Origin of the sequence: Cupriavidus sp. H19C3 (assembly GCF_049393815.1) — a bacterium.
In the GTDB taxonomy this organism is placed as follows: domain Bacteria; phylum Pseudomonadota; class Gammaproteobacteria; order Burkholderiales; family Burkholderiaceae; genus Cupriavidus.
Map to the genome: position 1 here is coordinate 4,167,612 of NZ_CP184985.1, position 55,252 is coordinate 4,222,863.

Annotated in this window: 52 protein-coding genes and 4 tRNA genes (1 of these 56 running past the window's edge); 25 read left to right on the forward strand and 31 right to left on the reverse strand. The window is 66.2% G+C overall.

Annotated features, from left to right (window positions below):
* Positions 1-12 precede the first annotated feature (12 nt).
* Entirely contained in the window at positions 13-762 is a 750-nt protein-coding gene (locus DFLDMN_RS19240) for a FadR/GntR family transcriptional regulator (protein WP_423196441.1), read from the reverse strand.
* Positions 763-1,018: 256 nt separating this feature from the next.
* Here DFLDMN_RS19240 and gudD point away from each other — a divergent pair, with 256 nt between their 5' ends.
* Positions 1,019-2,374: a glucarate dehydratase gene (gudD, locus tag DFLDMN_RS19245; protein ID WP_423196442.1), complete on the forward strand. Its 1,356-nt coding sequence runs from the start codon at positions 1,019-1,021 to the stop codon at positions 2,372-2,374.
* Positions 2,375-2,472: 98 nt separating this feature from the next.
* Entirely contained in the window at positions 2,473-3,504 is a 1,032-nt protein-coding gene (locus tag DFLDMN_RS19250) for a Bug family tripartite tricarboxylate transporter substrate binding protein (protein ID WP_423196443.1), read from the forward strand.
* 148 nt (positions 3,505-3,652) lie between these two features.
* Here the strand turns inward: DFLDMN_RS19250 and DFLDMN_RS19255 are convergent.
* Positions 3,653-3,742 (reverse strand) — tRNA-Ser (locus DFLDMN_RS19255).
* A gap of 182 nt (positions 3,743-3,924) precedes the next feature.
* Here DFLDMN_RS19255 and DFLDMN_RS19260 point away from each other — a divergent pair.
* Positions 3,925-4,515 carry a glycine zipper 2TM domain-containing protein gene (locus DFLDMN_RS19260; RefSeq protein ID WP_423196444.1) on the forward strand — a complete coding sequence of 197 codons (591 nt, stop codon included), beginning with the start codon at positions 3,925-3,927 and terminating at the stop codon, positions 4,513-4,515.
* A 69-nt stretch (positions 4,516-4,584) separates the two neighbouring features.
* On the opposite strand, the gene hemW is transcribed toward DFLDMN_RS19260, so the two are convergent.
* The 5 genes from hemW to DFLDMN_RS19285 all read right to left on the reverse strand — a co-directional run bounded on the left by hemW (position 4,585) and on the right by DFLDMN_RS19285 (position 9,372).
* The gene (gene hemW / locus DFLDMN_RS19265; protein ID WP_423196445.1) at positions 4,585-5,856 is read right to left on the reverse strand and encodes a radical SAM family heme chaperone HemW; all 1,272 of its coding nucleotides are present in this window, start codon (positions 5,854-5,856) and stop codon (positions 4,585-4,587) included.
* Positions 5,853-6,470, reverse strand: coding sequence for an RdgB/HAM1 family non-canonical purine NTP pyrophosphatase (gene rdgB / locus DFLDMN_RS19270; RefSeq protein WP_423196446.1), 618 nt, complete (start codon positions 6,468-6,470; stop codon positions 5,853-5,855). The genes hemW and rdgB overlap by 4 nt, the downstream gene beginning before the upstream one ends.
* 16 nt (positions 6,471-6,486) lie before the next feature.
* On the reverse strand, positions 6,487-7,203 hold the full coding sequence (gene rph / locus DFLDMN_RS19275) for a ribonuclease PH (protein ID WP_423196447.1): 717 nt from the start codon (positions 7,201-7,203) through the stop codon (positions 6,487-6,489).
* Between the two features lie 110 nt (positions 7,204-7,313).
* On the reverse strand, positions 7,314-8,228 hold the full coding sequence (locus tag DFLDMN_RS19280; protein WP_423196448.1) for a PP2C family protein-serine/threonine phosphatase: 915 nt from the start codon (positions 8,226-8,228) through the stop codon (positions 7,314-7,316).
* Between the two features lie 70 nt (positions 8,229-8,298).
* Entirely contained in the window at positions 8,299-9,372 is a 1,074-nt protein-coding gene (locus DFLDMN_RS19285) for a serine/threonine protein kinase (protein WP_423196449.1), read from the reverse strand.
* Positions 9,373-9,661: 289 nt separating this feature from the next.
* Here DFLDMN_RS19285 and DFLDMN_RS19290 point away from each other — a divergent pair, with 289 nt between their 5' ends.
* The 4 genes from DFLDMN_RS19290 to DFLDMN_RS19305 all read left to right on the forward strand — a co-directional run bounded on the left by DFLDMN_RS19290 (position 9,662) and on the right by DFLDMN_RS19305 (position 14,185).
* Positions 9,662-10,597: a YicC/YloC family endoribonuclease gene (locus DFLDMN_RS19290; RefSeq protein WP_423196450.1), complete on the forward strand. Its 936-nt coding sequence runs from the start codon at positions 9,662-9,664 to the stop codon at positions 10,595-10,597.
* Positions 10,598-10,602: 5 nt separating this feature from the next.
* Positions 10,603-11,253, forward strand: coding sequence for a guanylate kinase (gmk, locus tag DFLDMN_RS19295; RefSeq protein WP_423196451.1), 651 nt, complete (start codon positions 10,603-10,605; stop codon positions 11,251-11,253).
* A 120-nt stretch (positions 11,254-11,373) separates the two neighbouring features.
* Positions 11,374-11,577, forward strand: a complete 204-nt coding sequence (gene rpoZ, locus DFLDMN_RS19300; RefSeq protein ID WP_423196452.1) for a DNA-directed RNA polymerase subunit omega — start codon at positions 11,374-11,376, stop codon at positions 11,575-11,577.
* A gap of 160 nt (positions 11,578-11,737) precedes the next feature.
* Positions 11,738-14,185 (forward strand): RelA/SpoT family protein, encoded by a 2,448-nt coding sequence (locus DFLDMN_RS19305; RefSeq protein WP_423196453.1) that lies wholly within the window; start codon positions 11,738-11,740, stop codon positions 14,183-14,185.
* Between the two features lie 72 nt (positions 14,186-14,257).
* Here the strand turns inward: DFLDMN_RS19305 and greB are convergent, their stop codons facing one another.
* Complete coding sequence (gene greB / locus DFLDMN_RS19310) at positions 14,258-14,818, reverse strand: transcription elongation factor GreB (RefSeq protein WP_423196454.1); 561 nt, start codon at positions 14,816-14,818, stop codon at positions 14,258-14,260.
* A gap of 125 nt (positions 14,819-14,943) precedes the next feature.
* Between greB and DFLDMN_RS19315 the strand changes: the two genes are divergently transcribed.
* The 3 genes from DFLDMN_RS19315 (at position 14,944) to DFLDMN_RS19325 (ending at position 15,777) form a co-directional block, all read left to right on the forward strand.
* Positions 14,944-15,020 (forward strand) — tRNA-Arg (locus DFLDMN_RS19315).
* Positions 15,021-15,212: 192 nt separating this feature from the next.
* Positions 15,213-15,482: a hypothetical protein gene (locus tag DFLDMN_RS19320; protein ID WP_423196455.1), complete on the forward strand. Its 270-nt coding sequence runs from the start codon at positions 15,213-15,215 to the stop codon at positions 15,480-15,482.
* A 218-nt stretch (positions 15,483-15,700) separates the two neighbouring features.
* Positions 15,701-15,777: transfer RNA gene (locus DFLDMN_RS19325), tRNA-Met, on the forward strand.
* 234 nt (positions 15,778-16,011) lie between these two features.
* Here the strand turns inward: DFLDMN_RS19325 and DFLDMN_RS19330 are convergent.
* Positions 16,012-16,284: a hypothetical protein gene (locus tag DFLDMN_RS19330; RefSeq protein ID WP_423196456.1), complete on the reverse strand. Its 273-nt coding sequence runs from the start codon at positions 16,282-16,284 to the stop codon at positions 16,012-16,014.
* Between the two features lie 86 nt (positions 16,285-16,370).
* Positions 16,371-16,670 (reverse strand): hypothetical protein, encoded by a 300-nt coding sequence (locus DFLDMN_RS19335; protein WP_423196457.1) that lies wholly within the window; start codon positions 16,668-16,670, stop codon positions 16,371-16,373.
* Between the two features lie 225 nt (positions 16,671-16,895).
* Between DFLDMN_RS19335 and DFLDMN_RS19340 the strand changes: the two genes are divergently transcribed.
* Positions 16,896-17,207, forward strand: coding sequence for a hypothetical protein (locus DFLDMN_RS19340; protein WP_423196458.1), 312 nt, complete (start codon positions 16,896-16,898; stop codon positions 17,205-17,207).
* Positions 17,208-17,346: 139 nt separating this feature from the next.
* Entirely contained in the window at positions 17,347-18,249 is a 903-nt protein-coding gene (gene lpxO / locus DFLDMN_RS19345; RefSeq protein ID WP_423196459.1) for a lipid A hydroxylase LpxO, read from the forward strand.
* A gap of 138 nt (positions 18,250-18,387) precedes the next feature.
* Here the strand turns inward: lpxO and DFLDMN_RS19350 are convergent, their stop codons facing one another.
* Positions 18,388-19,872, reverse strand: a complete 1,485-nt coding sequence (locus tag DFLDMN_RS19350) for a sensor domain-containing diguanylate cyclase (RefSeq protein ID WP_423196460.1) — start codon at positions 19,870-19,872, stop codon at positions 18,388-18,390.
* 129 nt (positions 19,873-20,001) lie between these two features.
* Positions 20,002-21,438, reverse strand: coding sequence for a PLP-dependent aminotransferase family protein (locus DFLDMN_RS19355; RefSeq protein ID WP_423196461.1), 1,437 nt, complete (start codon positions 21,436-21,438; stop codon positions 20,002-20,004).
* Between the two features lie 176 nt (positions 21,439-21,614).
* On the opposite strand from DFLDMN_RS19355, the gene DFLDMN_RS19360 reads away from it, so the two are divergent.
* Entirely contained in the window at positions 21,615-22,025 is a 411-nt protein-coding gene (locus tag DFLDMN_RS19360) for a hypothetical protein (protein ID WP_423196462.1), read from the forward strand.
* Positions 21,985-23,601, forward strand: a complete 1,617-nt coding sequence (locus DFLDMN_RS19365; protein ID WP_423196463.1) for an NAD(P)/FAD-dependent oxidoreductase — start codon at positions 21,985-21,987, stop codon at positions 23,599-23,601. The genes DFLDMN_RS19360 and DFLDMN_RS19365 overlap by 41 nt, the downstream gene beginning before the upstream one ends.
* A 3-nt stretch (positions 23,602-23,604) precedes the next feature.
* Here DFLDMN_RS19365 and DFLDMN_RS19370 read toward each other — a convergent pair whose 3' ends face one another.
* Positions 23,605-24,876, reverse strand: coding sequence for a TIGR03862 family flavoprotein (locus DFLDMN_RS19370; protein WP_423196464.1), 1,272 nt, complete (start codon positions 24,874-24,876; stop codon positions 23,605-23,607).
* Between the two features lie 328 nt (positions 24,877-25,204).
* On the opposite strand from DFLDMN_RS19370, the gene DFLDMN_RS19375 reads away from it, so the two are divergent.
* Together DFLDMN_RS19375 and DFLDMN_RS19380 are read left to right on the forward strand one after the other, a co-directional pair.
* On the forward strand, positions 25,205-26,308 hold the full coding sequence (locus DFLDMN_RS19375) for an acyltransferase family protein (RefSeq protein WP_423196465.1): 1,104 nt from the start codon (positions 25,205-25,207) through the stop codon (positions 26,306-26,308).
* Positions 26,309-26,330: 22 nt separating this feature from the next.
* Positions 26,331-26,972, forward strand: a complete 642-nt coding sequence (locus DFLDMN_RS19380; protein WP_423196466.1) for a DUF1415 domain-containing protein — start codon at positions 26,331-26,333, stop codon at positions 26,970-26,972.
* On the opposite strand, the gene DFLDMN_RS19385 is transcribed toward DFLDMN_RS19380, so the two are convergent.
* Positions 26,963-27,934, reverse strand: a complete 972-nt coding sequence (locus DFLDMN_RS19385; RefSeq protein WP_423196467.1) for a class I SAM-dependent methyltransferase — start codon at positions 27,932-27,934, stop codon at positions 26,963-26,965. The two genes, DFLDMN_RS19380 and DFLDMN_RS19385, sit on opposite strands and share 10 nt — an antisense overlap.
* Positions 27,935-28,226: 292 nt before the next feature.
* On the opposite strand from DFLDMN_RS19385, the gene DFLDMN_RS19390 reads away from it, so the two are divergent.
* Positions 28,227-29,837 (forward strand): DUF342 domain-containing protein, encoded by a 1,611-nt coding sequence (locus DFLDMN_RS19390; protein WP_423196468.1) that lies wholly within the window; start codon positions 28,227-28,229, stop codon positions 29,835-29,837.
* Between the two features lie 375 nt (positions 29,838-30,212).
* A complete protein-coding gene (locus DFLDMN_RS19395; protein ID WP_423196469.1) occupies positions 30,213-30,629 on the forward strand; it encodes a DNA-binding response regulator in 417 nt (138 codons plus the stop codon).
* A gap of 61 nt (positions 30,630-30,690) precedes the next feature.
* On the opposite strand, the gene DFLDMN_RS19400 is transcribed toward DFLDMN_RS19395, so the two are convergent.
* The gene (locus DFLDMN_RS19400) at positions 30,691-31,107 is read right to left on the reverse strand and encodes a hypothetical protein (protein WP_423196470.1); all 417 of its coding nucleotides are present in this window, start codon (positions 31,105-31,107) and stop codon (positions 30,691-30,693) included.
* Between the two features lie 190 nt (positions 31,108-31,297).
* Between DFLDMN_RS19400 and DFLDMN_RS19405 the strand changes: the two genes are divergently transcribed.
* Positions 31,298-32,125, forward strand: a complete 828-nt coding sequence (locus tag DFLDMN_RS19405) for a hypothetical protein (protein ID WP_423196471.1) — start codon at positions 31,298-31,300, stop codon at positions 32,123-32,125.
* 179 nt (positions 32,126-32,304) lie between these two features.
* On the opposite strand, the gene DFLDMN_RS19410 is transcribed toward DFLDMN_RS19405, so the two are convergent.
* A complete protein-coding gene (locus DFLDMN_RS19410; RefSeq protein WP_423196472.1) occupies positions 32,305-33,183 on the reverse strand; it encodes a LysR family transcriptional regulator in 879 nt (292 codons plus the stop codon).
* 84 nt (positions 33,184-33,267) lie between these two features.
* On the opposite strand from DFLDMN_RS19410, the gene DFLDMN_RS19415 reads away from it, so the two are divergent.
* Positions 33,268-33,690 carry a carboxymuconolactone decarboxylase family protein gene (locus tag DFLDMN_RS19415; RefSeq protein ID WP_423196473.1) on the forward strand — a complete coding sequence of 141 codons (423 nt, stop codon included), beginning with the start codon at positions 33,268-33,270 and terminating at the stop codon, positions 33,688-33,690.
* Positions 33,691-33,707: 17 nt separating this feature from the next.
* Here the strand turns inward: DFLDMN_RS19415 and DFLDMN_RS19420 are convergent, their stop codons facing one another.
* The 5 genes from DFLDMN_RS19420 to pepN form a co-directional block, all read right to left on the reverse strand.
* Positions 33,708-34,493 (reverse strand): aspartate/glutamate racemase family protein, encoded by a 786-nt coding sequence (locus DFLDMN_RS19420; protein ID WP_423196474.1) that lies wholly within the window; start codon positions 34,491-34,493, stop codon positions 33,708-33,710.
* A gap of 210 nt (positions 34,494-34,703) precedes the next feature.
* Positions 34,704-34,779, reverse strand: a tRNA-Thr gene (locus DFLDMN_RS19425).
* Between the two features lie 102 nt (positions 34,780-34,881).
* Positions 34,882-36,000 (reverse strand): SphA family protein, encoded by a 1,119-nt coding sequence (locus DFLDMN_RS19430; RefSeq protein ID WP_423196475.1) that lies wholly within the window; start codon positions 35,998-36,000, stop codon positions 34,882-34,884.
* A gap of 214 nt (positions 36,001-36,214) precedes the next feature.
* Positions 36,215-37,231 (reverse strand): class 1 fructose-bisphosphatase, encoded by a 1,017-nt coding sequence (locus tag DFLDMN_RS19435; protein ID WP_423196476.1) that lies wholly within the window; start codon positions 37,229-37,231, stop codon positions 36,215-36,217.
* Positions 37,232-37,295: 64 nt separating this feature from the next.
* Positions 37,296-39,989 (reverse strand): aminopeptidase N, encoded by a 2,694-nt coding sequence (gene pepN, locus DFLDMN_RS19440; protein ID WP_423196477.1) that lies wholly within the window; start codon positions 39,987-39,989, stop codon positions 37,296-37,298.
* Positions 39,990-40,298: 309 nt separating this feature from the next.
* Here pepN and DFLDMN_RS19445 point away from each other — a divergent pair, with 309 nt between their 5' ends.
* Together DFLDMN_RS19445 and DFLDMN_RS19450 are read left to right on the forward strand one after the other, a co-directional pair.
* Positions 40,299-40,916 (forward strand): DUF4136 domain-containing protein, encoded by a 618-nt coding sequence (locus DFLDMN_RS19445; protein ID WP_423198484.1) that lies wholly within the window; start codon positions 40,299-40,301, stop codon positions 40,914-40,916.
* Between the two features lie 73 nt (positions 40,917-40,989).
* Positions 40,990-43,323: an NADP-dependent malic enzyme gene (locus tag DFLDMN_RS19450; RefSeq protein WP_423196478.1), complete on the forward strand. Its 2,334-nt coding sequence runs from the start codon at positions 40,990-40,992 to the stop codon at positions 43,321-43,323.
* A gap of 182 nt (positions 43,324-43,505) precedes the next feature.
* Here DFLDMN_RS19450 and DFLDMN_RS19455 read toward each other — a convergent pair whose 3' ends face one another.
* Positions 43,506-43,751, reverse strand: a complete 246-nt coding sequence (locus DFLDMN_RS19455; protein WP_423196479.1) for a hypothetical protein — start codon at positions 43,749-43,751, stop codon at positions 43,506-43,508.
* Between the two features lie 94 nt (positions 43,752-43,845).
* Here DFLDMN_RS19455 and DFLDMN_RS19460 point away from each other — a divergent pair, with 94 nt between their 5' ends.
* Positions 43,846-44,004 carry a hypothetical protein gene (locus tag DFLDMN_RS19460; protein WP_423196480.1) on the forward strand — a complete coding sequence of 53 codons (159 nt, stop codon included), beginning with the start codon at positions 43,846-43,848 and terminating at the stop codon, positions 44,002-44,004.
* Positions 44,005-44,033: 29 nt separating this feature from the next.
* Here DFLDMN_RS19460 and DFLDMN_RS19465 read toward each other — a convergent pair whose 3' ends face one another.
* The 5 genes from DFLDMN_RS19465 to DFLDMN_RS19485 all read right to left on the reverse strand — a co-directional run bounded on the left by DFLDMN_RS19465 (position 44,034) and on the right by DFLDMN_RS19485 (position 49,146).
* Positions 44,034-45,122, reverse strand: a complete 1,089-nt coding sequence (locus DFLDMN_RS19465) for a porin (RefSeq protein ID WP_423198485.1) — start codon at positions 45,120-45,122, stop codon at positions 44,034-44,036.
* A 161-nt stretch (positions 45,123-45,283) separates the two neighbouring features.
* On the reverse strand, positions 45,284-45,796 hold the full coding sequence (gene uraD / locus DFLDMN_RS19470; RefSeq protein WP_423196481.1) for a 2-oxo-4-hydroxy-4-carboxy-5-ureidoimidazoline decarboxylase: 513 nt from the start codon (positions 45,794-45,796) through the stop codon (positions 45,284-45,286).
* Positions 45,793-46,737, reverse strand: coding sequence for an allantoinase PuuE (gene puuE, locus DFLDMN_RS19475; protein WP_423196482.1), 945 nt, complete (start codon positions 46,735-46,737; stop codon positions 45,793-45,795). The genes uraD and puuE overlap by 4 nt, the downstream gene beginning before the upstream one ends.
* A gap of 51 nt (positions 46,738-46,788) precedes the next feature.
* Positions 46,789-48,195: a nucleobase:cation symporter-2 family protein gene (locus DFLDMN_RS19480; RefSeq protein WP_423196483.1), complete on the reverse strand. Its 1,407-nt coding sequence runs from the start codon at positions 48,193-48,195 to the stop codon at positions 46,789-46,791.
* A gap of 147 nt (positions 48,196-48,342) precedes the next feature.
* The gene (locus DFLDMN_RS19485) at positions 48,343-49,146 is read right to left on the reverse strand and encodes a GntR family transcriptional regulator (protein ID WP_423196484.1); all 804 of its coding nucleotides are present in this window, start codon (positions 49,144-49,146) and stop codon (positions 48,343-48,345) included.
* Between the two features lie 355 nt (positions 49,147-49,501).
* Here DFLDMN_RS19485 and uraH point away from each other — a divergent pair, with 355 nt between their 5' ends.
* Complete coding sequence (gene uraH / locus DFLDMN_RS19490) at positions 49,502-49,855, forward strand: hydroxyisourate hydrolase (RefSeq protein WP_423196485.1); 354 nt, start codon at positions 49,502-49,504, stop codon at positions 49,853-49,855.
* A gap of 31 nt (positions 49,856-49,886) precedes the next feature.
* Positions 49,887-51,095, forward strand: a complete 1,209-nt coding sequence (locus DFLDMN_RS19495) for a urate hydroxylase PuuD (protein WP_423196486.1) — start codon at positions 49,887-49,889, stop codon at positions 51,093-51,095.
* Positions 51,096-51,184: 89 nt separating this feature from the next.
* Here DFLDMN_RS19495 and DFLDMN_RS19500 read toward each other — a convergent pair whose 3' ends face one another.
* The 4 genes from DFLDMN_RS19500 to DFLDMN_RS19515 form a co-directional block, all read right to left on the reverse strand.
* On the reverse strand, positions 51,185-51,760 hold the full coding sequence (locus tag DFLDMN_RS19500) for a TMEM165/GDT1 family protein (protein WP_423196487.1): 576 nt from the start codon (positions 51,758-51,760) through the stop codon (positions 51,185-51,187).
* 395 nt (positions 51,761-52,155) lie between these two features.
* On the reverse strand, positions 52,156-53,469 hold the full coding sequence (locus DFLDMN_RS19505; protein WP_423196488.1) for a fatty acid desaturase: 1,314 nt from the start codon (positions 53,467-53,469) through the stop codon (positions 52,156-52,158).
* Positions 53,470-53,668: 199 nt separating this feature from the next.
* Positions 53,669-55,003 (reverse strand): guanine deaminase, encoded by a 1,335-nt coding sequence (guaD, locus tag DFLDMN_RS19510; RefSeq protein ID WP_423196489.1) that lies wholly within the window; start codon positions 55,001-55,003, stop codon positions 53,669-53,671.
* Between the two features lie 80 nt (positions 55,004-55,083).
* On the reverse strand, positions 55,084-55,252 hold the 3' portion of the coding sequence (locus DFLDMN_RS19515) for an adenosine deaminase (RefSeq protein WP_423196490.1). The gene runs 887 nt beyond the window's last position; the window shows 169 of its 1,056 coding nt (coding positions 888-1,056); its start codon lies off the right edge, out of view; it ends in the stop codon at positions 55,084-55,086.

The following is a 55,252-nucleotide window of genomic DNA, read 5'->3' on the forward strand; positions in this document are numbered from 1 at the left end:
GGACCGGGCGCATCAGAGGGCCGTGCCGGCCATCGCCGAGGCCTTGCGCAGGCGCTCGCGGCTGTTGGTCAGGTGCATGCGCATGGCGGCCTTGGCGGCCTCGGGATCGTGCCGCTCGATGGCATCGTAGATGCTTTCGTGCTCGAAATTGACGCGTTCGAGGTACTGCTCCCGCTCCGGCGTGTTGACCTGGAGCCGGCTGCGCGGAATCACCATGGTGCCGAGGTGACCCATGATGTCGGTGAAATAGCGGTTGCCGGTGGCGCGCGCGATGGCCAGGTGGAATTCGAAGTCGGAGCCCACGGCATCGTTGCCGGCGGCGGCGTTGCGCTTGAGTTCGTCAAGCGCGCGACGCATGGCGCCCAGCTGTTCGTCGCTGCGGCGCGAGGCGGCCAGGCTGGCGGCTTCGGCCTCCAGGCTGACGCGGAATTCGAGCATCGCCAGCACGTCCATGGCTGTGCCCATCGCGGAGCGGTCGATGCGGAACGGCGACTGCGTCTCCGGCGGCCGTGCCAGCACAAAGGTGCCAATGCCGTGGCGCGTCTCCACCATGCCGCTCGCCTGCAGGCGCGACAGCGCCTCGCGCACGACCGTCCGGCTCACGCCGAGCGAGGCCATGATTTCGGATTCGGTCGGGAGCTTGTCGCCAGGCTTGAGCTGGCCTTGCTGGATGTTTTCCGAGAGGCTGCTGACCACTTCCTCGGCAAGCGTACGGCCGCGGCGGCGCAAGGGAGCGGGCGAAGTGATCGAGGCGTTGGACATGGGCAGTAGGGCGGGGAAATCTAGGGGTTGTCTCGGGTCTTGACCGCTGGAAGATGCCGTCATTATACTGCGTCGTAGGTTATACGACGACCGATAACGCACAGCATATACTACGCCGATCTTGCTCGCGGGCAGCGGCATGTGGCAAGGCCTTGCGCGGCCCGTTGCAGATCGATAACAGCAGGGCGCATTTTCGTGGCACTTTGGAACGGAGGCGCGATCCCGGCGGCACTTACCCGGCATCGGAGACATATTCATGAGCAACGCCCATCCTTCCCCCGCCACGCCCGGCACGCCCGTGGTGACCGAATTGACCGTGGTACCGGTCGCCGGCCACGACAGCATGCTGATGAACCTGTCGGGCGCCCATGGTCCGTATTTCACGCGTAACGTCGTCATTCTCAAGGACAGCGCGGGCAACGTCGGCGTCGGCGAAGTGCCCGGCGGCGAAGGCATCCGCAAGACGCTCGAGGACGCGCGTCCGCTCGTGGTGGGCCAGCCCATCGGCCAGTACCAGGCGATCCAGAACAAGGTGCGCGCCGCCTTTGCCAGCCGCGATGCCGGCGGCCGCGGCCTGCAGACGTTCGACCTGCGCATCACCATCCATGCGGTGACGGCGCTCGAGGCCGCGCTGCTCGACCTGCTCGGCAAGCACCTGCAGGTGCCCGTGGCGGCGTTGCTCGGCGAAGGCCAGCAGCGCGACGCGGTGGAGATGCTCGGCTACCTGTTCTATATCGGCGACCGTCGCCGCACCACGCTTGACTACCGCACCGAGCCCGAGGCCGACAACGCCTGGTTCCGCCTGCGCAATGAAGAAGCGATGACGCCCGAGGCGATCGTGCGTCTGGCCGAGGCCGCCTACGAGCGCTATGGCTTCAACGACTTCAAGCTCAAGGGCGGCGTGCTGCGTGGCGACGAGGAGATGGAAGCGATCGTCGCGCTGCACGAGCGCTTTCCCCAGGCGCGCGTCACGCTCGATCCAAACGGCGGCTGGCTGCTTGCCGACGCCATCCGCCTGTGCCGCGACAAGCATGGCATCCTGGCCTACGCCGAGGACCCGTGCGGTGCCGAGGACGGCTATTCGGGCCGCGAGATCATGGCCGAGTTCCGCACCGCCACGGGCCTGCCGACCGCGACCAACATGATCGCCACCGACTGGCGCCAGATGGGCCACGCGGTGCGGCTGCACTCGGTGGACATTCCGCTGGCCGATCCGCACTTCTGGACCATGCAGGGGTCGGTGCGCGTGGCGCAGATGTGCGCGGAGTGGGGGCTGACGTGGGGTTCGCATTCGAACAACCACTTCGATATCTCGCTGGCGATGTTCACGCACGTGGCCGCCGCGGCGCCGGGCCGCGTGACCGCCATCGACACGCACTGGATCTGGCAGGATGGCCAGCGCCTGACGCGCGCGCCGCTCACAATCGAAGGCGGACTGGTGCAGGTGCCGAAGGCTCCCGGCCTTGGCATCGAACTGGATATGGACGCGCTGGCGCGGGCGCACGAGCTGTACCGGCAGAAAGGCCTCGGCGCGCGCGACGACGCCATCGCCATGCAGTTCCTGATTCCCAACTGGAAATTCAACAACAAGGCGCCCTGCATGGTCAGGTAACGCCTCGGGTCGCCGGCGCGATGGCGTCGGGGCGATGGCCTCGACGTCATGACGTCGGTTTGCAGTGCACACAAGAATTGACAAAGCAGGAGACAACCATGTCCTACCCCCTCGTGTCGGCACAACCGCGTGCCTTCCGATTTTCCTCGCTGCTGCGCCGTGCCGCCGGCGTGGCGCTCGCACTGGCCGCCGGCCTGACTGTCAGCAGCGCGGCGCTTGCCGCGGGCAACGCGTGGCCGCAGAAGGCGGTAACCGTGGTGGTGCCGTTCCCGGCCGGTGGGTCCACCGACACCATCGCGCGCTACCTGGCCCAGCCGCTCAACGACAAGCTTGGCCAGCCGTTCGTGGTGGACAACCGCCCGGGCGCCACCGGCGCGATCGGTGCGACCTTCGTCAAGCGTGCCCCCGCCGACGGCTACACCATCCTGGTGGCATCGATCGGCGTGTACGCGGTCAACCCGTTCCTGCAGAAGAACCTTGCCTACGATCCGGCCAAGGATTTCGACCTGCTGACCGTGGCCGTGCGCGCACCCAACGTGCTGGTGGCCAACCCGAATTTCCCGGCGAAGAATCTGCAGGAACTGGTCGCCTACATGAAGAAGAATCCGGGCAAGGTCAGCTTCGCGAGCTCGGGCGCGGGTTCGTCTGACCACCTGACCGCCGCGCTGTTCTGGCAGAAGAGCGGCACCGAGGGCCTGCACGTGCCATACAAGGGCGGCGCGCCGGCCATCCAGGATCTGCTGGCAGGCCAGGTCGACGTGTCGTTCCAGAACGTCAACGCGGTGCTGCAGCACATCCGCTCGGGCAAGCTCAAGGCGCTTGCGGTAACGTCGGACAAGCGCTCGGCGGTGCTGCCGAACGTGCCGACCATGAGCGAAGGCGGCGTCAAGGACGTCGAGGTCTATTCGTGGCAGGCCGTGGCCGCGCCCAAGGGGCTGCCGGCCGATGTCAAGACGCGCCTGCACGACGCGCTGGTGTCCGCGCTCAAGGAGCCGGGCATGCAGAAGAAACTCAGCGAGCAGGGCTTCGAGATCGTCGCCAATACGCCTGAACAGTTCGTGCAGTTCGAGAACCAGGAACTGGCGCGCTGGAAGAGCGTGATCGAGACCGGCAAGATTACCGCCGAATGATGGCGGCAACGGGCGCCGCGCAGCGCGCCCGGACCGATGGTCTGCGGTGACTCCGTGTGTGAAGTGCTTTGCCCCGCCTGGTGCGGGGTTTTTTGTTGGCAGACAGGAAGACTGGCGGGAAGACTGGCGGGAAGACGGGCGGAAAGACTGGCGGAAGCGGTGAGATTCGAACTCACGGATGGGTCACCCCATCGGCAGTTTTCAAGACTGCTGCCTTAAACCACTCGGCCACGCTTCCGCAGGAAGAGCGCGCATTATACAAGCATGCGCGCTCCGGCAGAGAGTGATGCATGGCGGGCGCGGTGTCGGTGTTTGTCGGACACCGCGGAACCTTGCGGGCGATAGCCGGCTCATACCGGCATGGCGCGGTGTGCAATGGCCCGCGCCTGAATTTTCAAACAGGTGTCAGAGGAGGATCGCATGAACCAGCTTCGCCCCCATTTTCGCCATCGCACGTGGCTCGCGACCGGCGCCGTGATGATAGCCGCAACGCTCGCCGGTTGCGCCCAGCCGGGCTACAACAACGGCTACGGAAACACGGGCTATAACAACGCCGGATACAACCCGCCGCCGCCGCCCGGATATCAGCAACCGGGCTACGGACAACCGGGTTATGGGCAACCTGGCTATGGCCAGCAGGCCCCCACCACCTACCAGGCGCCGGCGGGGTCGGTCTTTACGGGCCGCGTGGAATCGATCGAGCCGGTGACCACCACGCAGGAAAGCTCCGGCATTCTCGGTACCGTGATCGGCGGTGCGGCCGGCGGCCTGCTCGGCAACCAGATCGGCGGCGGCCGTGGCCGGACCGCGGCAACCGTCGGTGGCGCGGTGCTCGGCGCCGTGGCCGGCAACCAGGTCGAGAAGCGCACCGGCAACAATACGAGCACGGTGTATCGCGTGAACGTGCGCCTCGATGATGGCCGCATGGCGACCGTGACGCAGCGTGATATCGGCGCGCTGCGCGTTGGCGACCGCGCACGCGTCGCCAACGATATGGCCATGCCGTATTGAGGCAATCCGGATCGGTGGCCACGCGCAGGGTTGGCTCTGCGCGGTCCCCGGTCCTGTGTAGCGCCGGTTTCAGTCCTTCAGGAACATCTCCTGGAGGTCGTTGAGGAACCGGCGCCCCAGTTCGGTAGGACGGATCACCGTCAGGTCCGCCTCCAGCAATCCCTTCTTCTCCGCCGCCGCCAGCGTCTTGCTGATGGTATGCAGCGGCAATCCCGTGTAGTCGTGAAAGCTCGCCGCCGGCACGCCATCGGTGAGCCGCAGCGCGTTGAGCATGAATTCGAAGGGCAACTCGTCGGCCGTCACCTCGCGCGCTTCCTGCACGGCATCGCCGGCCAGCGCGGTTTCCATATAGGTGGCCGGATGCTTGTGCCGCATCTGTCGTAGCACGCGATGCGGAAACGAGAGCTTGCCGTGTGCGCCCGCACCGATGCCCAGGTAGTCGCCAAACCGCCAGTAGTTCAGGTTATGGCGGGCCTCGCGATGGGGCCGCGCATACGCCGATGTCTCGTAGTGTCGATAGCCGGCCTGCGCGGTGCGCGCCTCGATGATGTCCTGCATCTCGTAGGCACTGTCCTCGTCCGGCAATGCCGGCGGAAACTTCGCGAACAGCGTGTTGGGCTCGAGCGTCAGGTGGTAGAGCGACAGATGCGTCGTGCCATAGGCCAGCGCGGCCTCGAGGTCGTGCACGCATTCCTCGACGGTCTGGCCGGGCAGGGCATACATCAGGTCGAGGTTGACGTTGTCGAAGTGCCGCAGCGCGATATCGATTGCGGCGCGTGCCTCGCGTTCGCCATGAATCCGGCCCAGCGCCTGCAGGTGCCGGTCGTCGAAGCTCTGGATGCCGATCGAGAGACGGTTGATGCCGCTCGCGCGATAGCTGGCAAAACGCTCGGCCTCGAACGTGCCGGGGTTGGCTTCCATCGTGATCTCGGCATCGGCATCGAGCGGCAGCAGCGCGCGGATATCGGAGAGCAGGCGGTCCATGCCCGCCGCGGACAGCAGGCTTGGCGTGCCGCCGCCGATAAAGACCGTGTGCACGGGCCGACCCCATACGAGCGGCAGCGACTGTTCCAGGTCGGCGCGCAACGCGTCGAGATACCGCGCTTCGGGAATCTCGTGTCCGCCGTCGGGCGCAGCATGCGAATTGAAGTCGCAATACGGGCACTTGCGCACGCACCATGGCACATGCACGTACAACGAGAGCGGCGGCGAGCCCGGCAGCGCGATCTGGCCGGGTTTGAGCCACAGCTGCTGGCCTGCGGCGGGTGCCAGGGCTGGCGCGTCGGCAGGGGAGCGGGTACCGTCTGGCGTGCCGCTGCCGGCGGGAACGATCGGAATCATGCGCCCCCGATCCGCAAGCCGTGCGACTGCAGGCGTGCCACCAGCGCCTGCAGCGCCAGGGCGCGATGGCTGACGCGGTTCTTGTCTTCCGCGCTCAGTTCCGCCGCGGTCTTGCCGAGCGCGGGCAGCAGGAAGTGGGGGTCGTAGCCAAAGCCGCCATTGCCGCGCGGGGCGTCCACCACTTCGCCGGCCCACGTGCCTTCCGCGATGATCGGGCGCGGGTCGTCGGCATGGCGTACCAGTACCAGCACGCAGTAGTACTGCGCGCGCCGGTTGAGCTTGCCCGCAAGCTGCGAGATCAGGTGCGCGTTGTTGGCGGCATCGGACTTCGGCTTGCCCACGCATTGCGCATAGCGCGCCGAATAGACACCCGGCGCGCCATCGAGCGCGTCCACGCAGATGCCGGAGTCGTCCGCGAGCGCGGGCATGCCCGCGAGGCGGCTCGCGTGCCGCGCCTTGGCCAGGGCGTTCTCGACAAATGTCGCGTGCGGTTCCTCGGCTTCGGGAATGCCGAGTTCCCCCTGCGGAATCACGTCGAAGCCGAAGGGCGCGAGCAGGGCGCCGAATTCGCGCAGCTTGCCGGGGTTGTTCGATGCCAGGACCAGACGCTGCATGATGTGCCTCGCGCTGTCAGAGCCCCAGCGCCTGGCGCTGGTGGCGAATCAGTTCGGCGATGCCGGCTTCCGCCAGGCGCGTCATCGCATCGAGCTCGGCGCGATGGAACGGCACGCCTTCCGCCGTGCCCTGCACCTCGACAAAGCCGCCGCTGCCGGTCATCACCACGTTCATGTCGGTATCGCAGTTGCTGTCCTCGGCGTAGTCGAGGTCGAGTACCGGCACGCCATCGACCATGCCCACCGATACCGCGGCCACGAAGTCGCGGATCGGGCTGGCCGCGATCTGGCCCGCGGCGAGCATCGTGCCGACGGCATCGTGCGCGGCCACGAAGGCGCCGGTAATGGCTGCCGTGCGCGTGCCGCCATCGGCCTGCAGCACGTCGCAATCGAGATGGATCGTATATTCGCCGAGCGCGGCGAGATCGAAGACCGAGCGCATGGCCCGGCCGATCAGGCGCTGGATCTCCTGCGTGCGGCCGGTCTGCTTGCCGCGCGCGGCTTCGCGGTCCGAGCGCGTATGCGTGGCGCGCGGCAGCATGCCGTATTCCGCGGTCACCCAGCCCTCGCCGGAGCCCTTCTTGTGCGGCGGCACCTTGGCCAGCACGCTGGCCGTGCAAAGCACCTTGGTATCGCCAAAGGCACATAGCACGGCACCTTCCGCGTGACGCGTGTAATGTCGGGTGAGGGTGACAGGTCGCAGCGCATCGGCTGCGCGGCCGCTCGGTCGCATGGGGAGTCTTTCGTCGAATCGGGTAAGACCGCGATTCTACCGCCGGCGCGGCGTGCGCGCCGGGGTCAGACTCTGCCGGGTCGGGCGCAAGGCCCGCCCCGGCCCATGACTCAGCGCATGAAATTGCTGGTCTTGTCGATCGCGGCGCGAATCTCGGCGATCGAGCGTTCGATTTCTTCCTCGGACAACAGATCGTTCTCGTTGCCGGTCCGCTCCAGGATCGAGGTCGTGAACGCGTTGAGCGGCAGCGTATCGGTCAGCACCGCTTCCTCGCTCGGGGTGGTGGCATCGAGCTCCCACATCATGGCGATGGCGGTGGTGTTGTCGGCACCTTCGCCCGCGTTGAGCAGCGCCTGTTCGATCAGGTCCGGAATGGCATGCACCACCGACAGGTTGGTCACCTTGTCGACGATCACCTTTTCTTCCAGGCTGCCCCACAGGCCGTCGGAACACAGCATGGCCACATCGCCCGGTTCCAGCCGTACCGGACCGCCGATATCGATCAGCGGCAGGTTGGGAGAGCCCAGGCAGTTGTAGAGCTTGTTGCGCTCGGGATGGTTGGCCACGTCCATCGGCAGCACGCGTTCCTGCTGCAGCAGGTTCTCGATCTTGGAGTGGTCGCGCGTGCGGGTCAGCAGGCCGCCCTTGCGCACGAGGTACAGGCGCGAGTCGCCGGCATGCGCCCAGTGGATCTGGCCCTGCTGGATCAGGCAGCAGACCACCGTGGTGCGCGGGATATCGGCCAGGCGATTGGCCTCCGCGTACCGGTGGATCTCGCGGTGGGCCAGCATGATGGTGTCCTGCAGGAAGTCCGCCGGGTTGCGGATGGCCGGACGGGCCTGCGCCTGGAACTGGCGCGCCAGGGTTTGCAGCGCCTGCTGGGCGGCCACTTCGCCAAGGGCATGGCCGCCGAGGCCGTCGGCCAGCACCATCAGCAGGGCGTCGCGCGTAAAGCAATAGCCCATCCGGTCCTGGTTGATGCGGCGGCCGCCTTTTCGGCTTTCCTGGTAGACGGAGAATCGCATGTTGGCTGTTCGGTATCGGGTCTGGGATGCACGGCCCGCGCGCTGGCGGACGCCGGTGCCTCCTCGTGATTCAATCGGCGCCCGGCTCGGCCTGCGCCGCACGCGCGGTATCGCGCGCGGGGCTGTCGTCGCGGCGGCGCAGCAATGTCATGAAGCGGCTGGTGGCGCCCGGGCGCTCGGTCACGGGCGCGGCAGGCGCGGCCGCCAGCGCCGCCGCCGACTGCTCGCCAAGGGCATTGGACTGGTCGCGCAGTTCCTTCTGCAGGCGGAACACGCTCTGCGGACGCTCCGACGGCGTCAGCCGCAGGCACCATTCGACCAGGTCGACCAGGCCGTTGGTGTACGTGCTGCGCAGCCGCGTCATGGCCTCGCCCATGCGGTCGTCCTTCTCGCGCTGGTTGGCTTCCTGCGGCGGCATGCCCGCCATGCACGCATAGAGCGTGGCGCCCAGGCTGTAGATATCGGTCCAGGGTCCCAGCTCGGAATGCTTGCCGTACAGTTCGGGCGCGGCAAAGCCGGGCGTGTACATCGGCTGGAAGCGGGCGGCTTCCATGGTCAGGATCTGGCGGGCCGCGCCAAAGTCGAGCAGGATCGGCGACTCGTCCTCGCGCAGGTAGATGTTGCCGGGCTTGATGTCGAGGTGCAGCAGCTTGTGGATATGCACTTCGCGCAGTCCGCTCATCAGGTCGTGGAACACCTTGCGGATGAAGCGCTCGCGCAGGACCTTGGCGCGGCCCTGCTGCCGGGCCTGCAGGATATGCTCCTGCAGCGTCTTGCCCAGCTCGTAGTTCATGACCATGTAGACCGTGGCGTTCTCGCGGAAGAAATTGACCACGCGCACTACGCTCGGATGGGAAATGCGCGCCAGCGAGCGGCCTTCCTCGAAGAAATATTTCAGGCCCAGCCGGAACGAAGCGGCATTTTCCTCGGGCACCACGGGAATCAGTTCGCCCGGGCTGCGACGCGCCAGGGACGACGGAAGATATTCCTTGATGGCCACGGGCGCACCGGTTTCGTCGGTAGCGAGGTAGACGAAACTGAACCCCCCGCTGGCCAACTTCTTTACAATGCGATAGTTGGCAAGCAGCGTGCCGATCGGCAGCGGCGCACTCTTGGGTTGGTTAGCGCCCTTGGACTCTGTCATAAGGATTCGGGACCTGATTTGCTCACGGATTGTCCGGGCTAATCGGTCACTTGTAAAGGAAAGCGTAGCGGGGTGTTGCCGATTATCTGCGCCCGGTTTGCAACCCGCCCGCCCGCCGGCCCGGAGCGGTCTTTCTGCGGTCTTTCCGCGGTCTTTCTCCGGTTTTGCATGCGGTTGCGCATGGCTATTTCATCGATTTTCGCCGGCGGCCGGGGCCGCCGGCAGTTTCACCATTCCTCACCTTTCTCATCATTCGAAGTCTGCTTCGACCCTTTCGCGAGATAAACCAATGATCCACAGCATGACAGGTTTTGGCACGGCGATCCGGCAGGCGCCGCTGACGAACGCCCAAGGCGAGCCCAGTGGCCGGACCGCGTCGGTTTCCGTGGAATTCCGCACCGTCAATTCGCGTTTCCTCGACCTGTTGTTCCGCGCGCCCGAAGAGTGCCGCGCGTTCGAGCCGGCGCTGCGCGAGATGCTGATGGGCGAGCTCTCCCGCGGCAAGCTCGAGTGCCGCATCAACCTGCAGCGCACCGATGCCGGCGGCGCCACGCTGGCGCTGAACCAGGGCCTGCTCGACCAGATCCGCGCGCTCGAAACCACCGTGGCCGCCACCTTCAGCGGCGCGGGCTCGCTGCGCATGGGCGAGATCCTGCGCTGGCCCGGCGTGCTGGTGGAGCCCGAGCTCTCCGCCGAGGCCCTGCGCGAGGCCGTGATGGGCGCCGCCCGCGACGCGCTTGACCAGTTGCTGGAAGCGCGCCGCCGCGAGGGCGCCGCGCTCAAGGCCACGCTCGAGGAGCGCGTGGATGCCATGCTGGCGATCGTCGAGCGTCTCACGCCGACCATCCCGCAGCTGATCGCGCATCACCAGGAAAAACTCACCGAGCGCCTGCAGGAAGCCTTCAACCTGGCCGCGCCGGCCGGCATGCCGTCGATGAGCCGCGACGAGATCGCGGAACGGATTCGTCAGGAAGCCACGGTGTACGGCATCCGCATCGATATCGCCGAGGAACTTTCGCGGCTGCAGGCCCACCTCAACGAAACCCGGCATATCCTCAAGAAGGGTGGCCAGGTCGGCAAGCGCCTGGACTTCATGATGCAGGAACTCAACCGCGAGGCCAACACGCTCGGCTCCAAGGCCGCCGCCAAGGAGCTGTCCGATGCCTCGATGGAGCTCAAGCTGCTGATCGAGCAGATGCGCGAACAGATTCAGAACCTCGAATAACGATCATGAGCGATTCGACCCATACCGCCATCGACACCGCCTATCCCGGTAACCTTTTCATGGTGGTGGCGCCGTCCGGCGCCGGCAAGTCCACGCTGGTCAATGCGCTGCTGGCGCAGGACCCGGCCATCCGCCTGTCCATCTCCCACACCACGCGCGCGCCGCGTCCGGGCGAGGAGAACGGACGCCAGTATCACTTCACGACCATCGACAGCTTCCGTGCGGCACGCGACCGCGGCGAGTTCCTCGAATGGGCGGAAGTCCATGGCAACTACTATGCGACCTCGCGCATCTGGATCGAGGAGCAGATGGCGCAGGGCAACGACGTGCTGCTCGAGATCGACTGGCAGGGCGCGCAGCAGGTGCACCAGCGTTTTTCCAACGCGGTGGAGATCTTTATCCTGCCGCCGTCGCTGACGGCGCTGGAAGAACGGCTCAAGAAGCGCGGCCAGGACGAGCCCAATGTGATCGTGCGCCGGCTGCTCGCGGCGGGCAGCGAAATGGCCCATGCCAGCGAGGCCGACTACGTCATCATCAACGAGGTTTTCGACGACGCGCTGGAGCAGCTCCGCAACGTCGTGCGTGCCACCCGTCTGCGCTTTTCGTCGCAGAAGGCACGCCACACGGAGCTCTTCATCGAGCTCGGCATTCACTAGACTTGAGCCAGCGCGCGCGGCGTCCGCGTGGCGCGCATCGGAGGGCGGCCGGAACGGTTCCGGCCGCCTGCTGTAAAATGGCGGCCTGTCGAACAGGTTTTATCCCAAGGTGGATTTGATATGGCGCGTATTACCGTCGAAGATTGTCTGAAACACATCCCGAATCGATTCGAGCTCGCGCTGGCCGCGACGTACCGTGCACGCCAGCTCGTGCAAGGTCACACGCCCAAGGTCGACGCGAAGGACAAGCCCACCGTGGTGGCGCTGCGCGAGATCGCATCGGGCCAGGTCGGCATCGAGATGCTCAAGAAGGTTCCGACCTGATCCCCCGGGCGGCCCCTGGCATATCCCTGCTTCGCGTGCGTACACATTTCGTGCATTCCGCCGGATTCCAGAGGCCGCCATCATGCCTACCCTGCCACCCGCTCCGCCCGGTTCCTCCGGTCCGCCGGGGCGCAGGCAGGGTAATCCCGGCCCGCCATCCGTGACCGCACGTACCGGCGCTCCCAATCTTCCCGATCCGCTCGGCAACGATGTTGTCGGCGAGCGCGCGGCCGTACCGCCGCTCTCGCAGGGCAAGGGGCTCGGCAAGACGCGCGTGACCGCCGGTGTCGCCGGGGTAGCGGCCGCACCCGAGGTCGGGACCCTGTCCGCGCCGCCCGGCGGCGAGCTGGGCGGCAACCTCTTTATCGATGCGGTGCTGGCGCAGTCGTACCGGCACTTCTTCGGTCCGACCTCGCAGCCGGCGGTACCGCCGCGCCAGCAGGTCATCTCGATCACGCGGCTGATGGAAAAGCTGGCTTACCTCAAGCCGGCGGACCAGGCCATCGTGCGCGAGGCCTTCCAGTTTTCCGACGAAGCCCATCTCGGCCAGTACCGCCAGAGTGGTGAGCCGTACATCACGCACCCGGTGGCGGTGGCCGAGTTGTGCGCGGAATGGAAGCTCGATGTGCAGTCGATCATGGCGGCGCTGCTGCACGATGTGATCGAGGACCAGGGCATTACCAAGAGCGAACTGGCGGAGAAGTTCAGCCCCAAGGTCGCGGAACTGGTCGATGGCCTGACCAAGCTGGACAAGCTCGAATTCCAGAGCCGCGAGCAGGCGCAGGCGGAGAGCTTCCGCAAGATGCTGCTGGCGATGGCGCGCGACGTGCGCGTGATTCTGGTCAAGCTGGCCGATCGCACGCACAACATGCGCACGCTCGATTTCGTGCCGCCCGAGAAGCGGCGCCGGATCGCGCTCGAGACCATGGAGATCTACGCGCCCATCGCGCACCGTCTCGGTCTCAATACGATCTACCGCGAGCTGCAGGAACTATCGTTCAAGGTCGGCTCGCCATTCCGCTACGCCACACTCGAGAAGGCGGTCAAGGCCGCGCGCGGCAACCGCCGCGAGGTGGTCAAGCGCATTCTGGAGGCCGCGCAGCATGCGCTGGCCGATGCTGGCATCGTCGCCGAACTGTCCGGACGCGAGAAGACGCTGTACAGCATCTATCGCAAGATGCACGACAAGCAGCTGTCGTTCTCGCAGGTGCTCGACGTGTACGGCTTCCGCGTGGTGGTGGAAACGCAGATGCATTGCTACATGGCGATGGGTGCGCTGCACAGCCTGTACAAGCCGATGCCCGGCAAGTTCAAGGACTACATCGCGATTCCCAAGATCAACGGTTACCAGTCGCTGCATACGACGCTGGTAGGGCCGTTCGGCACGCCCGTGGAGTTCCAGATCCGCACGCGCGGCATGCACCAGATTGCCGAGGCGGGCGTGGCCGCGCACTGGATGTACAAGCACCAGGCCGATCATGCCAACGATATCCAGCAGCAGGCGCATCAGTGGCTGCAGTCGCTGCTCGATATCCAGAGCCAGACCGGCGATTCGCAGGAGTTCCTGGAACACGTCAAGATCGACCTGTTCCCCGACGCGGTCTACGTGTTCACGCCCAAGGGGCATATCCGCGCGCTGCCGCGCGGTGCCACCGCGCTGGACTTCGCGTATGCGGTGCACAGCGACCTGGGCAACCAGTGCGTGGCGGTCAAGATCAACAACGAGCTGCTGCCGCTGCGCACCGAGCTCAAGAGCGGCGATATCGTCGAGGTGGTCACCGCGCCGTACTCCAAGCCGAATCCGGCCTGGCTCGCCTTCGTGCGCACCGGCAAGGCGCGCGCGGCGATTCGCCACTACCTGAAGACCACCAAGCTCGACGAGGCCATCCAGCTCGGCGAGCGGCTGCTGGAGCAGGCCACGCGCCAGCTCGGCATCGAACTCAAGGCGGTGCCGCAGGCCGTGTGGGAACGCATGATCCAGTGGACCGGCAACAAGCAGCGCGAGGACATCTTTGCCGACCTCGCGCTGGGCCGGCGCGTGCCCGCCGTGGTGGCACGTCGCATGGAGATCCTGCTGCAGGAGCTGTCCGGCGATGTCGACAGCGCGCTGCTGGCGGCGGTGCAGACCTTTGCCGGCGACGAGGCTCCGGCGGTGGCGGTCACCGGCGACGAAGGCATGTCGATCATCTTCTCGGCCTGCTGCCGCCCGATTCCAGGCGATTCGATCGTCGGTTATCTCGGCAAGGGCGAAGGGCTGCAGATCCACGTGCAGGACTGCAAGGTGGCCAAGCGCCTGCACAGCAAGGATCCCGAGCACTGGATCGAGGTGATGTGGGCCAGGAAGACCACCCGCCCGTTCGACGCGTCGATCAAGGTGATGGTGCGCAACGTCAAGGGCATCGTGGCCCGCGTTGCCGCGGATCTGACCTCGGCCGATGCCAACGTCGCGCACGTGTCGATGGAACAGCAGCAGGGCGGCCACCAGGAGGCCACCTACATGCAGTTCGTGATCCAGGTACAGAATCGCCTGCACCTGGCCAATGTCATGCGCGCGCTGCGCCGCAACCCGGACGTGATCCGGATTTTCCGCGACCGCAACGACGGGTGAGCGCTGCCCGCCTCTGGTCTTGCTGACTTGGACCGACGCGCACGGACTGGCCTGACGCGCGCTTGTCCATGCCTACCCGCGCGCCGGGTAGCGGACTTCGAGGATATCGATCTGTTCGAGCCCCGCCGGGGTGCGCAGCGCCACGGTATCGCCTTCGCGCGCCTTGATCAGCGCCTTGGCGATCGGCGAGATCCAGCTCACGTGATTGTTGTCGAGGTCGACCTCGTCCATGCCGACGATGGTGATGGTGGTCTCCTCGCCAGTCTGGTTGGCATAGGTGACGGTGGCGCCAAAGAAGATCTGGTCGTTGTCGCCCTGCAGCGAGGGGTCCACCACCTCGGCCTTGTCGAGCCGGCGCGTGAGAAAGCGGATGCGCCGGTCGATTTCGCGCAAGCGCTTCTTGCCGTAGAGGTAGTCACCGTTCTCGGAACGGTCGCCATTGGATGCTGCCCACGATACCACCTGCACCACCTCGGGACGTTCCACGTCGATCAGGTGCATCAGTTCGTTGCGCAGCCGGTCGTAGCCGGTGGCGGTGATGTAGTTCTTGGTGCCCGCGGGCAGCGGCGCGGCGCCTTCGGGGAGGTCCTCGTCGTCGTCGCCGGAGGACTCTTTGACAAATGCCTTGTTCATGGTGCGAATCACATCCTGAGGCTGCCATTATAGGAAGTTGCGCCCCGGCAGCCCCGCCGAACAAAAAAATGCGGGGAGGGGGCTTCACAAAAACGAAAACTTCTATATAATCTCTTTTCTCGCGTGCGGCTGTAGCTCAGTTGGATAGAGTACTTGGCTACGAACCAAGGGGTCGTGGGTTCGAATCCTGCCAGCCGCGCCACCTATAAAGACGAAGGGCTTCCGGAGACGGAAGCCCTTTTTCTTTTGGTCCTTCCCCGTCTTCCCTTCTTCCCCCCCCTCTTTCCTCTTTCCTCTTTCCCTTTCTTTTTCTTTTTCCGTTTCTTTCCTCCATCAGGAACGCCCCTGCGCCTGGCGCGCTCAAACCGGTGTGACCAACGCACGGGAGCCCTTCATGAGTCAGGCAGACTGGAGAGTGGAGCAGTATCGCGGCAAGGACGCCTACGTCCTGGTGTCACCCCATCGCGAGAGCGTCGCGGGCAGCATGGACGACACGCAGGTGTGGAGCTACGAGGTGCGCATTGCGGAAGAGGGCAGCGATCCCAGCGACGCGGGCGACACTGAAGTCCTGCTGAGCGGCAATCATGTATTCGCCACGCGTCATGCCGCGGAGGTGGCCGCCTTCAGCGCCGCGTACGCGCAGATCGACAAGCTGCTCGCCTAGCAGGCTTTGCCCGCCTGTCGACCCACGAGGATGTCGTTGCGCCGGTCGCGGCGACATATCTCGCTGCGCGTGTGGCTGCCTGCGTGTGGCTGCTTATATCACGTCGTGATGTATTGGCCGGCATGGCGGTCGATCGCGCGAGCGAGGTCTTTCACCGATGCCGTGCAAATAACGGTTGCCTTATGGTCGTGGATCAGCCATAATCCATCTCCTTCAGACGCGGGGTGGAGCAGTCTGGCAGCTCGTCGGGCTCATAACCCGAAGGTCGCAGGTTCAAATCCTGCCCCCGCAACCAAACATCTCTAGCAAGTCCGGTCGCTGGCAAGACTAGTGATTAGCGACTAGCGAAACAAGACCAGCAAGACAAGACTAGCGAAACAAGTCGCTAGCAGTAACATCCGCTGGCAGCCATATCTTTAGCAGGACCGTCCGGTCCCGCTTTCCCGAAACTCCCCGAAATTTCCCGCCACTTGCTGATACCGCACCGGTAACGCCCGTGCCGACTGGCATGCAGTGCCGCCATCCTGTCTCAGGTTTGCGGCGTTTGCACCAGCGATGCCGCTCGCGCAAAGGTGTCGCGCACCTGCGCTTGTCCTTCGCGCTCGGCAGCCTCGGCGCGTTCGCGCAGACGCATGCCGAGTACCTGCAGCGTACCGGCGTCCTTGCCTTGGCTTGTGCATTCGCGCATGACCTGCGCGAGTTCGGTGGTCACGTCGGCACCATCGAAGGCGCTCACCGAGAGGGCGGAGATGCGCTCGAGACAGGCGTTGACCCACGCTTCGTCATGCTTCGGTTCGGACATGTCGCTCTCCTTGTGCAGGTGGGACCCGTCAACGCCAGGGCGTGCCAATGGGCAATGGGCGCGCCAGCACGCCAGCGCACGAGCGCTCAGTGCCGCGGTGGCGGCAGATGTTGCACCGGCACCGTGGCAACGCGTCGTCGCGCGGGTTTCATGGCGCGGGCCGGCCAGAGAACATAGTTGGTATGCGGATCCATCGGCTTGCCGAAGTAGGACACCCATACCTGCACGCCGTGTTCGGTTTCGGCGACGATCGCGGCCACGGCACGTGCCGCGACCGACGGAGATTTCAGCAGATCGGCCAGCGCCTCGACGCCCTGGACCACATGATGCTTCACCCCTCTGAACCACACGTATTGACGCATGGCAGCAAGAAAACGCTTGGTCATGAAGTTGACTCTTCCTGTGTCGATGCGAGATTGAGACCAAAGCTTACACAAGAAGTTGTGACGGATTTGTAAGTCGCCGTCTGATTTTTTTCGCGGCCGTCCTTACGTCACACGCCGCGCTGTTCGCAAGCGAATTGACAAGGTCGGGGGACAGGATTACGTTCAATTCACATCGTACGATTGCGGTGCCCGCGTTGCCGATGCCTTGACCACAGGAGCTTGCCCATGACCGAGGAAATGCTGCTGCAACTGATGGTGGAAGTCGAGAAGGAGGATCCGATCGATTACGCGAACCTGCCGTTCGACGATGTGCGTCTGCGCGAGCTCGCGTGCCGGCTGATTGCCGCGCGCTCGACCGAGCTGGAGGCTTCGGGCATGTCCAAGGATGCGCTGCTGGCCACGCTGTGGGCCTCCACGGCCAAGCTGGTGCTGGAGAATATCGTGCTCAACGCGCGGCTCCTGACATTGCAGGGCGCGCCCGAGGATGCGCGGGCGCTGATCGACCGGATCGCACGGCAATCGCGCGATCAGCCCTGAATCCGCGCGCCGCTTGATCCAACGCAAGCGACGCATCGTTCACTCGATGCGATTCGGCCGCCGTTTCGCTAAAATACCGGCTTTCGTTGCGACGGCCCCCTGCGGGCGCGAGCGCGGCGCCTGACTGGAGGATTTTCGGGTGATCAAGTGGATAATCGTCGCGGCCTATGCCGGTGCCATCCTGTATGTGCATTTCCGCGGCAAGGTAAGGCTGCCCTTCATGCGCCAATTGCTGGATCACTCGGCCCTGGTCGCGCCGGTCAATTGCTTCATGTACATGTTCTCGGGCGTGCCGCGCACCCCGTATATCCCGGTCGAGCGCTTTCCCGACCTGGAGAAGCTGCGTGCCGCCTGGCCGCAGATTCGCGACGAGGGCCTCGCGCTGATCGCCATGCGCAAGATCAAGGCCGCCGACAAGAACGACGACGCCGGCTTCAACTCGTTCTTCAAGTACGGCTGGAAGCGTTTCTACCTCAAATGGTATGAAGCCCAGCACCCCTCGGCCGAGACCCTGTGCCCGAAGACCGTGGCGCTGCTGCGCGAGCTGCCGACCATCAAGGCGGCGATGTTTGCCGAGTTGCCGCCCGGCGGCAAGCTGAATCCGCACCGCGACCCGTTCGCCGGTTCGCTGCGGTACCACCTGGGTCTGTCCACGCCCAACGACGACCGCTGCTTCATCGAGGTCGATGGCGAGCGCCATAGCTGGCGCGACGGGCAGGGCGTGGTGTTCGACGAAACCTACCTGCACTGGGCCGAGAACCGCAGCGAGACCGACCGCCTGATCCTGTTCTGCGATATCGAGCGCCCGATGCGCTATCGCTGGGCAGCAGCCTTCAATCACTGGATGGGCCGCAAGGTCATGACGGCCGCGAGCTCGCCCAACGATGAAGCCGACCAGACCGGCATGATCAACAAGCTGTTCCGTTTTGTCTGGCTCGGCGGGCAGTATCGCCGGCGCTTCAAGGCCTGGAACAAGAACCTCTACTACGTGACCAAGTTCGGCCTGATCCTGGGCGGCGTGGCACTGATCGTCTTCCTGTAGCGCGGCCGCGCCTGCAGGTCCGGCACGGCGCCTCTCCCGGATGGCGGGAGAGGCAGCGCACCTTTCCGTACCCTTCGCCGCACCCCCTCGCCGCACCCCTCTGCGTACCCAGCCGGTTGCCAGCCCCGCCGCCAGCCGCTAGTCTGCCGTTCCCACCTGCCTGCGCTCGTTGCCCAGCGCCTCGTAGTGGGCGCGCTTGGCCTCGTACATGCGGCCATCGGCGATCTTGCAGGTATCGGTCAGGCGCTCGCCCTGCGAGCACGTGGCGACGCCGATCGAGAATGACAGTCGCACGCCCGGATAGAACTGGTTGTTCAGTTCCACCACCTGTTGGATCTGCTCGACCACTGTTGCCGCGCCCCGTTCGTCGCACGCCGGCAGCAGCACCATGAATTCATCGCCGCCGGTACGGGCGACGCAGGCCTGCTCGCCCACGGCTTTCTTGAGCACCTCGCCGGTCCGGCGCAGCAACGCGTCGCCGTCGCTGTGGCCGAACTGGTCGTTGACGAGCTTGAGGCCATTCAGGTCCACCGCGATGACGCTGACCGGCCACGGGCCCTTGCGGCCCAGGCGCGCGAGTTCGTCCTCGTAGTAGGCGCGGTTGAACAGCTTGGTCAGCACGTCGTGCTTGCCGAGAAATTCCACGTAGGCCTCGGCCTTCTTGCGCGCGGTGATATCGGTCAGCGACACCAGCACCTGGTCCCAGTCGGCTTCGCGCCCGGGGAAGACCGACCACTGCATATAGACGTCGACGGAACGGCCATCGAGCGCGTAGTTGATGACCTCGCGCTGCTGCCACAGCTTTTCGTGCCAGAGGTCCACCAGCTGCTCGGCAAAGTGGATGCGCATGTCGTCGCGGAACACGTCGCCCAGCCGGGACAGCAGCACGTCCTTGCTGGGCGCGCCGAACATCGACAGCGTCTGCTGGTTGACGTCGAGCACGCGGATTTCCTGCATGCAGCGTGTGACGAAGTCCGGATGCACGTTGAGGAAGGTGCGGAAGTCGGTGATACCGGCGGCGCGCACTTCGTCGAGCAGCATCTTGACCGCGCTGAAGTCCTCCACCCACAGCGACACCGGCGAATGCTCGAACAGACCCTGCGCATATTGCTGGCTGCGCCGCAGGTCGCGCTCGGTGCGCACGCGTGCGGTAATGTCCTCGATCGACAGCAGCACGCGCGACCAGTCGGTTTCGTGCCCGGGCATGACGCTGGCATCGAGGCGGATATCGAGCCGTTCGCCGTCGAGCGTGTAGTTGACGGTCTGGCTCGAGAAATGCATGCCGCCATCCCACAACTGGCCGAGTTCCTCGACGTGCTGGTCGAACATGTCGTCGCGGAACACGGCGTCCAGATTGGCCACCAGGTCGGCCAGGTCGGCCGCGCGGAACAGGTCGAGCGTGCGGCGATTGACTGCGATCACCCGGATCAGCGACGAGCAGCGCGCCACTTCATGGGGATGCGCGCGCAGGTAGGCGCGCAGGTCGGCCACGCCATCGGCGCGCAACTGGTCGAAGGCCCGGCGTACGGCGCTGAAGTCTTCGAGCCAGAGGGATACGGGCGCGAGCTGGAATAGGGTCTCGTAGTCGTCGTCGAGCCGCGAGGCAGCGCGTTCGCTGTGCAAAGGTGTTCTCCGGGATTCCCGCCTGCAGCGGTGATGTCATCAGCGCACAAGGATAGGCGAGCGCGCCCGTCTTGGGGGAATTGTTGACCGTTCGATGACCCGTATTTGCAACAGCCCGTGACCCGCGCATCACCGCGCAAGGCGATGTACCAGGCCGGCCAGCGTCTCGAGCGCGCGTTCGATTTCCGGCGCGCGCGGCGTTCCGCAGTTGATGCGCAGGTAATGGTCGAAACGCCCCGAATTGGAGAACATCGCGCCGGGCAGCACGCGGATGCCCGCCTGCAGCGCCAGGTCGAACAGGGCCTCGGACGACACCCCCGCCGGCATCTCGATCCACAGGTGCATGCCACCGCGCGGCAGCGTCAGCCGCGTTCCGGGCGGGAACGTACGGGCCACGGTAGCGGCGACCCATTCGCGCTGCACGCGCAACTGCGCGCGCATGCGGCGCAGGTGCCGTTCATAGCCACCGGTGCCCATGAAGTCGGCCACGGCGATCTGCGTCAGCATTTCGTTGGGGCGGGTGAGGCCGATCTTGAGCATCTCCACGCGTGCCTGCCAGCGGCCGGCGGCCATCCAGCCGAGCCGCAGTCCCGGTGCCAGCGCCTTGTTCAGCGAGGCGCAGTAGATCACGTTGCCGGTGGTGTCCCATGCCTTGGCCGCGGAGAGCGGCACCTCGTCGTCGACCGTATCCGAGAAGCAGTCGTCCTCGATCAGCGCGATGCCGCGCGCCTGGCACCAGTCGACCAGCCGTGCCTTGTTGGCGTTGGGCATGATGCTGCCGAGCGGATTCTGCAGGTTGGGCACCACGGCGACGGCCTTGATGTTGTCGTAGGTCCGCGTGGCGAGTTCCAGCGCCTCGAGCGAGATCCCGGTCTGCGGGCTGCACGGGATTTCGAGCGCGCGCATGCCCAGGCTTTCGAGGGTTTGCAGCAGGCCGTAGTAGGTGGGCGACTCGACCGCGATCACGTCGCCCGGCGCGGCCACGGCGCGCAACGCCAGGTGGAGGCCCTCGGTGCAGCCGTAGGTGACCACGATCTCCTCGGGCGCGACGCGGATACGGGCGCGCATGGCATGCCGCGCCATGGCCACGCGGAACGGCGTGTGCCCGTCGGCATCGACGATGCTGCCGTAGAGTTCCGGGTGCCGGCGCAGCGCGCGCGTGGTGGCGGCGCGCAACGCTTCGTTCGGATAGAGCGATGGGGCGCAGAACGCGCCGCCGAAATTGACGCGCACCTCGTGGCGCTGCCAGCGCGCCATGATCGACGAGATGCGCTCGTGCATGCCGACGAACTGGGCAGGATCGGGCAGACCCGGTTCCGGCTCGGCCAGCGGATGCAGGATCGGCCGCGCCGGGCTGCAGACGAAATACCCGGAGCGCGGCCGCGCTTCGAGCAGGCCGGCGGCTTCCAGCTCGCGGCAGGCCTGCAGCGCCGTGGACAGGCTGACGTCATGCAGCCCCATCAGCGTACGCACCGACGGCATGCGGTCGCCGGGGGAGAGCGTGCCGGACGAGATGGCCTGCCGGTAGCGGCTGGCGAGTTGCTGGTAGAGCGGTGCGGAAGCCATGCGGGCGATGATGCGTGAGCGAAAGCGGGCCGAACAGATACAGATGCGGGCGATCTGTATCGTAACAGAGCCAATTTTTTCGATCTGTTCTGTTTTTGCCTGTCTGGCCTTGTGCCTGTTGGCCTGGCGGCCCGGTCGATAGGCTGGAGTCCATTGCATGTGACAGGAGAAATGCCATGGACAACCGCCCCGCACCGTTGATTCAGGAGATCCAACTTGTCCCCGGGCAGGCCATGCGCCTGTACCTGCGGCGCGGCGCGGTCGTGCACGTGACGCAGGGCCGGGCGGAACTGGCTGGCGCCCCGGCGTGGCTGGCCGAGACCGTCTATCGCGCCCGGTGCGTGCTGGCCGCGGGCGCGGTGCAAGTGGCGGATCGTGCCGGCTGGGTGACCGTGGCGGCCGCCACCAGCGTGTCGCTGCGGGTCACGATGCCGGTGGCGCGCCCGTGGTGGTGGTCGCTGATAAAATTGCGCTCCGGCCGTTCTGGCTTCCTGCCGGGTAACGCCCGGCCACCAGACACCCAGGCCGATGTTTCATCAGGTCCCCATGCTACGACTCAGCGAAGTAAAACTCCCGCTCGACCATGACGAGGGTGCGATCGAGGCCGCCGTGCGCGCGGCGCTCGCGCAAATCGGCGTCAGGCACGACGGGCTCGTCGGTTTCAAGGTCTTCCGCCGCGCGCACGATGCGCGCAAGCGCGCCGATATCAAGCTTACCTACATCATCGATATCGAGGTGAAGGACGAGGCCGCCGCGCTGCGCCGCATGGCCGGCAAGCCAAACTGGAGCGTCACGCCGGACATGACCTATCGTTTTGTCGCACAGGCCCCGGCGGGCGGGCCGCGCACGCGGCCGGTGGTGATCGGTCTCGGGCCGTGCGGGCTGCTGGCCGGCCTGCTCCTGGCGCAGATGGGGTTCCGTCCGATCATCCTGGAGCGCGGCAAGGAAGTGCGCGAGCGCACCAAGGATACCTTCGGCCTGTGGCGCAAGAGCGTGCTGAATCCCGAGTCGAACGTGCAGTTCGGCGAAGGCGGGGCGGGTACCTTCTCGGATGGCAAGCTCTACAGCCAGATCAAGGATCCGCGGCATTACGGGCGCAAGGTGCTCGAGGAATTCGTGCGCGCCGGCGCGCCGGACGACATCCTGTACAAGGCGCGTCCCCATATCGGCACGTTCCGCCTGGTGAGCATGGTCGAGAAGATGCGTGCCGAGATGCTGTCGCTCGGTGCCGAGATCCGTTTCGAGACACGCGTGGACGACTTCGATATCGAGGACGGCCGCCTGCGCGGACTCAGGCTCTCCAGCGGCGACTACCTGGCCTGCGAGCACGTGATTCTGGCCGTGGGCCACAGCGCGCGCGATACCTTCGAGGTGCTGCACGAGCGTGGCGTGTTCATGGAGGCCAAGCCGTTCTCGCTCGGCTTCCGCATCGAACACCCGCAGGGCATGATCAATCGCAGCCGCTTTGGCAAGTTTGCCGGCAACAAGCTGCTCGGGGCGGCCGACTACAAGGTGGTGCATCACTGCAGCAACGGCCGCGCCGTCTACAGCTTCTGCATGTGCCCGGGCGGCACGGTGGTGGCGGCGGCGTCGGAGCCGGGCCGGCTGGTGACCAACGGCATGAGCCAGTACTACCGCGCCGAGCGCAATGCAAATGCCGGCATCGTGGTGGGCATTACGCCGGAACAGGATTATCCGGGTGGCCCGCTCGCCGGCATCGCGTTCCAGCGCAAGTGGGAGGAGCGCGCGTTCGTGCTCGGTGGCGGCGACTATCGTGCGCCGGGGCAACTGGTGGGCGATTTCCTCGCGGGCCGGGCGTCGACCTCGCTTGGCTCGGTCGAGCCGTCGTACAAGCCCGGCGTGACGCCGACCGACCTCAGTACCGCGTTGCCGGACTACGTGATCGCGGCGATTCGCGAGGCGTTGCCGGAGATCGACAGGAAGGTGGCCGGCTTTGCCATGCACGATGCCGTGCTGACGGGCGTGGAGACGCGTACCTCGTCGCCGCTACGCATCCGGCGCGATGAGACGCTGCAGAGCATCAATGTGAAGGGGCTGTATCCGGCCGGCGAGGGTGCCGGGTATGCCGGCGGCATCTATTCCGCGGCGATCGATGGCATCGAGGTGGCCGAAGCGGTGGCAAAGGCGATTGCGCGGGACTGAGGCTTACGGGCGCACGCCGTGACCGAGGTACGTGGCGGCGCCCGCGCCGGCCACGCGTCCGCTGGCAAAGCAGGCCGTCAACAGATAGCCGCCCGTCGGGGCCTCCCAGTCGAGCATCTCTCCCGCGCAGAACACGCCGGGCATCGGCTTCAGCATCAGCTGGTCGTCCATCGCCTCGAAACGCACGCCGCCGGCACTGCTGATGACCTCGTCGAGCGGCCGTGCGCGCACGAGTCGCAACGGCAGGGCCTTGATCGCCGCGGCGAGCGCGGCCGCATCGTGCATCGCGTCCTTCGACAACGCCTCGCGCAGCAGGCCTGCCTTGACGCCGGTGATCCCCAGACAGCTTTGCAGATGGCTCGACACCGAACGCGAACCTCGTGGCTTGCCGATTGCCGCGGCCACATTCTCCGCGCTGCGGCCGGGCGCCAGGTCAAGCGTGATGGTGGCGTGCCCGTGAACGTCGATCAGGTCGCGGATCGGCGCGGACAACGCATAGACCAGGCTGCCTTCGATGCCGGTCTGGCTGACGACGAATTCCCCCTGGCGCACATGGCGGGTGCCATCCGGACCGGTCACCGCGAGCGCCACCGACTTGACCGGTTCGCCCGCATGCCGCGCGCGAAATACCTCGCTCCACGCGATATCGAATCCGCAGTTGGCCGGCCGCAATGGCGCCACTTCGACCCCGTGCGCGGCCAGTATCGGCAGCCAGGCGCCATCCGAGCCGAGACGTGCCCAACTGCCGCCGCCGAGCGCCAGCACCACCGCCCGCGCGGACACGACGTGCTCCCCCTCGCGGGTAGCGAAGCGCAGCCCATGCCGGCCCGCGTCCGGTTCGGCAAAGCCCTGCCAGCGGTGCCGCATGTGAAAGCGCACGCCGCGCTCGCGCAGGCGGTGCAGCCATGCGCGCAGCAACGGCGCGGCCTTCATGTCGGTGGGGAAGACGCGGCCGGAGCTGCCAACGAAGGTGTCGATGCCGAGCGCATGCACCCAGGCGCGCAGGGCTTCGGCGTCGAAAGCATCGAGCAACGGGGCGATGCGGTCGGCACGGGCGCCATAGCGCTGGCGGAACGCTGCCGCGGGCTCGGCGTGGGTCAGGTTCATGCCGCTCTTGCCGGCCATCAGGAACTTGCGTCCGGCCGACGGCATGGCGTCGTAGACATCCACGGCGATGCCGCGCGCGGCCAGTACCTCGGCCGCCATCAGGCCGGCCGGGCCACCGCCGATGACGACGGCACCGTCGGTGCAAAAGTCGGTGGGAGCAGCGGCCATGAGAACGATTCGCGGGAGGGAAGGGGCGAATTATAAGTGGCGGCTGAAGGTGTGGCTGCAGGTGTGGCTGAAGGTGTGGCCGAAGATGGCGGAAGAGACACGACAGGGACGCGCAAGGGACGCGCAAGGCAGGCGGAACCCCCACCAAAGCGCGACCGACGCGCGACCGACGCGCGACAGCAAGGTCGAGAGGAAGGCGGCCGCTAAGCGGGGGCCGGCTGCCGCCGCGCGGCGGCGCTAGGTTCGCTGGCGAACATCGGGCGCGGGCCGTGGACGGGATACTGGCCGCTGTCTGTTGTCCCGTTCCTCCACTGCCCTGGAGTGCGCCATGACCGCGCCCGCGCGCAATCACGCCATCGACATGTACAAGGGCCTCGGCATCCTGCTGGTGGTGGCCGGCCATGCCTGGGCCGTGCCGGAGCCGGTGTACAAGGCCATCTACTCGATGCATATCCCGGCATTCCTGCTGCTCGCCGGGCTGATGAGCCAGCCGGCGCGCGCTGCGGTGGCGCCTGGCAGCTACGTGGCCGGCAAGTTCCGACGGTTGGTGCTGCCGGCCTGGGGCATGGGGCTGCTGCTGTCGCTGCCGTACCTTGCGGCGACGGGCCTGGGCCGCGTCGCGCCCGAGGAATTCGCTCTGCGGCTATGGGGCACGCTGTCGGGCTCGGCCATCAACGAGTGGAATTTCGTCAGCACGCCGCTCTGGTATCTGTTCTGCCTGTTCTGGCTGGAGGCGCTTGCCGCATGCCTGGCGCGCTGGGGCGCTGCGGTGGCCGGCCTCGTCATGACCGCGCTGGGCCTGGCGTGGATGCTGGTGTCGCAAGGCGAGGCGACCTGGTCGGACGATCCGCCCCTGGAGTGGCCGTTTGCCACGCGCGCCACGGGCAGCGCCATGGCGTTCTTCGGTTGCGGCATGTGGCTCGGCGCGCGCGGTCATGTCGCGTTCCGGCGGCCGTCGCTGACGGCCAGCCGCGTGGCGGCGCTGCTGCTGGTCCTGGGCCTGTGGGCGCTGACGATGGCGGCGTCGCCTGACGTGCTCAATCTCTCGCGCAACCGCATCGCGCAAGGGCCGCTGGCGCTCGCGCTGAACCTGGCCGCGGCGCTCGCCGGGGCCTATGTGCTGTGGCAGCTCGCGGTCCTGGTGCCGGCCTCGCGCTTGCTGTGCTGGCTCGGGCAGCACACATTGCCGGTATTCGGCTTCAACTATGCGGTGAACAAGCTCGTGCATGCGGTGCTTGGCATGGCGGGTGTGCGCGTGGCCCACCTGGGCGCATGGTGGTGGTGCCTGGCCATGGTGGAACTGCTGGTGCTGATGGCGCTCGCGTGGCTGCTCGACCGTGCCGGGCCGCTCGGCGACCTGTTCAACGGCCGGCCGCTCGGGGCCGGGCGGCAACGGCTGGCGGTGCGCGGCGGACAGCGGGCAGTAGAATGAGGCTTTGCCGCGCGGTACCGCCATGTCCCCTGAACCTTCCCTGTCTTCCCACGACGATCAGGTCGTCGCCGAGGTGTGTCACTGGCTGACACGCGCCGTCATCGGCCTCAACCTGTGCCCGTTCGCCAAGGCCGTGCATGTGAAGGACCAGGTGCGCTATGTGGTGAGCCACGCCACCGACGAGGCCGCGGTGTTCGATGCGCTCGACCGCGAGCTGCGCTGGCTCGCGGCGGCCGATCCCGCGCTGACCGACACCACCTTGCTGATCCTGCCGGATGCCCTGCAGGATTTCCTCGCGTACAACGATTTCCTGTACCTCGCCGACAACCTGCTGCAAAGCCTGCGGCTCGACGGTGTGCTGCAGATCGCGAGCTTTCATCCGGCCTACCAGTTCGAAGGCACCGCGCCCGACGATATCGAGAACTACACCAATCGTGCGCCGTATCCGATCCTGCATCTGCTGCGAGAGGACAGCATCGAGCGTGCGGTAGCGGCGTTTCCCGATGCCGCGGATATCTACGCGCGCAACGAGGCCACCATGCGCCGGCTTGGCCTGGCCGGCTGGCGGGCGTGGATGGCGGGGCGCGGGGGAGGGGGGAGGGGGGAGGGGGAGGCGACCGACGCGGCCGCCGCGCAGGACGGCAAGCCGCGCGGTCAGACCTGAGCGGGCGTAAAGAAGCGCGCCTCCAGTTCCGCCAGCCCCAGCGAATCGAGCACGTTGGCCAGACGCTCGGCCGGCCGCCGGCGTGGCAGGTCCTTGTACTGCGCGACGATAAGCTCGTTCTTCATCGAGTGCTCCCAGCCCACGAGTTCGGTCACGCTGACCTGATAGCCGTGCGCTTCGAGCTGCAGGCAGCGCAGCACGTTGGTGACCTGGCTGCCGAATTCGCGGGTATGAATCGGATGCCGCCAGAGCTCCGTGAGCGGATTGCCAGCCAGCTGCACGCCCTTGTTCTTGCGCAGCACCGCCGCCACCTCGGCCTGGCAGCACGGCACCAGCACGATATGGCGGGCCTGCCTGGCCAGCGCAAAGCGGATGGCGTCGTCGGTGGCGGTATTGCAGGCATGCAGGGCCGTGACCACGTCGACGGTCTGCGGCAGCGCCGGCGAGGCGATCGAATCCGCGACCGACAGGTTCAGGAACGACATGCCCGCGAAGCCGAGCCGCGTGGCGAGTTCCTGCGAGCTGGCCACCAGTTCCTCGCGCGTCTCGATGCCATAGATATGGGACGCATCCTGCAGGGCCTTGAAGAAGAGGTCGTAAAGGATAAAGCCGAGATACGACTTGCCCGCGCCATGATCCACCAGCGATACGGCGCCGCGCGCGTCTTTCACGTCCTGCAGCAGCGGCTCGATGAATTGGAACAGGTGGTAGACCTGCTTGAGCTTGCGCCGGCTGTCCTGGTTCATCTTGCCGTCGCGCGTCAGGATATGGAGCGCCTTGAGCAGTTCGATGGACTGGCCCGGACGGATCTCGTGCGTGTTGGGCGCGGCCGGCGCATGGGCTGCACTGACGGCCTTGGCGGCAGGGGCGGCAGGGGCGGCAGGGGCGCCATGCGGCGCGGTGGACGGTTTGCGCGCGGCCGGCTTGGCGCGCGTGCGGGGCGAGGACGGAGTGGCGGACATGACGGGGTGCGCTTCGCGCGGAAGCGCCGGGCGATGAAAGACGACCTGAGGCAACGATGGGCAACGGCATCAAGACGCCGCCCGCAACCGCCAGTTTACCCAATTGGCCGTGCCCGGTGCGTCACACGCGAATTGCAACCCTACTTTTGTAGGCTCAAGTTCCCCCGCCTCTGGCCGTAGATGACGGATCGACGACAACTATTAGCTGGCATTCCGGTGGATCCCCGCGGAAGGATCATGGACCCATGGGTCCGCACCTGTGTCGGCCTGGCCGGAAGAGAAACGGGGACACATGATTACCGACGGGGGATTGCGCCTGGAATTAAGCCAGCCTGGCGAGCAGGTACGCGCGTGTTACGTGCCCGATGCGGGCCGCATGCCGCCCGATCGCACCATGCTGCAAGCCTGCCTGGAAGAGCACGGCTGGCAGGACGCGCGCCTCGACCAGGCGGCCGTGGTGGCCTTCCTGAGCCAATGCCAGCTTGCCGAACACGAACTCGATGCCGTGATCGGCCAGCTGCTCGACGGCGAATTCGAGCTTGAGGTTTCGCCGGACCAGCTGGTGCTGCGCATGACGCTGGTTGCGCCCGAGGGCGGCCGGCCGATCGAGATCGAAGACATTCGCAGCGCGGCGGCAGGCATGCATGTCACGGCGCCGCTCGACCTCGCGGCGATCGAGGCAGCCCTGGCCCAGGGCAACTGCGAGAACCTCGAGATCGCGCGCGGTACCCCGCCCGTGGTCGGTACGCCGGCCATCTTCACCAGCCTCGTGCAGCCGCGCAAGCCGGCCCAGGTCGAGGATGAAGGCGTCCACTTCGACCTGCGCGACCTCGGCAGCCTGCTGCTGGTCAATCCCGGTACCGCGCTGATGCGTCGCACTCCCGCGGTGGCGGGGCGCGATGGCGTGGACCTGTTTGGCAAGCCGCTGCCCGCCGACGAGGTGGAAGACACGCCGTTCGCCGACGACCTGACCGGTGTTTCGGCCGATCCCAACGATCCCAACCTGCTGCTGGCGGTGATCGCCGGCTCGCCCAAGGTGCTGCCGCATGGCGTGTGCGTCAGCCCCGTGGTCGATGTGGAAGCGGTGGACCTGCATTCGGGCAACGTGACCTTCGACGGCTCGCTGCGCGTGTCCGGCGATATCCGTACCGGCATGTCGGTCAAGGTGACCGGCGATGTCGTGGTCAACGGCACCATCGAGGCCGCGCACGTGGAGGCCGGGGGCGATGTCATCGTCAAGGGCGGCATTATCGGCAAGGCCGAGACCGCGCACGGCGATGCCAACGAAATTGCCAGCGTGCGCACCAAGGGCGCGGTGCACGCGCGCTATATCCAGAATGCGATTGTCGAGGCGACGACCGAGGTGATCGTCGAGAGCGGCATCCGCCAGAGCGACGTGTCCGCGGGCGAGCGCGTGGTGGTCGGGACGCCGACCGGGCAGGGCAGCATCAGCGGCGGCCGTACCCGTGCCATGGCGCTGGTCAGCGTGGCGGTGCTGGGCGCGCCCGCGGGGACCGCGACCACCGTGCAGGTGGGCCTCAATCCGTTTGCCGACGAACAGCGCGCCGCGCTCGAAGCACGCCGCCGCAAGGTGACGGAGGATCAGGCCAAGCTGCAGCAGCTGGTGGCGTTCTTCGCCAAGCATCCGGAACGGGCCACGGGCGACGTCCGCGAGAAGGCGCGCGCGACGATGCACAAGATCAATCGCGACCTGTTCGAAATCGAGGCCGAGATTGCGCAGCTGGCCGAGCAGATGAAGCCGTCGGACAACGCGGTGATCGCGGCCGGGCGGCGTATTCACGGCGGCGTGACGCTGCAGGTCGGGCACAAGGTGCTCAAGGTCATGGAAGACAAGCCTGGCGGCCAGGTGCGGGTGGTGGATGACCGCATTTCGGTGAACTGATGCAGGGCAAGGGGGCGGGGCGAACGGATCGGGGCGCTTGATCCGGTAAGCCGACCCCGGTGAACCGACCCCGATGAGCGGGGCCCGGCTGGCATGCGCCATCGCCGGGTGACGTGCCGCGGCATGGCGCGCCGCCGCATGACGCGCTTCGTTACGTGTGCGGTGACACGTTACGTCAGTCGTAACATCGCGGCTGGCGTCCGTAGCCTGCCGCGGTGGGCCCGCCAGTTCTCTGACTCCACCGGCCGCGCAATGCCGTCAAGGGTTTGCGGGTAGCCGCCCACTTCCGGTGCAAGGTGCCACGAACTGGCATTGCGGCTGGCACGCGCTTTGCACATTCCTCGTATCACACCAATAACTACGGGGAGCAAACCGATGTCTGCGATCGTGATCGAATCCCATCCGCTGGTACGACTGGGCATGCAGCGCATGCTGGAGCGCATGCCTGGCATCGGCAGCGTCCGCAGCCTGGAGCCTGCCGCCGTCCTGGGCCTGGAGGAAAGCATGGACGACGCGCTGGTCCTGTTCGGCATGTCCGGCGATGCCGCCGACAACTGGTACCTGCTGCGACGCCTGCATCAGGCCATGCCGCATGCGCGCATCCTGCTGCTGTCGGACAACATGTGGCTGCGCGTGCCGTCGTCGCTGCAGCTGTGCGGCGTGGTGGAGCACTTGCCGAAGTCGGTCTCCATCGAACGGCTGGAGGCGAGCGTGCTCAACCTGCTTGGCGACGACGTGGTGCCCCTGCCGTTGCCCGGGATGACGTCGTGGCAGGTTGCGCGCCATCAGTAACCGCGCTGGGGGGGCGACGCCAGGGCGACGCTGGGGCGACGCGAGGGCGACCGCCGTCTCGCTAGCGGCGCCAGGCGACCTGTGCCACCGCGGCACAGGTGGCGATGCCCCCCGTCCACTTGCGTGTGGTGACCATCCTGATCTGCCGTGCATCGATCGCCGCGATTGGGTGCTGCCGGCGTTCCGACAGGCTGGTGGCAACGTCGTGGACTGCCGCCTTGCACTGTGTCTCTGCCGTGCTGGTGCGCAGCACATAGTTCATGTAGCGGTAATTGACGGTAAGCGTAAAGCCATCCGGCACGTAGTCGACCGTGTATTCGGTGGCCATGTCGTAGGTCGACATCTGCCGCGGCGCGGCGGAGGCCGGCGCGGATAGCGATGCCGGGGGTGACACCGCGGGCGACGCCGGTCGCGGGGTCGTGCCGCACGCCGCCAGCGCTACGCAGGCCATGGCAGGCAATACCGTTCTGATTTTCACTGCAGGAACTCCGTCGATGGAAGGCAGATCAGCACGGCATGGTAGCAGCACTCGACCGGCCCCGGCCTGTTGTATCGCACGCATCAGAAAAGTCTAATTTTCCGTCGACGCGAGTTTTTCCGGCGCTGCCGTGCCTAGAATCGCCTCCAATGTTCGTGGCCCACGAACGCCGTCCGGAGGACTCGTCGCCATGCTCCTGCCCATCGCAAAAGCCCCGCAGCCAGACGCGAAGCGCTTTGGCGAACTGGTGCACCTGATCGACCAGCCGCACCCCGACGAACTGCAGCTGAAACGCTGCGAGTACGGCATCGAGCGTTGCATTCAGGGCGTGCAGCCGCCCGCGGATCTGGCGCGCTGTTTTACCGCGCGCGCGATGGTACGGCTGATCCGCCGCGACGCCCCGGGCGCGCTCGCGGCCGCGCACAACGCGGCCTTGCTGCGACCGACGCGGCCCGAGGTCATCGCGCGCCTGTTGATGCTGCTGCGCAGCGTCGGGGCCTATGCGGCGGCGGGCGAGCTTGCCGATCGGCTGACCACCTCGGCCACCTCGACCACCTCGACCACCTCGGCCGTGGCCAGCGTATCGTGCGCGCGCGAAATCGTGCTGACTTGTCTGGCGCAGTTTCGCGACGGGGACGCGCTCCACGTATTGCGCGCGCTCGGCCGTCGCGGACGCCTCCTGGTAGACCGGGATATCGATGCCATCGCCATCGCGCGCCGCATGGCGCTGCGCCAGGAAGCCGGCTACACCCCCGATGATCTCGCGCGGTTGCTGCGCGGTGCCCTCGACGTGATCCGCAACGAGGCGGGCCTGTGGCCACTGCGATGCCACCAGCAGGCGCTCGACGATGGCTCGTGCCTGCACTGGCTGTACCTGGACGCGTCCGTCGAGCGGTGCGCGCACATCGACACGCTGATCCTCGAACGGCTGATCGCGCAGTTCCCGCGCGTGGGCGCCGAGGTGATGTCGATCTGCTGTCTGCCGCTGGAAGCATACTTCGCGCCGCCGTGCGAGTGAGGCCTCTCGTGCCGCGCGGGCGGGTCTTGGGCAGGCACGTCGTGCCCTGGCACGTCTCCACCCAGGCACGTCTCACCCCGGCACGTCTCACCAGGGCACGTCTCACCCAGGCACGTCTCCACCCAGGCACGGCTCCACCCAGGCACGGCTCCACCCAGGTACGTCTCACCAGGCAAGTCTTACCCAGGCAAGTCCAGCGTGCGTACCAGAAAGTCCCGCACGCCCGACCGTTCGCGGCTGGTGGCGAGCCCGATGCCGACATGCAGCGCCGACCCTTCCCGCAGCGGGCGGTAGCACACCCCATCGTGCCGGATCGCCGCGAACGAGGCCGGCAGCAGGGCCACGCCGCGGCCGCTGGCCACGGCGGCGAGCAGCACGTGATGGTCCGCGGGCTCCTCCAGCAACGGCGGTGCAAATCCGTGGCGCGCGAAGATAGCCTGGCAATGATCGAAAAAGGCCGGCTGGCGCGAACGCCGGAACCAGAACAGCGCGTCGGTGCGCAGGTCCGCAAGGGCTACGCGCCTGCGCCGTGCCAGGCGATGGGTGGTCGGCAGTACCGCGAGCAGCGGTTGTTGCTCGAGGACGTCGATGACCAGGTCGGCGGTGTGCGTGGGCAGGGCGATAAACGCGGCATCCAGTTCGCCGCGCGACAGCTGCCTGACCAGTCGCGGTGACGCGTCGCTGACCAGCGAGGTGCGCACGCCCTGCGCATCGATGGCCTGCAGCAACTGGTGGAACCACGTCGATGCCACCGCCGACGTGGCGCCGATGCGCAGACGCGCGGGGACGGGGTCGGCGGCAACCGCCCGTTGTGCCGCTTCCAGCAGGCGCAGGATTTCGCGCGCGAGCGGCAGCAGTCGCTCCCCGGCGGCGGTCAGCCTGACGCGCTGCGTATTGCGCTCGAACAGCGCGGTGCCAAGACGCGCTTCCATCAGCCGGATGGCACGGCTCAGCGGCGGCTGGCTGATATGCAGGATCTCCGCGGCCTGGCGGAAACTGAGCGTTTCCGCCACCGCGACGAATTGGCGCAAGGCGCGCGAGTCGAGTCGGTCCGTCATACAGAAAAGGTATCACACATCCGGTCATTCCCGCGCGGGCCCCGGCTTCGTAAAGTGCTTCCATTCACCTCAAGGAGCCTTTCGATGCGCGAAGCCAAACATGACGTAGTCAAATCGGAGCGTCGCCTGCGCGGCGAGGACATGCTGGTGCGCGTGGACGGCAAGGAGGGCGTGCGCGTGGTGGAGCAGTTCGGCGCGAGCTTTCCGGACTTTGCCAACTACGTGCTGGAGTTTCCGTTCGGCGACATCTATGCGCGGCCCGGCCTGGGTTTGCGCGAGCGGGAAATCGCGGTCGTGGCCGCGCTGTGTGCAATGGGCACGGCCGCGCCGCAATTGCGGGTCCATCTCCATGCCGCGCTCAACGTCGGCTGCACGCCGCGCGAGATCGTGGAGGTCGTCATGCAGATGGCGGTGTATGCGGGCTTTCCGGCAGCGCTGAACGGTCTGGCGGCGGTCAGGGAAGTGTTCGCGGCGGAAGGCATCGCGCTGCCGCTCGAAGACGAGTAACCAGCGCGATCAGACGCTCAGGTGCCGACGCCCGCCGCGCGCCGCAGCGCCGCGCGCGCCAGCAAGCGGGTCGAGTCCAGCGTGGGCAACGGCGAGTTGGCGTCGTTCATGACCAGTGGCAATTCGGTGCAGGCCAGGGCCACGGCATCGCAGCCGTTCTGCTTCATGCCCGCGATGACACTGGCCAGATAGTCCACCTGCGCGGAGGTGCGCACGCCTGGCACCAGTTCGTCCATGATGAGCCGGCCGACCGCGACCTGCTGGTCGTGCGACGGACGGGCGAAGTCCAGGCCATGTTGGCGCAAACGCTCCGGATACAGCGCGCTCTGGGTCAACCAGAACGTGCCAAGGATGCCGATCTTGCGCAGCCCGCGCCGTACCGCTTCCTCGGCCACCACGTCGACGATATGGAGCCAGGGCAACGGGGAACGCGGCTGTACCAGATGAAACGCCTGATGGATGGTGTTGTCGGGGCAGATCAGGAAGTCAGCGCCGCTGCGCGCCAGTCGATCCGCCGAATCCAGCATCAGGTCCGCCACGCCCTGCAGGTCGCCTGCGTCGAGGCAGTCGACATAGCGATGCAGGGAAGGGGTGTGCATCGATACTTCGGGATGCCGGTGATCGCCGCCGAGCAGCGCGCCACCCTCGGTGCAGAGGGTGCGGTAGCACAGCGCCGCGCCTTCGGCCGAACAGCCTACGATGCCGATATGTCCCGGGGCGCGCTCGGGTACGTGTTCGGGGGCATGCTCGGGTCCGTGTTGAGGGCGAGGGCCTGGCTTGCGAGGGGCTTGATCAGGAATCATGCGGATCTCCCATGGTCCAGAAACGGATTCTGCCCCATCAAGCCTCCGCCGGAGACGCCTGCCCCGCAAGCCAAACAAAAAACCCGCGAAGCAAGCGCTGCGCGGGTTCCAGGTTCAGGTGATTTGACCACCTGCGGGGTACAACTGTCGCGGTACATCCATCGTTCATCCATCGTTCATCCATGGAGTACGCCGCAAGTGGTCCGCAAATGGTGCCGAAGAGAGGAATCGAACCCCCGACCTTCTCATTACGAATGAGCTGCTCTACCGACTGAGCTACTTCGGCATCACCATCCGATTGGTATCGGATAGAGCCCGCAATATTAGCAGCGACTTTTGGATTTGTGAAGCCCTCCCGCCATCTTTTTTGCGCGGGTCGGGTTGGGGTTCAGAACACCAGCGTGGCGGTGCCGAGGATGGTGGCCGTACTGTCCAGACGGTTGGTGCTCGATACCGTCGGTACCCAGCGCAGGCTGAACGAGAGCGGCGCCTTGCCGCCGAGCTTGGTGTCGTAGGTCACGATCGGGCCGAGAGCAAAATCGCGCCCGCGAAAGCCGTTGAGGCGGTCGGCGAGCGGGCCGGTGTCATTGCCGAGCTGCTGGACGGTACCCATGACGAGCCCCAGGCCAAAGCCGTTGGCAAATCGCTTCAGGCCCATCAGGTCGAGCGTGAACAGCGGCGCGTTCTGGTAATCCGTGGCGGTGTTGCGCGTATAGAACTGCAAGCCGGCAACGGCGTTGAACTCGAGTCCGTATTGCGGCGCGAGGTGGGTGTACGCGATCTGGGGGACAAACGTCCAGTTGTTGAGGCTGGCATTGGCCAGGGCGTTGACGTCGTATTTGCCGGTCGGCGCCCAGATGTTGAAGCTCAGCGCGAGATGGTCGGTATGCGAAATATGGTAACCGGCGATGATCGGCGTGAAATACAGATCGAACAGATTCGAGACACGATCGGAACTGCCGCGCGAGACATTGTTGACGGCGACATGCGTGTGAACGGATTCCCACAGGTACGGCAAGGTAAAGCTCGAGGCAAAGTTCCAATGCCCGGGGCCGGTGTCCCACACCTTGAGGAACGTTGCGAGCGTAAACGAGGCCTTCGCGTCGATACCGGCCGACAGGCGATTGGCAATCGGCACCAGGCGCTCGCCGCCGATCGAGCCATTGAGATAGAGCTCGCTGATGTTGACGGCCATGACGGGCTCGGGCGGCACGATGCCGGCGTTGGTGGTCACGCCGGTGCCGGCCACGGGGCGGCCCAGCGCGCCTTCGGTGGCGTGTGCCGCGAGCGGCGTGGTCAGGCAGCACAGCGCCAGCACGCCGTGTGCGACGGTCGGCCCAACGAGGCGGGAAACGAAGCGCGAAACGAAGCGCGATAGCACGCACGAGGCGAAGCGCGATACCACGCACGAGGCGAAGCGACGCGTATGCTGGGCAGGTCCGTGCGGGGCGTCGTGTGCAACGACGCGCGAGACAGCGCGGCAAGGGCCGCGCAAAGCGATGGGCATGGTCAGAATCGATCGATTGTCACAGAGATGCGTCCGGCCGGCGGGGCAGGGCACATCCCTATCGTTGCAGATCGATTCCGCGAAGGGAATTTAGACTTGTCGAGGCGCGAATTGAATCATTTCGTCCGCGCGGATCCGCGCGGACGTCCGACATTGCAAGATCGATATCGCGATATCGCGATGTCGTTGTCAGACTCCGCCGCTGCGCGGCCCGTCAGCCCTTGGCTTGCGCTTCCCGGTGATAGCGCGTGACGCGATCGACTTCGTTCTTCGAGCCGAGGATCACCGAGACGCGCTGATGCAGTTGGGTCGGCTGTACGTCCAGAATGCGCTCCTGACCATTGGTCGCGGCGCCGCCGGCCTGCTCGACCAGCATGGCCATCGGATTGGCCTCGTACATCAGGCGCAGCTTGCCCGGCTTCTCCGGCTCGCGCTGGTCCCACGGATACATGAACACGCCGCCGCGCGTCAGAATGCGGTGCACGTCGGCCACCATCGAGGCCACCCAGCGCATGTTGAAGTTCTTGCCGCGCGGACCTTCCTCGCCGGCCAGGCATTCGTCGATGTACTGGCGCACCGGCGGAGCCCAATGGCGCATGTTGGACATGTTGATGGCGAATTCCCTGGTGTCCTCCGGAATCTTCACGTCGGACTGCGTCAGCACGAAGCTGCCCGCCTCGCGATCGAGCGTGAACATGTGCACGCCATTGCCGACCGTCAGTACCAGCGTGGTCTGCGGCCCGTACACCGCGTAGCCGGCTGCCACCTGATGCGTGCCTGGCTGCAGGAAATCGTGCTCGGTCACGGTCTGGCCCGGCTTGGGCATGTGCAGCACCGAGAAGATGGTGCCGATCGACACGTTCACGTCGATATTGGACGAACCGTCGAGCGGATCGAACAGCAGCAGGTATTCGCCCTTGGGGTAGCGGTTGGGAATCTCGTAGAACGAATCCATCTCCTCCGACGCCATGGCCGCGAGGTGGCCACCCCATTCGTTGGCGTCGAGCAGTACTTCGTTGGCGATCACGTCGAGCTTCTGCTGCGTTTCGCCCTGCACGTTGCCGGTGCCGGCCGAGCCCAGCACGCCCGCGAGGGCGCCCTTGCTGACGGCGTTGGAGATGGCCTTGCAGGCGCGCGCCACCACTTCGATCAGCAGCCGCAGTTCGGGCTGGATCGTGTTGTGCTGGCGCTGCTCCTCGACCAGGTATCGGGTGAGACTGATGCGTGTCATGTGGGTTCTCCTTGGATGGGCGCCATTCTACAGGGCGCCGCGTGCGTCCGATGCGTGCGGGGCCTCAGGCAGCCAGGGCCTTGCCGACGATTTCGCGCACATCGCGCGACAGCGTGCTGGTCGCCGCCACGCGCTCCAGCGCGGCGCGCATGCGCTCGCGCAGCGGCAGCGCGTACTTCTGCCAGCGGTCCATCACACGCGCCAGGCGGGCCGCCACCTGCGGGTTGATCGCATCGAGCGCGAGCACCTGATCGGCCCAGAACGCGTAGCCCGAGCCGTCCTCGGCATGGAACTGCGCCGGGTTGCCCGAACAGAAGCTGAAGATCAGCGAGCGCGCGCGGTTGGGATTGCGCAGGTTGAAGGCGGGATGCTCCATCAGTTGCCGCACCGTGTCGATGGTGCGCTTGCCCGCATGCGGGCCCACCTCGCCGCGCTGCATGCCCTGCAGCGAGAACCATTTGTCGATGACGAGTGCGTCGTGCTCGAAGCGCTGGTAGAAGTCGGCCAGCGCATGCTCGCGTCCCGGCGCAAAGCTGTTGACCAGTGCCGACAGCGCGGCAAAACGGTCGGTCATGTTGTCGGCCTGCTGGTAGTGGCGGTCGGCCAGGGCCTGCATGTCGGCCGCGCCGCTGTCGGCCAGGTAGCCGAGCGCGAGGTTGCGCAGCGCGCGCCGGGCGGCGGCATCGGCGTCGGGCGAGTACGGGCCCGGGGTGGCATTGGCCTCGTACGCGGCCAGCCATTCGGCCTTGAGTGCGCACGCCAGGCCCTCGCGCAGGAACAGGCGCGCACGATGAATCGCGGCCGGGTCGGCCACGCCCATGCGTTCGGCGAGGTAGGCCTCGGCCGGCAGCATCAGTGCCTGCTCGCGGAACGCGGGGTGGAGCGTGCCGTCGGTCAGCACCGCGCGGAACGCGTCGACCAGCGCGCGGTCGAGCTTGAGTTCGCGCCCCGCCTGCACGTCGGCCACCAGTTCGAGCAGCACGCGCGTGGCCAGGCGCTGGCCGGCTTCCCACCGGTTGAACGGATCGCTGTCGTGCTTCAGCAGGAAGGTCAGATCGTCGTCGGTGTATTCGTAGTCGACGATCACCGGCGCCGAGAAATTGCGCAGCAGCGACGGCCGGGGCGCATCGCCGCTCGGCAGATTGATCAGGCGGAAGGTCTGCTCGGCCTGCGTGAAATCGAGCACGCGCGTGGTGTCGCCCGGAGCGGCCTCGCCTTCGAGTTGCAGCGGCAGGTCGGCGCCGTCCTTGCCGATCAGGCCGAGCGCGAACGGAATATGGAACGGCTGCTTCTCGGGCGTGCCGTCGCGCGTTTCGATGCCGACCTTCGGGCAGCGCTGCGTGAGCGTGAGGTCGAGCGTGCCGGTGCCGGCGTGCCACGTGGTACGTACCGTGACCACCGGCGTGCCGGCCTGGCTGTACCAGAGGCCGAATTGCGTGAGATCGCGGCCATTGGCGTCGGCCATGGCGCGGCGGAAGTCGTCGCAGGTCACGGCCTGGCCGTCATGGCGCTCGAAATAGAGGTCCATGCCCTTGCGGAAGCCGTCGCGGCCGAGCAGGGTCTGGTACATGCGCACCACCTCGGCGCCCTTCTCGTAGACCGTGACCGTATAGAAGTTGTTGATTTCCTCGTAGCTGTCGGGGCGCACCGGATGTGCCATCGGGCCGGCGTCCTCGGGGAACTGCACCTGGCGCAGCACGCGCACGTCTTCGATGCGCTTGACCGCGCGACCCGACTCCGAGCCCATCATGTCGGCCGAGAACTCCTGGTCGCGGAACACGGTCAGGCCTTCCTTGAGCGACAGCTGGAACCAGTCGCGGCAGGTCACCCGGTTGCCCGTCCAGTTATGGAAGTACTCGTGCCCGACCACCGATTCGATATTGGCGAAGTCGACATCGGTCGCGGTCTGCGCGTTGGCCAGCACGTACTTGGTGTTGAAGATGTTGAGGCCCTTGTTCTCCATCGCGCCCATGTTGAAGTCGCCCACGGCGACGATCATGAAGCGGTCGAGATCGAGCTCCAGGCCGAAGCGGCGCTCGTCCCAGTGGATCGCGTGGATCAGCGAGTCCATCGCATGGCGAGTCTTGTCGAGGTCCTGTGCCTCGACCCAGACCTGCAGCAGCTTTTCCTTGCCCGACGCCGAGACGATGCGTTCCTCGATGCATTCGAGCTTGCCGCCCACTAGCGCAAACAGGTACGACGGCTTGCGGAACGGGTCTTCCCACACCGCCTCGTGGCGGCCATCGGGCAGCGCGCGCTCGCTCAGCAGGTTGCCGTTGGAGAGCAGTACCGGATACGCGGCGCGGTCCGCGCGCAGCGTGACACGGTAGGTCGCCATCACGTCCGGGCGGTCGAGGAAGTACGTGATGCGGCGGAAGCCCTCCGCTTCGCACTGCGTGAAGAAGTTGCCATTGGACACATACAGGCCCGACAGCGTGGTATTGGCGCCGGGGTTGCACGCGGTGGTGATCTCCAGCGTGCCCTGCGCCGGCAGCGCGCTCAGCGTCAGCGTGCCGGTCTCGGTGCGATATTGCGTGAAAGGCTGGCCGTCGAGGCGGATGCCGACCAGTTCGAGTTCCTCGCCCACCAGCATCAGGGGAGCGTCGGCCGCACCGGCGGCACGCGCGAAGCGCAGCGTGCTGGTGACGAGCGTGCGCTGCGGGTCGAGTTCGAGCACCAGATCGACATGATCGATCGCGAACGCGGGCGGGGTATAGTCCTTGCGATAGACGGTAACGGGCGTATCGGTGCGAAGCATGGGGACATCCTGTGGGCGGAAATCGAGGGCAAGGCGCCCGGCGGCGATGCCGGCGCCGAAGCCCTCATTGTAGCCAACGAGGTGGAACGGGGTCGGCCGCCGGGCGGGAACGCCGGCCGCGGCGTCCGGTCTGACCAGGCGGGGTCGGCGGCAGGCGAATCAGTTGGGGAACCAGACATGTGGCAAGACATGTGGCGAGACATGTGGCAAGACACGCAGCAAGACATGCGGCAGGACGCGAAGCACCGGCCGGACCGGGCAGGGCGCACGGCACGCCCGTGGACACGATGGCTGACGCTCGGCACCACCATGGTCGCGGCGTTATGGCTTGCCGGGTGCGCGAGCACGGTGACCACCGAGGTTACGGCGTTTGGCCAGTCGGGCTGGCAGAACGACGCGCCGCGCACCTACGCGTTCGAGCATACGCCCCAGCAGGAGACCCAGCTCGACCGCCAGACCTACGAGCAGTGGCTGGCGGCCGCGCTGGCGGGCCTCGGCTTCGAGGCGTTGCCGGCCGCGCAGGCCCGCTACCTGGTCAGCATGGACTACGACGCCGCGCCCGGCTTTGTGCGCGTGGCCGAGACCGTTTATCCCGATCCGTGGTACGGCCCATGGGGGCCGTACTGGGGACCCTATGGCTGGTACCGTCCCTACGGTCCGTGGGGCTGGGGTCCCGGCTGGGGACCGGGCTACTGGCCGCCGCAGACCGTGGTGCGCGACGTGCCGGTGACCTTTGCCAGCCTGCGCGTCTATTTCAAGGATGCGAAGTCCGGCAAGCGGGTGTACCAGGTGACCGCGCGCAACACCTCCGAAGGTGGCAACCTGACCAGCGTCATGCCTTACATGATCCGCAGTGCCTTTGCCGATTTCCCGCTCGAGAGCGGCCGTCCGAGGCGCGTCACGCTGGAGGTGGAGAAGGGGAAATAATCGAAAAAGAAGCCATGCCCGATGGCGTGGGCTGGGCTAGAATGGCTGCTCGAATTTTTCGGACCGAGCCAGTATGAGCAGCAAAACCAGCGGTGATGCACCGCAGCATGCCCCCCAGCACGTAGCGAATAGCCCGGAGGCGCAACTGCGCCTCGCCGCGCTGGAGTATCACCGCAGCCCGACCAAGGGCAAGATCCAGGTCACGGCGACCAAGGCGCTGTCGAACCAGCGCGACCTGTCGCTGGCCTACTCGCCGGGCGTGGCCTATGCGTGCGAGGAGATCGCCAAGGATCCGGCCATGGCCGCCGAGTACACCTCGCGCGCCAACCTCGTGGCCGTGGTGACCAACGGCACCGCGGTGCTCGGCCTGGGTGACATCGGTCCGCTCGCCGGCAAGCCGGTGATGGAAGGCAAGGGCTGCCTGTTCAAGAAGTTCGCCGGCATCGACGTGTTCGACATCGAGCTCGATGCCAACGATCCGGACAAGATCGTCGAAATCGTCGCCGCGCTGGAGCCGACGCTCGGCGGTGTCAACCTCGAGGACATCAAGGCGCCCGAGTGCTTCTACATCGAGAAGAAGCTGCGCGAGCGCATGAATATTCCGGTCTTCCACGATGACCAGCACGGTACGGCCATCATCTCCGCGGCAGCGTTGCTGAACGGCCTGAAGGTGGTGGGCAAGGACATTGGCAAGGTCAAGCTGGCGGTCTCGGGAGCCGGTGCGGCCGCCATCGCCTGCCTGGATACCATGGTGAGCCTGGGCGTCAAGCGCGAGAACGTCTACGTGGTGGACTCCAAGGGCGTGATCCACGTGGGCCGCGATGCCAACATGGAAGCCAACAAGGCCCGCTACGCGCAGGACACCGCCGCGCGCACGCTGGCCGATATCGTCAAGGATGCCGACGTCTTCCTGGGCTGCTCCACCGCGGGCGTGCTGACCGGCGATATGGTCAAGACCATGGCCGACAAGCCGATCATCCTGGCGCTGGCCAACCCGGAACCGGAGATCCGTCCGGAAGTGGCCAAGGCCGCGCGTCCCGACTGCATCATCGCCACCGGCCGTTCGGACTATCCGAACCAGGTCAACAACGTGCTGTGCTTCCCGTACATCTTCCGCGGCGCGCTCGATTGCGGCGCCACCAAGATCACGGAAGAAATGAAGCTGGCGTGCGTGAAGGCGATCGCCGAGCTGGCCGAAGCCGAGCTCAACGACGCCGTGGCGGCCGCGTACGGTGGCCGCGAGCTGAAGTTCGGTCCCGATTACATCATTCCGACCCCGTTCGACCAGCGTCTGATCGAGAAGATCGCGCCGGCGGTGGCCAAGGCCGCCGAGGAGTCGGGCGTGGCCACGCGTCCGATCAAGGACCTCGAGGCCTATCGCCAGCAACTGACGCACTACGTCTATCACACCGGCCTGATGATGAAGCCGGTGTTCACCGCCGCCAAGGCCGCGCCGAAGCGTGTAGCCTATGCCGAGGGCGAGGAAGAGCGCGTGCTGCGTGCCGTGCAGAGCGTGGTGGACGAAGGTCTCGCCCGCCCGATCCTGATCGGCCGCCCGCACGTGATCCAGATGCGCATCGAGAAGGCCGGTCTGCGCCTGCGCCCGGGGGTGGACTTCGAGCTGGTCAACCCCGAGGACGATCCGCGCTACCGCGCCTACCACGAGGCCTATCACGCGCTGCGTGGCCGCGATGGCGTGACGCCGGACATGGCCAAGGTGGCATTGCGTCGCTCCAATACGCTGATCGGCACGATGCTGATGCACATGGGCGACGCCGACGCGCTGCTGTGCGGCACCGTAGGCCGCTTCGAGGGTCACCTCGAGCACGTGCGCGACGTGATCGGCATGGCACCGAATGCGCGCGTGTTTGCCGCGATGAATGCGCTGATGCTGGAGAAGTACACCCTGTTCATCACCGACACGTTTGTCAACGACGATCCGTCGGCCGAGGAACTTGCCTGCATCACGCAACTGGCCGCCGAGGAAATCTCGCGCTTCGGCCTCCATCCCAAGGTCGCGCTGATGTCGCACTCGATGTTCGGATCGTCGACGCGTCCGTCGGCGCGCAAGATGCGCGCGACCGCGGAGATCCTGGCCAAGGTGGCGCCCCAACTGGAAGTGGAAGGCGAGATGCAGGGCGATGCCGCGCTGGTCGAGGACGTGCGCCGTCACTTCCTGCCGTCGACCAAGCTCGCGGGGAGCGCCAACCTGCTGGTGATGCCGTCGCTGGACGCAGCCAACATCGCGTTCAACCTGCTCAAGATCACGGGCGGGCAGGGCGTGACGGTGGGCCCGATCCTGCTGGGTGCAGCCAAGCCGGTGCACATCCTGAATCCGCAGGCGACCACCCGTCGTATCGTCAATATGACGGCCGTGGCCGTGGCGGAAGCGGGCGCCGTGCGCTAAGTGCACGCCTGAGGACGCAACGGAGTACGCACTTGTGCGCGCCCCTAGCGCGCACGCCGTGCAGCAAAAAGGCCGGGTCATCGGACCCGGCCTTTTTTATGGTTGCAGTGTTATCGCCTGCGCCAGCCTGCGTCAGCATCGGCGCAAGTCTGCACCGGATTGCCGATGCCGGCGCCTGCAGCTTACTGCAGGATGTTGTACTGCTCGCGCATCACCACGATGATCGAGCGCGCGGCGGCCAGTTGATTCGCCACATCGTCAAAGCTCTCCGTGCGGAAGTCGACTTCCGCGCTCCAGTTGCAGCCGGTGTGATCGGGCTGGTGCACGCGCATCGCGTGCAATTCCACTTCACCGCACTCCGGATTGTTATCCAGGCACTGGTTCAGGATCGCCATCAATTCCGACCGGGTCTTTGCATCACGCCGCATGAGTCACCTCGTTCGTTCCTGTGTCGGGGGACGACACAGCGTCCGGAGAATCAATCTAGGCAGGCAGCCGGGCAGTCGCCAATTGAATCCGCCTATGAAACGACAGCTTCCGATCCTGATGGCGCGCTGCATTGCAGCAAACTGGCAGTCACCGGGGCAAAACCGGCAATATCCTGCCCATGGGGCGAGCCGCCGCCAGTGCCTGGCCACGTGGCGCAAGCGGCGTCTCGGCGTGCTGGCACGCCCCACCTGACCGGGCGGGGCGGCGGCGCGGCGTGTGGCTCAGAACTTGTGGCGCATGCCGACGCCAAAACTGTCGCCGTGCTCAATGCCGGTGATCTTGTCGTAGAAGTACGCCGCGTAGATGTCCGTGCGCTTCGACAAGTTGTAGTCGTAGGCGAGCGCGAACGTATTGCGCTTGAAGTCGGAGACCGCGTTATCGGTCTTGTCGTACGCGTACGTGGCCAGTACCGAACCGGCGCCCACCGGTACCGACGCGCCCACCTGGCCGTTCATGTGCTTGATGTCCCCGTTGGGGTTGGCGCCGCTGACGCTGGTGCGGATGTACTGCCCCTGTGCAAACAGCTTCAGGATCTTGAAGTCGTAGGTCACGCCGCCGAGCACCGCGGTCTGCTTGCTGAAGCCGGTGAGCAGCGGGTTGGTGGAGTTGGTCACGTCGAACGGCGCGCCGTCGAACTTGACCTGCTGGAACGCCACCGTCGCGGCCAGGTTGCCGCTGAAGTAGGTTACGTTGCCGCCCCACTTGTTCTGGCTGTAGTTGCCGGCGTTCTCACCCAGGCCGTAGATGAAGTTGGCGGTCAGGCCGCCCCACGTCGGCGTGGAATACAGCACCGAGTTGTTCCAGCCCGAGTCGCCGATGATGCCCGGATCGAATACGGTGCCGTTGTTGGCCGAGAAGTAGGTGTGGAACACCATCGGCGAGAACACGTACGAGTCGATCAGCGGATTGAACAGGATCGTCGAGACGAAGTAGGGCGTGGTATTGCGGCCAAGCTTGACCGTGCCGAAGCGGTTGTTCTCGAGACCGACGAACGCGTTGCGGCTGAACATCGCGTCACCGTCGAAGCGGCCGACGCGACCGCTGTCGGTCCGGTAGAACGCGTTGAGGTCGAACACCGCGCGCGTGCCGGCGCCAAGATCCTCGGCCCCCTTGATGCCCCAGTAGGACGTCTGCATGCCGCCCGAATTCGCGACGAAGGCGCGCTCGCCGGTGCCCGGGCTCTTGATGCCGCCGACGAACATGTCGGCCTGGCCGTACAGCGTGACGCCGGACTGTGCCATGGCAGCGCCCGAAAAAAGGGCGGCCGCCACCGCCGCCAGCTTGTGCGCTGGCTTGTAGTGGTACTTCAACATGGGTAAAGACCTCCGTGGTTTTGATGCTGCTCTGGAACGCCGCGTGCTGGATCGGTATCGGGATTCTTCTGCCCGGCGTGCCTCTTGTGTCTGGCGTGGGCACGGCCGGATCGCTGCGTTCCTGCTCTCTCTCTTCTTTATCGGGCCATTGGGCTGGCTCAGCGGGATACTAAGTCGTCGAGCCGAAACTGTGCAATGCGATGGATCTGGCTGATGCACGTTTGCAACTCGACATCGGGCGCGTTGTCGATGCGTCTTGCAAATTCCGCGATGATGCCGTGGCGATCGTAGCCTCGCACCGCGAGAATGAACGGGTGGCCGAACTTGCGGTTGTAGTCGGCGTTGAGTTGATGCAGCCGTTCGAATTCGGCGGGCGTGCACTGGTCGAGCCCGGCGCCGCTCTGCTCGCGCGTGGACTCGGCGGTGAGCTCGCCGCGCACCGCGGCCTTGCCCGCCAGTTCCGGGTGTGCGCGCACCAGCGCAAGCTGGGCCTCGCGCCCGGCGTGGTCGACGGCGTCGCGCAAGGCGGCGGCCAGCGCCGCGACATCGTCAAACGGACGTTTGCGCGCGGCCGCCTCGGCAAACCAGGGCGAGTGTTCGTAGATGCCGCCGAGCGCCCGGACGAAGTCGGCCGCCGGCATGGCATTGAGTTGGGCGACGGTATGGCTCATGCCTGGCTCCGGTACGGATGGGTCTCGATCCAGTGGCGCGCGATATCGACGCGCCGGCAGATCCAGACCCGGTCGTGCTCCTGCACGTAATCGAGAAAGCGCTGCAATGCGCGGAAGCGACCGGGCCGGCCCAGCAGGCGGCAATGCATGCCGACCGACAGCATCTTGGGGCGGTCGAGGCCTTGCGGGTCGCCCTCGGCATAGAGCACGTCGAACGCGTCCTTGAGGTACTGGAAGAACTGCTCGCCAGTGTTGAAGCCTTGCGGCGTGGCAAAGCGCATGTCGTTGGAGTCGAGCGTATAGGGCACCACGAGGTGCGGCTTGCGCGCGCCGCCGGTGACTTCCACCTCGGTCCAGAACGGCAGGTCGTCGCCATAGTAGTCGGCGTCGTACAGCAGGCCGCCATGCTCGACCACGAGCCGGCGCGTATTGGGACTGTCGCGGCCGGTGTACCAGCCGAGCGGCAGGGTGCCGGTCAGCTCGCGGATGATCTCCATGCCGATGCGCATATGCTCGCGTTCGGTCGCTTCGTCGATGTTCTGGTAATGGATCCAGCGCCAGCCGTGGCAGGCGATCTCATGGCCGAGCTCGACGAACGCGCGCGCGAGCTCGGGGTGGCGCTGCAGCGCCATCGACACGCCGAAGACCGTGAGCGGCAGGCCGCGCCGCTCGAACTCGCGCAGGATGCGCCAGACCCCCGCGCGCGAGCCGTATTCGTAAATGCCCTCCATGCTCATATGGCGGTCGGGATAGGCGGCCGCGCCGACGATCTCGGAGAGAAACTGCTCGGAGCCGGCGTCGCCGTGCAGCACGTTGTTCTCGCCGCCTTCTTCGTAGTTGAGCACGAACTGCAACGCGATGCGCGCGCCGCCGGGCCAGCGGGCGTGGGGCGGCTCGGCCCCGTAGCCGATCATGTCGCGCGGGTATGGGTCTGGAATCATGGTGTGAACTGGCTTCAGGAGAGGGAGTCGGTCTGATGGGGGCCCATGTGTTTATTCCGTGCCATGGGTATTGGCGGCAGCGTTGCGCATCGCCTCCTCGGGCGATTGCATGCCGTTGTAGAACAGGTTGAGCGCCACCGCGACGATGGTGCCGAGCACGATGCCGCTGTGCGTGAACGGATCGGTCCACTTGGGCAGGTACTGGAACAGCGTGGGCGCCAGTGTCGGGATCATGCCGAAGCCGATCGAGATGGCGACGATAAACAGGTTGTGCCGGTTGCGATTGAAATCGCACGAGCTGAGGATGCGGATACCGGTGGCGGCCACCATGCCGAACATCACGATGCCAGCGCCGCCGAGCACGAACTGCGGCACCGAGGCCACCACATGCGCCATCTTGGGAAACAGGCCGAAGGCGATCAGGATCAGCCCGCCGGCCACCGCCACATAGCGCGAGCGCACGCCGGTCACGGTGACCAGCCCGACGTTCTGCGAGAACGAGGTGTACGGGAACGTATTGAACAGTCCGCCGATGATGGTGCCCAGGCCGTCGGCGCGCAAGCCGTTGGTCAGCTCGCGGTTGGTCAGGCGCTTGCCGGTGATATCGGCGAGGGCGAGGAACATGCCGGTCGATTCCACCAGGGTGATCAGCATGACGATGCACATCGACAGCACCGCGGTGAGCTGGAAGGTCGGCATGCCGAAATGCAGCGGCGTGATGACGGCGACGAAGCTCGCCTCGTGCAGGCCCTCGAACGACACCTTGCCAAATGCCATCGCCACCAGCGTGCCGGCGACGATACCGAGCAGTACCGCGCAGTTGGCCACCAGCCCGCGCCCGAAGCGCGTCAGCAGCAGGATGGTGACCAGCACGAGCCCGGCGATGGCGAGGTTGCCGAGGTCACCGTAGGCGAGGTTGGGGACCTCCTTGACCACGCCATCGATCACCGCACGCGTGGTCGGCTGGCCGCCGCCGGCCCAGTTGATGCCGACGCGCATCAGCGACACGCCGATCAGCGTGATCACGGTGCCGGTCACCACCGGAGGAAAGAGCCCAAGCATGCGCCCCATCAGCGGTGCGACCAGGATGCCGAAGATGCCCGACGCGATGACCGCGCCATAGATGCCGAGCAGCCCGACGTTGGGATCGCTGCCAATGGCGATCATCGGCGCCACGGCGGCAAACGTCACGCCCATCATGACCGGCATGCGGATGCCGAAGCGCCAGAAGCCGAACGCCTGGATCAGCGTGGCGAGACCTGCGGCGAACAGGTCGGCGTTGATGAGGAAGGCCAGCTGGTCCTTGGGCAGTTTCAGTGCGCCGCCGACGATCAGCGGTACGGCCACGGTGCCGGCATACATCACCAGGACGTGCTGCAGTCCCAGTGCCAGCAGCCGTCCGGATGGCAGGCGTTCGTTGATGCGATCCGCCGGGGCCATGGTGCTCGCGGAAGTCATGGGTGTCTCCTCTCTTTCCGATGGTGGGAATCCGTCGCCTCCACCCCCGGGCATCGGTGCGTGCGCGCGTGGCATCTCTGTGCGGATACCTGTGGTGCGCGCGGGCCGGGTGGCAATAGAGGCGCGGTAGCAAGCGGCGCGCCAGCGCTAACCGCCGTGGTCGCCGTGACCGGTCCGGCCCAGTACGCTGCGCAGGTCGAAATTGCCCGGTTCGTCGGGTTGTACACGGTCCGCACAGGCGCCAAGGTGGTGCGCCATGCGGGCCTGGGCGAGCGCGGCGTCGCCCGCTTCCAGTGCGTCCAGAATGTCGTCATGCTCATCGAACGAGCACGCGTTGTGGCCCGGCGCTTCCACGCTCGCGATCATCAGCGTGGTGCGCGATACCAGCCGCCGCATCATCGTTACCAGCAACGCATTGCCCGACAGATCGGCCAGCGCGGTGTGGAATTCCGCCGACAGGCGGATCCAGCGCGGCCGCTCGTGCGAAAGAAAGGCTTGCCGTTCGGACGCGACCATCTTGCGCAGCGGCGCGATAATCGTTTTCACATCGGGCTGGGCGGCGAGCTTCTCGAGCACCGCGCGTTCCAGCATCTGGCGCAGCTCGAACATGTCGTGCGCCTCGTCGGTGGAAGGGCTGGCGATAAACGCGCCGCGGTTGGGTTCGAGATCGACCATGCCGTCGGCGGCAAGGCGCGACAGCACCTTGCGCACGGTATGGCGCGCCGTGGCATAGATCTCGCACAGCGCATGCTCGGTCAGCTTGGTGCGCGGCGGCAGCCGGTGCTCCATGATGGCGTCGTAGATCTCGTGGTACATGCGCTCCTCGACGGAACCCTTGCGCGGCGGTTTGCCGAGCGCCGGCAGGCTGGCGCCGGCGAGCGCGTCGTCGGCCTGGGTCGAAGCAGGAACGGGGGTGGTGGCAGCGGCAATCAGCTTGAGATTCTTGGACATCTCGGACACCCGGATAGAAGGCGGCAGTGGAAGGCGATGGTGCCGAGCGATCGTAGCGATGGACGGCTGGCCCCGGATTCCGCGCGCCGTGATGACCGTTATATGGCGCGTGGCATTAAAAATTGTTGACAATTATTTGGATGGGGAAGCAATATTGTCAACAAAACAGCTCAAGGTTTTCGACAAATCCGGGTAATTCCGGAGTTGTCAGTCGGAATGGATCGGCGCATTGTCGCCACGCACCATTCCAGCGCCGGGATGCGTGAAAACACGTACCGAGCGGGCACCATTCCCACATATGGTGCTGGTGAAGGCAGCGGCGCCCTCACAACCCAAACCGTCAAGGAACAACAGGATGGGACGCCTCACTACGCATGTGCTCGACACTGCTGCCGGTACGCCCGGGCACGGCATGTCGGTTACGCTCCATAAAATTGTCGACAATCGGCGCGAGACGCTGCAGCGCTTCGTCACGAACCACGATGGCCGTTGCGACCAGCCGCTACTGCAGGGCGACGCGCTGGTGCCGGGCGTGTACGAACTCGAGTTCGGCGCCGGCGACTACTTCCGAGCCCAGGGCGTCAAGCTGCCGGAGCCGGCGTTTCTCGATGTGGTGACGCTGCGCTTTGGCATTGCCGATGCCGGTGCGCACTACCACGTGCCGCTGCTGGTTTCGCCGTGGTCCTACTCGACCTATCGCGGCAGCTGAACGCCGCGTAAGACAAGGTAGGAGACACATCATGGAAGGCTATATCCTCGACTGGGCCAATCTGCTGCTGCGCTGGCTGCATGTGATCACGGCCATCGCCTGGATCGGTTCCTCGTTCTATTTCGTCTGGCTCGACAACAGCCTGACGCGTCCGCAGGATCCCGGGCTCAAGGACAAGGGGGTCGACGGCGAATTGTGGGCCGTGCACGGCGGCGGCTTCTACAATCCGCAGAAGTACCTGACCGCGCCGAAGCAGTTGCCCGAGCACCTGCACTGGTTCTACTGGGAGTCGTATTCCACCTGGATGAGCGGCTTTGCGCTGCTGGTGGTGCTGTACCTGTTCAATGCCAGCACGTTCCTGATCGACAAGAACGTCTACGACATGTCGCCGGGCGCGGCGGTCGGTTTTGCGGTGTCGTACCTGCTGATCGGCTGGATCGTCTACGACTGCATCTGCCGCGTCTTCGGCAAGAACGACAAGGTGGTCGGTCTGCTGGTGGCGTTGTATGTCGCGGCGGCGGCGTTCGCGGCGTGCCATATCTTCTCGGGCCGGGCCGCGTTCCTGCTGACCGGGGCGATGATCGCCACCATCATGAGCGCGAACGTGCTGGTGTGGATCATCCCCGGGCAGCGCAAGGTGGTGGCGGCGCTCAAGGCCGGGCAACCGGTGGACCCGATCCACGGCAAGCGCGGCAAGCAGCGCAGCGTGCACAACACGTACTTCACGCTGCCGGTGCTGTTCGCGATGCTGTCGAACCACTACAGCATGACCTACAGCTACAAGTACAACTGGCTGGTGCTGATCCTGATCATGCTGGCCGGGGTGGCGATCCGCCAGTTCTTCATTCTCAAGCACAAAGGCAGGATCAATATCGCGTGGCCCGCGGTGGGCGTGGCGCTGCTGGCTGGCGTGGCGGTCATGATCGCGCCGCAGCCGCGGCCGATGGTGGCGGGCGCGGCGGCCGACGGTGCCGCCAACGCGGTGAGCTTCCACAAGGTGCGGGAGATCATCAACGCGCGCTGCGTGCAGTGCCATGCCGAGGCGCCCAAGATGATGCCGAGTGCCGCCAAGGGCATCAAGCTCGATACGGTGGACGAGATTCGCGCCCATGCGCAGCTGATCTATCAGCAGGCCGTGCAGCAGAAGGCCATGCCGCTCGGCAACGTCACCCAGATTACGGACGACGAGCGCGCGCTGCTGGGGCAATGGTTCGAGGGCGGGGCCAAGACCACCAACTGACTGGATTGACGACCGGGCATCGGTGATCGACGGCCCGCGCCGCGGGACCGTCGAGGGTTTGAGCGGGGCGCATGCCCCGTTTTTTTGCCTCAGCCGCCTACGTTGAACAGTGCCAGCAGGCCCAGCACCAGGAAAATCGCCGCCGCGATCTTGTGCACGAGCGCGATCGGCATCTTGTTGGCGAACTTGTCGCCGAGCAATACCGCCGGGGCGTTGGCGAGCATCATGCCGAACGTGGTGCCGGCCACCACCGCCAGGACTTCGCCATGGAAGCGCGCCGCCAGGGCCACGGTGGCAATCTGCGTCTTGTCGCCCATCTCCGCAAAGAAGAACGCCACGATCGTGGTGCCGAGGATGCCCAGCGCGCCCTTGACCGGTTTGGCTTGCTCGGCGTCGTCGAGCTTGTCGGGGATCAGCATCCAGCCGGCCATGGCGATAAAGCCAAGGCCCAGGATCCAGCGCAGCAGGTTGGCGCCAAGGACCTGGGTAATCCAGCCGCCGAGCGCGCCGGCAAAGCCATGGTTGACGAGCGTGGCGATCAGGATGCCGACAATGATGGGGAGGGGCTTGCGATAGCGTGCGGCGAGCACGAGGGACAGCAGCTGGGTCTTGTCGCCCATTTCGGCCAGGGCCACGATGCCTGTGGAGACGAGGAAGGATTCCATGTTTTTCTGGTGAACAACCGGGCCGCTATGCATCGCGAGATGCCAATGACACACACCTTCCCCGGCCCGGCCAGAAAGGTGAGGTCATCGGTCTCGCCAGGCATGGTCGCCGACAGCAGGCTGTCAGGACCGGGCTGCGCACGCCATAACCAGTATCCCGGCGCTATCGCCATGAATCCGGTCAAGTCTGTTGACGTACGCCCCCGTCTGCCGCGATCTCACATGGTTTTATCCACATGGTTTTATCCACATGGTGTGACCCACATGGTGTGACCCACATTGCGTGGGACGGCAGAAGCAGGGCGGCTACTCCCCAATGGAAGTGGCGATTATAGCGGCGGTGGATCGTACCGTCCACCCCGGACGGGTCACCGCGGGCACCCGAGATGGCAACCTTACGTCGGAATCGGTGCGCGTTCGCTGGTCTGCCGGCCGCGGAAATCGGTCCAGCACAGCGCCTTGAAGTCGTAAAGCTTGCAGCGGCGCGCAGTGTGGAAGTACCAGCGCCATGAGAAGTTCTCGACGATGATGCGGCCCGGCAGCGCGTGTTCAAGCAGGGCCTGCGCCCGCTTGAGCCGGTACAGCGGCACGCTCATGTCCACATGGTGCGCCGTGTGTTCCATGATGTGGTGGAGCGCGGCGCCGATGCCATGGCGGAAGCGCAGGTGTACCGTGGTCGAGACGAACGGCTGGGCCTTGGCCCACATGGCCTTGGTGTCGTACCACGCCACGCTGGTATGAGTATGGTGGACATACAGCACGAAGCCGACCGTCAGGTTCCAGACCAGGAACGGCAGCACGAACCCGCTGCCGATCATGAAGCCCACCGATTGCCCGGTGGCCACCGCGAGCCACGCGAGCGCGCCGATCCACACCGCGCCGAAGGCCGCCACCAGCATGCAATCCCAGAAGAAGATCGGGCGCCGCGTGGCCATCTGGCGCCGGCTCGGGAAAAACAGCTTGAGCCACCAGATTTCCACCAGATAGTAGAGGCCGGCGCCGAGGCCGTTGCGGTAGATGCGCTCCATCGCGCGGCGCCAGCGTGGCAGCGCCTGGTATTCCTCGAGCGAGTACGGCGCCCAGACGAAGTCGAAGCCCTTCAGGTTGGTGTAGCCGTGATGCACGACGTTATGGCCCACTTCCCACAGGCTGTACGGCGTGAGCGACGGCAGGAAGGTCAGCCGGCCCAGCCATTTGTTGAGGCCGCGCCGCGGCGTCAGGCTCTGGTGGCAGGCATCGTGGCCGATGATGAACAGGCGCGCGATCACCAGGCCGGCGAGCACGCCAAGGCCGAGCTTGGCCCACCACGGCGTGGCCAGTACCACGCCGGCCATCACGGCCGCGAAGAACAGGTAATCGAAAGCGAACAGCAGCAGCGCGCGCGTCGTGCTGCGCTGGCCCAGCGGGATGAGCCAGCCGCGGATGGTCTTGCGGCCGGGCAGCGGCGCATCGGCCGCGATCGGCTCGGGCAGCGGCACGCCGCGCGGGTCGAGGCGCAGGGAATGGTCGGCGCGAGTGTCCGGTTGCGCGGCGGCCTGGCGGGTGAATGTGGGCGGGGGCGAAAGGTGCCGGGGGGTACCGGCCGCGGGTGTATCAGGGGCGCGTGTATCGGGGACGCGTGTATTAGGGACGCGTGTATTAGGGACGCGTGTATCAGGGGCGAACGCGCCGGCTTCCGCCAGCGCAAGTTCGTCAGAACGGGCAGTCATGCTGAGGCCTTCCGTAATCAGTCGTATTTGCGCCAAATTCCGAAAGCGGGCGCGTATGAGCCGACAGGCTAGAAGGATTCCGTGACAGTCGTGTTGATATGCGTCAATTCTTGCCCGATATGCCACTTCTGGCCAACCGGGCCTCGCGCGCGGCCGGACGTTTCCGTCCGCAAGGCGGAGTCGCCGCGCGCGAGCGCGCTCAGACCGCCAGCACCCGCGTGGCCTCGCCCATGATGTAGACGTTGTCGACCACGCGATCGTCGCCGAGCATCGCAAACGCGAACAACTGCTCCTCGAGCGTCTCCGAGCGGCCGCTGCGGCGCGCGATCAGCGGCGTGGCTTCCGGGTCCAGCACGATGAAGTCGGCCTCGCAGCCCGGCGTGAAGCTGCCGATGCGGTCTTCCCAGCCGAGTGCCTCGGCCGCGGCGCGCGTGGCCAGGTAGAACATGCGCTGCGCGGTCAGGTGGTAGCCGCCCATGCGCGCCACCTTGTGCGCCGCGTTCATGGTGCGGAACATCGAGAACGAGGTGCCGCCGCCCACGTCGGTGGCCAGCGTGACGTTGAGCCGGTGTGCGTCGGACTGGTGGAAGTCGTAGAAACCGCTGCCGAGAAACAGGTTGGAGGTGGGGCAGTGCGCCACCGCCGCGCCGCTGTCCGCGAGCCGGCGGCGGTCGTCGGGATCGAGGTAGATCGCATGTCCGTAGAACGCGCCGGGACGCAGCAGCCCGTGGCGGTCGTAGACGTCGAGGTAGCTGCGCGCGTCCGGAAACAGTTCGGCCACCCATTTCACCTCGTCGCGGTTCTCCGCCACGTGGGTCTGGATAAACGTGTCCGGATAGGCGCGCGCAAGCTCGCCGCAGGCGCGCAGCTGCGCCTCGCTCGAAGTCGGCGCAAAGCGCGGGGTGATGGCGTACGCCAGGCGTCCCTGGTTGTGCCAGCGCGAGATCAGGTCGGCCGAGTCGCGCGCCCCGGATTCGGCGGTATCGCGCAGGAACTCCGGGCAGTTGCGGTCCATCAGCACCTTGCCGGTGACCATGCGCATGTTGCGCTCGGCGCTGGCCGCGAACAGCGCATCGGCTGAAGTCGCGTGCACCGTGCTCCAGACCACCGCGCTGGTGGTGCCGTTGCGCAGCAGCTCGTCGGCGAAGAATGCCGCCACCGCGCGCGCATAGGCGGGCTCGCTGAAACGGCGTTCCTCGGGAAAGGTGTAGGTTTCCAGCCAGTGCAGCAGGCCTGGCGACGGCGACGCGATGATGTCGGTCTGCGGGTAGTGCACGTGCGTATCGATAAAGCCGGGCACGATCAGCTTGCCGCGATGGTCGACGATGTCCGCGCCGGCGGGAATCTGCGGCAGCAACGCTTCATGATCGCCCGCGGCGACGATGCGCCCGGCACGGATGATCAGCACGCCGTCTTCCCAATACTCGCAGGCATCCTCGTGGAACTGCGGATCGCGCAGGAAATGGAGAATGCGGCCGCGCACGGCGCGGGTCGGCGTGTGGCGTGCGCCGGGGGAGGGGGGAATCGTCGTCATGATGTGATCTCTCGCGGCCGGCGGCCCGCATCGTCTTGCGGGCAGGCCGGCTCGTTGGGCATGGGCCCGTCGGGTACCCGTCAGGTCGCGGGTGCCGCGGCGGGCGTGGGGTGGGACGGTGCCGACCAGAAGTGGTCGACCTCCGCCAGGTACTCGGCCTTCAGTGCGGGAGGCAGGAAGGCCGCTTCAAAGCTGTTGCGGGCCAGCTTGTGCGCGTCGGCGGCATCGAGCGGCAGCGCGTCGAACGTG

What these genes read in the sequence shown, in the direction of transcription:
- DFLDMN_RS19435 (WP_423196476.1), bottom strand. Translation starts at nt 37,231, where the DNA reads ATGACACGCATCAGTCTCACCCGATACCTGGTCGAGGAGCAGCGCCAG.
- DFLDMN_RS19395 (WP_423196469.1), top strand. Translation starts at nt 30,213, where the DNA reads ATGTCTGCGATCGTGATCGAATCCCATCCGCTGGTACGACTGGGCATG.
- DFLDMN_RS19285 (WP_423196449.1), bottom strand. Translation starts at nt 9,372, where the DNA reads ATGACAGAGTCCAAGGGCGCTAACCAACCCAAGAGTGCGCCGCTGCCG.
- DFLDMN_RS19330 (WP_423196456.1), bottom strand. Translation starts at nt 16,284, where the DNA reads ATGTCCGAACCGAAGCATGACGAAGCGTGGGTCAACGCCTGTCTCGAG.
- DFLDMN_RS19485 (WP_423196484.1), bottom strand. Translation starts at nt 49,146, where the DNA reads ATGTCCAAGAATCTCAAGCTGATTGCCGCTGCCACCACCCCCGTTCCT.
- DFLDMN_RS19420 (WP_423196474.1), bottom strand. Translation starts at nt 34,493, where the DNA reads ATGATTCCTGATCAAGCCCCTCGCAAGCCAGGCCCTCGCCCTCAACAC.
- DFLDMN_RS19260 (WP_423196444.1), top strand. Translation starts at nt 3,925, where the DNA reads ATGAACCAGCTTCGCCCCCATTTTCGCCATCGCACGTGGCTCGCGACC.
- greB (WP_423196454.1), bottom strand. Translation starts at nt 14,818, where the DNA reads ATGAACAAGGCATTTGTCAAAGAGTCCTCCGGCGACGACGACGAGGAC.
- DFLDMN_RS19430 (WP_423196475.1), bottom strand. Translation starts at nt 36,000, where the DNA reads ATGCCCATCGCTTTGCGCGGCCCTTGCCGCGCTGTCTCGCGCGTCGTT.
- DFLDMN_RS19415 (WP_423196473.1), top strand. Translation starts at nt 33,268, where the DNA reads ATGCGCGAAGCCAAACATGACGTAGTCAAATCGGAGCGTCGCCTGCGC.
- DFLDMN_RS19385 (WP_423196467.1), bottom strand. Translation starts at nt 27,934, where the DNA reads ATGTCCGCCACTCCGTCCTCGCCCCGCACGCGCGCCAAGCCGGCCGCG.
- DFLDMN_RS19495 (WP_423196486.1), top strand. Translation starts at nt 49,887, where the DNA reads ATGGAAGGCTATATCCTCGACTGGGCCAATCTGCTGCTGCGCTGGCTG.
- uraD (WP_423196481.1), bottom strand. Translation starts at nt 45,796, where the DNA reads ATGAGCCATACCGTCGCCCAACTCAATGCCATGCCGGCGGCCGACTTC.
- DFLDMN_RS19445 (WP_423198484.1), top strand. Translation starts at nt 40,299, where the DNA reads ATGGTCGCGGCGTTATGGCTTGCCGGGTGCGCGAGCACGGTGACCACC.
- DFLDMN_RS19365 (WP_423196463.1), top strand. Translation starts at nt 21,985, where the DNA reads ATGCTACGACTCAGCGAAGTAAAACTCCCGCTCGACCATGACGAGGGT.
- puuE (WP_423196482.1), bottom strand. Translation starts at nt 46,737, where the DNA reads ATGATTCCAGACCCATACCCGCGCGACATGATCGGCTACGGGGCCGAG.
- DFLDMN_RS19340 (WP_423196458.1), top strand. Translation starts at nt 16,896, where the DNA reads ATGACCGAGGAAATGCTGCTGCAACTGATGGTGGAAGTCGAGAAGGAG.
- rph (WP_423196447.1), bottom strand. Translation starts at nt 7,203, where the DNA reads ATGCGACCGAGCGGCCGCGCAGCCGATGCGCTGCGACCTGTCACCCTC.
- DFLDMN_RS19500 (WP_423196487.1), bottom strand. Translation starts at nt 51,760, where the DNA reads ATGGAATCCTTCCTCGTCTCCACAGGCATCGTGGCCCTGGCCGAAATG.
- DFLDMN_RS19335 (WP_423196457.1), bottom strand. Translation starts at nt 16,670, where the DNA reads ATGACCAAGCGTTTTCTTGCTGCCATGCGTCAATACGTGTGGTTCAGA.
- gudD (WP_423196442.1), top strand. Translation starts at nt 1,019, where the DNA reads ATGAGCAACGCCCATCCTTCCCCCGCCACGCCCGGCACGCCCGTGGTG.
- pepN (WP_423196477.1), bottom strand. Translation starts at nt 39,989, where the DNA reads ATGCTTCGCACCGATACGCCCGTTACCGTCTATCGCAAGGACTATACC.
- DFLDMN_RS19505 (WP_423196488.1), bottom strand. Translation starts at nt 53,469, where the DNA reads ATGACTGCCCGTTCTGACGAACTTGCGCTGGCGGAAGCCGGCGCGTTC.
- DFLDMN_RS19240 (WP_423196441.1), bottom strand. Translation starts at nt 762, where the DNA reads ATGTCCAACGCCTCGATCACTTCGCCCGCTCCCTTGCGCCGCCGCGGC.
- rpoZ (WP_423196452.1), top strand. Translation starts at nt 11,374, where the DNA reads ATGGCGCGTATTACCGTCGAAGATTGTCTGAAACACATCCCGAATCGA.
- DFLDMN_RS19390 (WP_423196468.1), top strand. Translation starts at nt 28,227, where the DNA reads ATGATTACCGACGGGGGATTGCGCCTGGAATTAAGCCAGCCTGGCGAG.
- DFLDMN_RS19280 (WP_423196448.1), bottom strand. Translation starts at nt 8,228, where the DNA reads ATGCGATTCTCCGTCTACCAGGAAAGCCGAAAAGGCGGCCGCCGCATC.
- DFLDMN_RS19480 (WP_423196483.1), bottom strand. Translation starts at nt 48,195, where the DNA reads ATGACTTCCGCGAGCACCATGGCCCCGGCGGATCGCATCAACGAACGC.
- DFLDMN_RS19355 (WP_423196461.1), bottom strand. Translation starts at nt 21,438, where the DNA reads ATGGCTTCCGCACCGCTCTACCAGCAACTCGCCAGCCGCTACCGGCAG.
- guaD (WP_423196489.1), bottom strand. Translation starts at nt 55,003, where the DNA reads ATGACGACGATTCCCCCCTCCCCCGGCGCACGCCACACGCCGACCCGC.
- rdgB (WP_423196446.1), bottom strand. Translation starts at nt 6,470, where the DNA reads ATGCAGCGTCTGGTCCTGGCATCGAACAACCCCGGCAAGCTGCGCGAA.
- hemW (WP_423196445.1), bottom strand. Translation starts at nt 5,856, where the DNA reads ATGATTCCGATCGTTCCCGCCGGCAGCGGCACGCCAGACGGTACCCGC.
- DFLDMN_RS19460 (WP_423196480.1), top strand. Translation starts at nt 43,846, where the DNA reads ATGAAACGACAGCTTCCGATCCTGATGGCGCGCTGCATTGCAGCAAAC.
- DFLDMN_RS19370 (WP_423196464.1), bottom strand. Translation starts at nt 24,876, where the DNA reads ATGGCCGCTGCTCCCACCGACTTTTGCACCGACGGTGCCGTCGTCATC.
- DFLDMN_RS19290 (WP_423196450.1), top strand. Translation starts at nt 9,662, where the DNA reads ATGATCCACAGCATGACAGGTTTTGGCACGGCGATCCGGCAGGCGCCG.
- DFLDMN_RS19410 (WP_423196472.1), bottom strand. Translation starts at nt 33,183, where the DNA reads ATGACGGACCGACTCGACTCGCGCGCCTTGCGCCAATTCGTCGCGGTG.
- DFLDMN_RS19360 (WP_423196462.1), top strand. Translation starts at nt 21,615, where the DNA reads ATGGACAACCGCCCCGCACCGTTGATTCAGGAGATCCAACTTGTCCCC.
- DFLDMN_RS19250 (WP_423196443.1), top strand. Translation starts at nt 2,473, where the DNA reads ATGTCCTACCCCCTCGTGTCGGCACAACCGCGTGCCTTCCGATTTTCC.
- gmk (WP_423196451.1), top strand. Translation starts at nt 10,603, where the DNA reads ATGAGCGATTCGACCCATACCGCCATCGACACCGCCTATCCCGGTAAC.
- DFLDMN_RS19375 (WP_423196465.1), top strand. Translation starts at nt 25,205, where the DNA reads ATGACCGCGCCCGCGCGCAATCACGCCATCGACATGTACAAGGGCCTC.
- DFLDMN_RS19405 (WP_423196471.1), top strand. Translation starts at nt 31,298, where the DNA reads ATGCTCCTGCCCATCGCAAAAGCCCCGCAGCCAGACGCGAAGCGCTTT.
- DFLDMN_RS19450 (WP_423196478.1), top strand. Translation starts at nt 40,990, where the DNA reads ATGAGCAGCAAAACCAGCGGTGATGCACCGCAGCATGCCCCCCAGCAC.
- DFLDMN_RS19380 (WP_423196466.1), top strand. Translation starts at nt 26,331, where the DNA reads ATGTCCCCTGAACCTTCCCTGTCTTCCCACGACGATCAGGTCGTCGCC.
- DFLDMN_RS19455 (WP_423196479.1), bottom strand. Translation starts at nt 43,751, where the DNA reads ATGCGGCGTGATGCAAAGACCCGGTCGGAATTGATGGCGATCCTGAAC.
- uraH (WP_423196485.1), top strand. Translation starts at nt 49,502, where the DNA reads ATGGGACGCCTCACTACGCATGTGCTCGACACTGCTGCCGGTACGCCC.
- DFLDMN_RS19320 (WP_423196455.1), top strand. Translation starts at nt 15,213, where the DNA reads ATGAGTCAGGCAGACTGGAGAGTGGAGCAGTATCGCGGCAAGGACGCC.